Source organism: Bacillus sp. AF62 (assembly GCF_050312695.1).
Taxonomy (GTDB): Bacteria; Bacillota; Bacilli; order Bacillales; family Bacillaceae_G; genus Bacillus_A; species Bacillus_A cereus.
Map to the genome: position 1 here is coordinate 1 of NZ_JBNPJZ010000043.1, position 40999 is coordinate 40999.

A 40999-nucleotide genomic window follows, 5' to 3' on the forward strand; every position below is an offset into this window, starting at 1 on the left:
TCGCTATCTATTGCATGTTCAGCTAGTTTTTCTGATTCATAACATTGCATATTTATTTTAGTTTTGCAACACCCTCCTATTGTAATATTAGCTAATGATGTGTTTAATAGTTCTGATGTAGTTAAAATGTTATCTATCTTTATAACTGTCTTTTTTTCATTAGAGCGAATTATCGGGATTGGCAAGGAAATCAAAAAACAAGTTGAAGAATATGATATTAACTATATTTTTAATTTTTATGAGATGAAGGACTATAGGGCCATCCAAAATGTAGATATTTTGAATGAATTAGATTTGGAAATAGAGGAAGAAGAGTTAGTAAAGCAGGTATTATGTTATATGGCTATTGATAAAAATATAGCAAAAAAATTAATAGAATTTTATTTGAAGAATTTTTATAAATATGAGGCGCTAGTACTTTACTGTCAGTACCAATTAAAGATTGAGAAATATAATGAGAGGGAAATTGGAAAAACACAATTGCGTGATTTGTTAAGCGTTATGCAGAGGGTACAAAAAGCGAATAGTAAAGAGCAAAATATTATTAAAATGGAAGACGCAGCGAAAGAATTAGCTGATTTGTATTTTCAATTAGGGGAAAATGAATTGGAAATTATAAACCTTTTATCTGGGTATGTTATGCTATCTGACTATTATAAGTTTATATTGGTAAACTCGTATGTTAAAGTTGATAATATTGTAAAGGCCGAGGAAGTATTTTGTACAATTAATGATAAAGATACTTATTCGTTAGAGATATAATATTAATTTAAATAGGTATCGAGATAATCGCTATTCTCAGATATATTTGTAAATTATAGTCTAAACCAATAGGTATAGTGACGATTGATGCCACGTCAAGTAATCGAATCTATAATGCGAACACAAAAGAATTGTATTATGAGTAGAAATTATGAAGAAATATGTAAAAGACGGTTTCGTACAATATCGAAACCGTCTTTTTGTATTCATTAGTGCTGGTTTTGTTTTCGAGCCTGCTCTGGTGTATCAAGTCCAGTTGCACCTGGATATTGTAGTGATTGATCACGATCAGATTCAACGCGGCGTGATTCTCGTAGTTTTCGTTCTTGGCGATCTTTACCCATAATGAATAACACCTCCTTGTTAAAAGTGTTGCTGTTATAAGAAAAAACTATGCGTAAATAAAGTGGATTAACTTTCATAAAAAATTCCCATAATGGAAAACATAGGAGGTGAAGTAGATGGATGGAAGTACTTTTTATTTTATAGCTTGGATAGGGTGGGTTGTCGTAACCTTTTTTATGAAAAAGGACCATATTCGGTGGAAGTTAGGCGCTTGTATATTGATTTTTATAATTTGCTCTCCGTTACATGTAACGATCGCCTCATTCATGGTATCAGTAAATGCTCTTTTACTTTGTATTATTTCTTTTATAGGGATCGCGCTGTATTCTGTTTGGAAAAAATTATATAGCTTACTTTCGGCACTTATTATTGCGATGTTATATACAAGTTTTCATCTGTTAGAGATATATGATCCGATTTGGATTGTGGTGGATAGAGTGTTTCTGCTAAGTAGTGCTCTTGTGTATGCATCGGTGTTATTGCATGGGGATCGCATATTACGATTATGTTCCCTATATGTAGGGATGTTACAAGGAGAGTTGCTAGTGACATTTATTTTTCGGAAATTGAATTTTCCATATGATTACGGTAGTTTAGCATTTTTTGATATCGTCGCCGTTTCTACATTATTCATGGCAGTATTGTTTTGGATTGCAAAAGCATCAGTATACATGGAACAGTTTAAGAGAAAAACACGTAAAAGAAAGGCGAGGGTAATACATGACTGAATATACACCAGCCATTTTATGCGGCGTAATAGCGGGGACAGTTACAAGGGTGTTAATGCTTCGGACGGATACACGGCAATATCCGACGAGGCTACATGGAAAGATTATTCATATTGCAATGGGGTTAATTGCAGCAGCTTTAGGAGCGATTGCAATCCCATCTATTTTGAAAAAAGATTTTTCTGCCATTACATTTCTTACGTTAGCAGCGACACAATTTCGTGATGTACGTAATATGGAAAGAAATACACTTCAACAATTAGATGGGTATGAGCTCGTACCGCGTGGAAATACGTACATTGAAGGGATTGCATTGGTTTTTGAAAGTCGCAACTATTTGGCGATGTTAACGTCGTTTGTAACGACGTTTGCGTATATAGGGTTCCGTTCATGGATTGCTGGAGTAATTATGGCTATAATCGCATTTTTTATTGCGAAAAAATTAATGTCTGGTAGAAGACTCCATGACCTTGTAGATATTGAGCATGTTCCGCTGCGTTTTGAAGGAGCAGGGCTTTATATCGATAATATTTATATTATGAATATTGGATTGCCGGTGAGGCAAGAAGAGATTATGAAATATGGCATGGGGTTTATATTAAAACCGAAATCCATTGATGCGATGGTGACAATCTCAAATTTAGGGCAACGGCAAGCTATTTTACACGATGTTTCGGTGGCGTTAGGGATTTATAGAGATTCTGGTACACCAGCGCTTGTACCGTTAGCAAAGCGTGATTTAGAGGATGGCAGGGTTGGGATTTTTGTCTTACCGCAAGATCAAGATGCAGAGAAAGCAATAAGTGTCATAGGAAATGTACCAACGTTAGAAAGTGCTGTCCATATGTCATCGGAAGCCCCGAAAGGAAGGGGAGATAAGAGATGATGTTAGAAAGCGTTATCCTGGCAGTTATTACAACAGCGCCAGAAAAATTTGCAGGTGGTGCTCCTTTATTTGTTTGTGAGTCGATGGAGGAACTAGAATTTGTTGCAAATAATTTAGAGGCAATTTTAGATGGTATTGCGCATCGCTTACAAGAGAATGTATATATTATTGTGAAACATTAGGAACGTGTGTTATAATGTGAGGTGTTTTGATACGTTGAGAAATATTCTGGAATGCAAATCCCTTCTTGCACAAAGAAGGGTTTTTTACATAATAAACAGAAGCAAGTTGAAAGGATGAAAGTATATGCCGAAACCAGTAATAGCAATAGTAGGCCGCCCGAACGTAGGAAAATCTACTATTTTCAATAGAATAGTTGGAGAAAGAGTTTCAATCGTAGAAGATATCCCAGGTATAACTCGAGACCGTATTTATAGTGCGGGAGAATGGTTAAATCATGAGTTTAACATTATTGATACAGGTGGAATTGATATTGGAGACGAGCCGTTCTTGACACAAATTCGTCAACAGGCGGAAGTTGCGATTGATGAAGCAGATGTTATCATTTTTATGACGAATGGTCGCGATGGTGTAACTGCAGCGGATGAAGAAGTTGCTAAAATTTTGTATCGTTCTAAAAAACCAATTGTACTTGCGGTAAATAAAGTTGATAATCCAGAAATGCGTAGTGATATTTATGATTTTTATTCATTAGGATTTGGCGAGCCATTCCCGATTTCAGGTACACACGGTTTAGGACTTGGTGATTTGTTAGATGAAGCTGCAAATCATTTTCCAAAGATTGAAGAAGAAGCGTATGACGATGAAACAATCCGTTTCTCTTTAATTGGACGTCCAAACGTAGGGAAATCATCGCTTGTAAATGCACTTCTTGGTCAAGAACGGGTAATTGTAAGTAATATCGCAGGAACGACGCGTGATGCTGTCGATACACCATATAGTAAAGATGATCAAGATTATGTAATCATCGATACAGCTGGTATGCGTAAAAAAGGAAAAGTATATGAAAGTACAGAAAAGTATAGTGTACTTCGTGCGCTTAGAGCGATTGAACGTTCTGACGTTGTTTTAGTTGTTTTAGACGGAGAAGAAGGAATTATTGAGCAAGATAAAAAAATCGCTGGATATGCTCATGATTCAGGACGAGCTGTTATTATCGTTGTAAACAAATGGGATGCAGTGAAAAAAGATGAAAAAACAATGAAAGCATTTGAAGAAAACATTCGTGCTCATTTCCAATTCTTGGATTATGCACCGATTGTATTCTTATCTGCAAAAACGAAAAAACGTACACAAACGTTATTACCGGTTATCAATGAGGTAAATGAAAGCCATAGTATCCGTGTACAAACAAACGTATTAAACGATGTAATTATGGATGCGGTAGCGATGAATCCAACACCGACTCATAATGGTAGCCGTCTGAAAATCTTCTATGCGACACAGGTTGCGGTAAAACCACCAACATTTGTTGTGTTTGTAAACGATACAGAATTAATGCACTTTTCATATGAGCGCTTCTTAAAGAATCGTTTACGTGAAGCGTTCGGTTTTGTAGGAACGCCGATTCACATTATTGCTCGAGCAAGAGACTAATGGAGAGGATGTGATTTTATGACAAAAATCACAGTAGTAGGAGCAGGTAGCTGGGGAACAGCGTTAGCGATGGTATTAGCTGACAATGGACATGATGTACGTATTTGGGGAAATCGCTCAGAACTTATGGATGAAATGAATACGAAACATGAGAATAGTCGATATCTCCCAGGCATTACATTGCCAAGCACAATCGTAGCCTACTCTTCTTTAGAAGAAGCATTAGTAGATGTAAATACAGTACTGCTAGTAGTACCGACGAAAGCGTACAGAGATGTATTACAAGAGATGAAAGAAATTGTTACAGAACCGATTACTTGGATTCATGCGAGTAAAGGGATTGAACCTGGTACGTCAAAACGTATTTCGGAAGTAATTGAGGAAGAAATTCCAGAGAACTTAATTAAAGATGTTGTTGTATTGTCTGGACCGAGTCATGCTGAAGAAGTTGGTTTACGACAAGCGACAACAGTTACGTCTGCAGCAAAGCGTATGGAAGCGGCTGAGGAAGTACAAGATTTATTTATGAATAGTTATTTTCGTGTATACACAAATCCAGATATCGTTGGAGTTGAACTTGGTGGTGCGTTAAAAAATATTATCGCATTAGCTGCTGGTATAACTGATGGTCTTGGATTAGGTGATAATGCAAAAGCGGCATTGATGACACGTGGTTTAACAGAGATTGCTCGTTTAGGAAGAAAAATGGGCGGGAATCCGTTAACGTTTGCTGGTCTAACTGGTATGGGAGACTTAATTGTAACTTGTACAAGTGTTCATAGCCGAAATTGGCGCGCTGGAAATATGCTTGGAAAAGGACATTCTTTAGAAGAAGTGTTAGAAAGCATGGGTATGGTTGTGGAAGGTGTAAGAACAACGAAAGCTGCTCATGAATTGGCAGAGAAAATGGAAGTTGAAATGCCGATTACAGCTGCTTTATATGACGTGCTGTTCAATGGGAATAACGTAAAAGATGCGGTAGGCTCATTAATGGGACGTGTTCGAAAACATGAAGTGGAAGCTATACCTGACTTACTGTAAAGAAAAGCGACAGAAGTACATTTGTACTTCTGTCGCTTTTTTATTTTATGGGTCTTTTCACCATTTATTTATTTTTGCATAGGATGAAGAGTAACTTGAGGAGAGGGTGAAAAGAATGGATAATAACATTTTTAATAATATTGAGAAGGAAGCGAAAGTAAATAAAGAAGATATTTTTAAATTAGCATCATCCGTGCAAAATGCGAATTTACGTGATGAAACTGTACTTCGTCAATTGATTCATCAAGTGGCTCTTATGGCGGGACGTGAAGTGCCGAAAGAGCAAGAGGATCAAATTGTAAAAGCGATTATTAATAATAATATGCCAGCAGATTTTGGCTCGTTAAGCAAAATGTTTAAAAAATAAATTATGAGAAACAAAGAGTTTGTAGATTGCATATGATAGCCATGAAAGAATGGGAATAGAGCTGTTTTTGGGCATATTTGGTCAACCGAAGCGAGAGATACAATAGCTTCGGTTTTATTTTTATCTAGATTGGTGGAAGATGCTGAAAAACCTATTGATTAAAGTTACATATTCGCGATTTGTAGTAAAATGTTCTTTTTGTATTTGTTTAAAGATTTTAATTTGTTAAAATAGTATAAAAATAGATTAATAAAAAGGGGTGTGTATATGTCAGAAGGGCTTATGAAAATGTGGTTGGCTTTAGGGGCAATTGGATTTATGTTTTTTGCAGTAAGTTTTATTTTATTAAGTAGACATAAAATAAAGAATAAATTTTTGAAAGGGATTACAGCGTTAGTAGCGTACACCCTTATGGTTGTGTCAGGAATTGTTATTTTTCTTGTTGTATTTAGTGGACCTGTACAGCAGTAAATGGAATGGTCTCGAAAATACTACATACGGAGCAAGTTATATTAGTATGAAAAGGTGATGCTAGTGAAAAAAGTCCATATTATTTTAATATTTTGTTGTATGAGCCTTTTAACGGGGTGTCTGTATCCGAAAGAAAATATGAAGCAAAATGCGGTTCCTTATGAAGATCAGCTACAGGTTGTTCAAAAAGCTGTTGTGACATTTAAGGAGCAAAATGATGGGATATTGCCAATTAAGACGAGGGATATGAGTACACCTATTTATCAAAAGTATCCAATCGATTTTCAACAGATTGCTCCGCGTTACATACAAGAAGCGCCAGGGAATGCATATGAAAGTGGAGGAGTATATCAATACGTATTAATAGACGTTGAAACAAATCCAACAGTAAAGTTAATTGATGTTAGGATGGCTGAACAAATTCAGGAATTATCTTTAAAACTTAGGATGTATCGTGATGAACATCAATATCCACCTTTTAAAAAAGTAATTTCAGATGGTGTATATGAATTGGATTTCAAAAAACTAGGATATAAAGATGTGCCACAAGTGACAAGTCCATATTCTGGTAAAGGGCTTCCTTTTGTAATTAATGAAAAAGGAGAAGTTTTTGTTGATTATAGAATCGACTTATATGACGCTTTGAAAAAAAATGAAGGGCAGTTTACGGAGGGAGAAGATATTCGAAATATACTTTCGAAAGGTTCCCCGTTTGTACCAGCCTATTCTTTACCGTACACAGTAAAGAACGGAGAACCAATTTTTTTAAAATCATAAGTCATGAACCTTTCTTTTAGTGAATAAGTTCTAGAAGAAAGGTTTTTTATGTTATACAACTTACGATGCAAACAAAAGATATTTTTTAATAGTCATATGAAATTGGACAAAATTATATGATATATTGTCCGAACTTCTAGAATACCATTATATTATATCAGATATTATAGGCAACGTTAGAGAAGGTGTTAGTTGACTATAAACGCGGAATTATTCCCAAAAATTTTGAGGGAGGGAATCACTTGGAAAAGGTAGATATTTTTAAAGATATTGCAGAACGAACAGGCGGTGATATTTATTTTGGAGTTGTAGGAGCTGTTCGAACAGGGAAATCAACATTCATTAAAAAATTTATGGAACTTGTAGTTATTCCAAATATTGAGAATGAGTCTGACCGTCAAAGAGCGCAGGATGAATTGCCTCAAAGTGCTGCTGGTCGTACAATTATGACGACGGAACCGAAGTTTGTTCCAAACCAAGCGGTTTCTATCGAAGTAGATGAAGGACTTGAAGTGAACATTCGATTAGTAGATTGTGTTGGATATACGGTTCCAGGAGCGAAGGGCTATGAAGATGAGAATGGCCCGCGCATGATTAATACCCCTTGGTATGAAGAACCTATTCCATTCCATGAAGCTGCAGAAATCGGCACGCGTAAAGTAATTCAAGAACATTCAACAATTGGTGTTGTAATTACAACAGATGGAACAATTGGTGAAATTCCAAGAAGAGATTATATAGAGGCAGAAGAACGCGTTGTAAATGAGTTGAAAGAAGTAGGAAAACCTTTCATTATGATAATTAATACGGTACAGCCGTATCATCCAGATACAGAGCAATTACGCCAAAGTTTATCAGAAGAATATGATATCCCGGTTATTGCAATGAGTGTGGAGAGTTTAAGAGAAACAGATGTATATAATGTACTTCGTGAAGCGCTATTTGAATTCCCTGTATTAGAAGTGAATGTGAACCTTCCGAGCTGGGTAATGGTGCTAAATGAAGGGCATTGGTTGCGTCAAAGTTATCAAGAAGCAGTTCAAGAAACTGTGAAGGATATAAAACGTCTTCGTGATGTGGATCGCGTTGTTTGGCAGTTTAGTCAATATGAATTTATTGATCGAGCGAGCCTAGCTGGCATTGATATGGGGCAAGGTGTGGCGGAGATTGATTTATATGCGCCAGATGAATTATATGATCAGATTTTAAAAGAAGTAGTAGGAGTAGAAATTCGAGGGAAAGATCATTTATTGAAGCTTATGCTCGATTTATCTCATGCGAAAATAGAATACGACCAAGTGGCAGATGCATTGCGTATGGTTAAGCAAACAGGATATGGTGTAGCAGCCCCTGCGCTAGCGGATATGAGCTTAGATGAGCCAGAAATTATTCGTCACGGTTCAAGGTTTGGTGTGAAGTTAAAAGCGGTAGCGCCATCTATTCATATGATTAAAGTAGATGTAGAGTCAACGTTTGAGCCGATCATTGGTACTGAAAAGCAAAGTGAAGAATTAGTTCGTTATTTAATGCAAGATTTTGAAGATGACCCGTTATCAATTTGGAATTCTGATATATTTGGACGTTCGCTTAGCTCGATTGTTCGAGAAGGAATTCAGGCGAAATTATCTTTAATGCCAGAAAATGCTAGATATAAATTAAAAGAAACGCTAGAAAGAATTATTAATGAAGGATCTGGCGGATTAATTGCGATTATACTATAAGAAAAATCCCTCTCACTGTAGAGGGATTTTTTGTTTTTTCGATTATAAAATAGAAAAATAAACAGTCATTATCTAATACATTGTTGTAAATTGTCAAGTTTCATCAGATTTTCACATTTTCAGAGTAACAATTTCCTTAAAAATATTGAATTATAAAGGAGAATCGTATAATATAGGCGTTGATAATGATTTATCTACATCTTTGTAGTATAGAATTTGTAAAAATTGCCTACAAATGAAAGTAAGACTCATTTTATGATCATTATACAGTCTTATCTTTGGGAGGAGGTGAATGGCATGAACAAGACAGATTTAATCAATGCTGTTGCAGAAGCAAGTTCCCTTTCTAAAAAGGACGCAACAAAAGCAGTAGACGCTGTTTTTGATTCTATCTTAGAAGCTTTAAAACAAGGTGATAAAGTACAACTGATCGGATTCGGTAACTTCGAAGTTCGTGAGCGTGCGGCTCGTAAAGGTCGTAACCCACAAACAGGTGAGGAGATTGAAATCGCTGCAAGTAAAGTACCTGCATTCAAACCTGGTAAAGCGTTAAAAGATGCGGTTAAATAATCCTTACATATTAACAGGGAAGAAGAGTTTCCTTTTTGGGAACTCTTCTTTTTGCTTTTAAAAACATAAATATGCTAGAATGTGTTCGTATCACTTTTAGGTTTTCGGGAGGGCTAGCGGATGGCAAAAGTTAATTTAGAACAAATTGAACATGCAGTACGCCTTATTTTAGAGGCGATTGGGGATGATCCAAATCGTGAGGGAGTACTTGATACGCCAAAGCGTGTTGCAAAAATGTACGCAGAAGTGTTCTCAGGTATGCATGAAGATCCGAAAGAGCATTTGCATAAAGTATTCGGAGAAGATCACGAAGAGCTTGTACTAGTAAAAGATATACCATTTTATTCGATGTGTGAGCATCATTTAGTTCCATTCTATGGAGTTGCTCACGTTGCATATATTCCGCAAGGTGGAAAGGTGACAGGGTTAAGTAAATTAGCTCGTACTGTAGATACAATTGCACGTCGTCCACAACTGCAAGAACGTATTACATCAACAGTAGCGAACTCTATTATGGAAGTACTAGAGCCTCATGGTGTAATGGTAGTAGTAGAAGCAGAACATATGTGTATGACGATGCGTGGTGTGAAAAAACCAGGTGCGAAAACAGTAACGACAGCAGTGCGTGGTGTGCTTGAAAATGATGCTGCAGCGCGCAGTGAAATTTTATCGTTTATTAAAGCGAAGTAAAGAAAAGCGGGAAACTGCTTTTCTTTTTTTTTTTTAGTAAATAAATGATATAGTTTTAGCTAGACAGAGTGAGATTAGAAAGATTGCTTACATGAATGGTAGGTGTAGCCAAGTTTTGGTTATAGAAAATAGAGTGTATGTGTTATAATAAGTTTTATGAATTAGAAAACAAGGGTGATTTTTTGTGTGTGACATCTACGGAGGGTATGCGGGTATAAAAGAGAAATTGATGGAGAAATTACGCCATCCTTATTTTATAAACTATATTGAAGAACCATTTATTGATGAAGAAAAGATAGCATTGTTATATGGTGCTTTAAAGAGTGCAAACTTACATATAGAACAAATTGAGCATTACGTAGTAACAATTATGCTTGTACAAATTGCGCTTGATACGCATGAAAGGGTATCAAATAAAGCAGGCGAGGAAGAGATTGAATTCCATAAATGTCGTCAATTAACAGTACTTGCAGGCGATTACTATAGTGGACTATATTATTATTTATTGTCTATGAATCGTGATATTGTTTTAATTCGTGCACTTGCTGAAGGAATTAAAGAGATAAATGAACACAAAATTATGTTATACCAAAAAGCGCATGAAACGACGGATGACATAATGAAAAGCGTAGTAACGATTGAGTCTGCGCTCCTTCAAAAAACATGTGATCATTTTCATTTATCACATTGGAAGCCATTTATCACATACGTATTAGGTGGAAATCGCCTTCAAAAAGAAATTCAATTGTATGCTAATAAACAACATTCACCTGTTTTTCAAGCGGTGCAAGATGCTTTAGGGGATAAAGCAGAAGTAGTGATTAATGGTTGGATGATGGAATTGAGAAAGAAAGAAAAACAATTTTTAGAAAATCACACAGACGTAAGTGAAATAAATTCTGTGTTAAGGGATAAATAGAAGACATAAGCAATTTTACATTGGAAGAAGGTACGAGCATGCAACAATCAAAAGAAGAAAGAGTACATGACGTATTTGAAAAGATTTCTGATAAATACGATGTGATGAATTCTGTAATTAGTTTTCAAAGACATAAAGCGTGGCGTAAAGAAACGATGCGAATTATGGATGTACAACCTGGCAGTAAAGCGCTTGATGTATGCTGCGGAACCGCAGATTGGACAATTGCGCTAGCTGGAGCGGTAGGTGAGCAAGGAAAGGTTGTTGGCTTAGACTTCAGTGAAAATATGTTATCTGTCGGTAAGCAAAAGGTAGAGGCGTTACAATTAAAACAAGTAGAACTTCTACATGGGAATGCAATGGAGCTTCCATTTGAAGATAATACGTTTGATTATGTAACAATTGGGTTTGGTTTACGTAACGTACCGGATTATATGCACGTATTAAAAGAAATGACGCGTGTAGTAAAACCAGGTGGAAAAGTAATCTGTTTAGAAACATCTCAACCAACAATGATTGGTTTTCGACAAGGGTATATTTTATACTTTAAATATATCATGCCGTTATTTGGAAAGATGTTTGCGAAAAGTTATAAAGAATATTCATGGCTTCAAGAATCTGCTAGTGCATTCCCAGGGATGAAAGAATTGGCCCAAATGTTTGAGCAAGCTGGACTTGAACGTGTGCAAGTGAAACCATTTACTTTTGGGGTAGCAGCGATGCATTTAGGTATTAAACCAGAATCAAAATAGAAAAAAGAAAAAAGAAAAAAGAAGTTTTAGGTTAAGGTGAACAATATGAAGTTACAACTTATGTACTCTTTTTTACGATCGGATATTAATGTGATAGAAAAAGAATTAAAAAAGACAGTTGCTTCTGAACAGCCATTAGTAGAAGAGGCAGCATTACAACTTATTGAAGCTGGTGGGAAGCGAATTCGTCCTGTATTTGTGTTGCTTGCAGGGAAATTTGGAGATTATAAGTTAGATGCGATTAAGCATGTTGCTGTTGCGTTAGAGCTTATTCATATGGCTTCTCTTGTTCACGATGATGTTATTGATGCTGCATTTTTACGACGCGGCAGTGCGACTGTGAATGCGAAATGGGGAGATCGTATTGCGATGTATACAGGGGACTATTTGTTCGCTAAGTCTCTTGAATGTATAACAAATATCGAAATCCCAGAGGCGCATCAAGCGTTATCACATACTATTTTAGAAGTCTGTAAAGGTGAAATTGAACAAATTAAAGATAAATACAATTATGACCAAAATTTAAGAACGTATTTAAGAAGAATAAAGCGAAAAACAGCATTATTAATTGCCGCGAGTTGTCAATTGGGAGCGATTGCTGCTGGTGCTAATCGTGATACAGTAAATCGTCTATTTTGGTATGGGTATTTTGTAGGAATGTCTTATCAAATTATTGATGACATTTTAGACTTCGTTTCCACAGAAGAGAAACTTGGAAAACCTGCTGGTGGAGATTTATTACAAGGAAACATAACGCTCCCTGCTTTATATGCGATGGAAGATCCAGTACTTCGTCAAAAAATCACATCTGTACATGAAAATACAACAGCAAGTGAAATGCAAGAAATTATTGATGCTGTAAAAAATAGTCCAGCAATTGATCAAGCATTTGCGTTTAGTGAACGTTATTTACATAAAGCTTTAGAAATAATAAAACCACTCCCACGTGGAAAAGCAAAGTATGCATTACAAAATGTTGCAAAGTATATTGGAAAACGAAAATTTTAATGTTTATTCTAAAAAATAAAATAATCTCTCTATTTCAAAACTATTGCACAATTGTGATAAGGGTGATAATATGTGTGTGGGGATATACAATTACATACATAATTCAGAAGTGGAGAGATTTTTTATGGAAAAAACATTTCTAATGGTAAAACCAGACGGTGTACAACGTGCCTTCATTGGGGAAATTGTAGCTCGTTTTGAGAAAAAAGGCTTTCAATTAGTTGGTGCAAAATTAATGCAAGTCACTCCGGAAATTGCTGGACAACACTACGCTGAGCATAAGGAAAAACCTTTCTTTGGTGAGTTAGTAGACTTTATTACATCTGGACCTGTATTCGCAATGGTATGGCAAGGTGAAGGTGTAGTAGATACAGCGCGTAACATGATGGGGAAAACAAGACCACATGAAGCAGCTCCTGGAACAATTCGTGGAGATTTCGGTGTAACTGTTGCGAAAAATATTATTCATGGTTCTGATTCTTTAGAAAGCGCAGAGCGCGAGATTGCTATTTTCTTTAAAGAAGAAGAATTAGTTGACTACTCAAAATTAATGAATGAATGGATTTACTAATTATTTTGAAATAATTTGTAAACGCTTTAATCACTGTGATAATAGTAAAAAGTGCAAGGAGAATAGGGGTATTCTTCTTGCACTTTTTTTATTTTCAATTAGTTACGAAGTTTGAGCTGTTATGATATATTGATATTTAAATTAGGCCTATCGGAAATATAGAATAAGAAAATGGTCGATTTATGATATAATTTCTTTAATATTTTTAGAATGATAAAAGTTAATATAGTGAGATAAATACATATACGAAAAGAGGAATAACGTATGCGATATATTACAGCTGGTGAATCTCATGGTCCGCAACTTACAACGATTATAGAAGGTGTTCCAGCAGGATTGTCTTTAGTAGCGGATGATATAAACGAAGAGTTAGCTAGAAGGCAAAAGGGATATGGGCGTGGTAGACGCATGCAAATTGAAACGGATCAAGTGCAAATTTTAAGTGGTGTTAGACATGGAGAAACATTAGGTTCCCCTATTGCACTCGTTGTTGAAAATCGTGATTTTGCCCATTGGACAAAAATTATGGGGGCAGAGCCTTTAACTGAGCAGGAAGAAAAAGAGATAAAAAGGAAAGTGACAAAACCAAGGCCTGGGCATGCTGATTTAAATGGTGCAATTAAATATGGTCATAGAGATATGAGGAATGTACTGGAACGTTCGTCAGCGCGCGAAACGACGGTGCGTGTTGCTGCTGGTGCGGTTGCTAAAAAGGTGTTAGCAGAACTTGGTATTAAAGTGGCGGGCCATGTAATTGAAATTGGCGGTGTACAAGCTAAGGAGGTTACGTATAGTTCAATTGAAGAATTAAAGAGTATTACAGAAGCATCTCCTGTACGTTGCTTAGATGACGAAGCTGGTAACCAAATGATGAAAGCGATTGATGATGCGAAAGCAAATGGTGATTCAATTGGTGGAATCGTTGAAGTAATTGTGGAAGGAATGCCAATTGGAGTAGGTAGCTACGTGCATTATGATCGAAAACTGGATGCGAAATTAGCAGCTGCAATTATGAGTATTAATGCTTTTAAAGGTGTCGAGATTGGAATTGGTTTTGAAGCAGCGCATAGACCGGGAAGTGAAGTTCATGATGAAATTCTATGGAATGAGGAGCATGGATATACAAGAAGAACAAATAATGCAGGTGGATTAGAAGGCGGTATGACGACTGGAATGCCAATTGTTGTGCGCGGTGTGATGAAACCGATACCTACACTTTATAAACCTCTTCAAAGTGTAGATATTGATACGAAAGAGCCTTTTACAGCGAGCATTGAACGTTCAGATAGTTGTGCAGTGCCAGCAGCTAGTGTCGTTGCAGAAGCGGTTGTGGCTTGGGAATTAGCAACAGCTTTAATAGAACAATTCGGATTAGATCGTATGGAACTAATTCGTGAAAATATTGAGAAACATAATGAATATGCGAGGGGATTTTAATGGGAAACATACATATTCAAACGAAATCAAAAGAATATGATGTACATGTTGGTAAAGAAGCGTTGTCAAACTTAACAATGATCGTTCAAAATATGCAGCCAGCTGTATCTAACGTAATGATCATTTCAGATGAAGCTGTTGCATCACTACATTTACAGACAGTTATCGATGCATTACAAGTGGAGCAGGACGTGTTTTCGTTTGTTGTACCAAGTGGCGAAAAAGAGAAGTCTTTCGAAAATTTCTATGCGGCTCATACGTCAGCTCTTGAAAATAAATTAGATAGAAATTCTTTAATTCTTGCACTTGGAGGCGGAATGATTGGAGATTTAGCTGGTTTTGTTGCTGCATCTTTTATGCGGGGTATTCGCTTTGTGCAGGTTCCGACGACTTTATTAGCGCACGATAGCGCAGTAGGTGGGAAAGTAGCGATTAATCATCCGTTAGGTAAAAATATGATTGGTGCATTCCATCAGCCAGAAGCGGTTGTATATCATACACCGTTTTTACAGTCTCTTCCTGAAAAAGAGTGGCGTTCAGGTTATGCAGAGGTGATAAAGCATGCTCTTATTGGTGATGTGGAGCTATATCATTGGTTAAAAGAAGAAGTGCAAACATTAGCGGATCTTCGTGATGAGAAGTTAATCCATATATTAACGAAGGCGATTCCTGTAAAGGCAAATGTTGTGTCACAAGATGAAACAGAGAAGGGTGTACGTGCCCATTTGAACTTTGGACATACGTTAGGACATGCTCTTGAAAAAGAGCTAGGGTATGGGAATATTACTCACGGTGACGGCGTAGCGGTTGGAATGTTATTCGCCATATTTTTAAGTGAGCAAGTGTACAAGGTTGATCTTGCTTATGAAGATATGAAGCAGTGGTTCTTGAAATACGGCTATCCAAAAATGCCAAGAGATTTGAATGTAGAGCGCCTCGTTCAATTGATGAAACAAGATAAGAAAGCAAATGCAGGAGCAATTCATATGGTGCTTATGCAGGAATATGGGGTAGTGAATGTCGTATCTATTTCAGATGAGACTGTTCATATTGCGTTAGAGGCATTTCAAAAAGATATGGTTTAAAATGATAGCGAAGTGTTGTGAAGTGCTCATTTAGAGGTATTCTCGTAATAGTGACGGTTATGATAAAAGATTACAGTAAGGGGCTATAACTGTATTGTAATCAAATTGAATGAAATGACTGGGGGAAGAAAAATGAGAGTGAAAGAGCAATTGTTAACTTTGAGAGCGTATGTGCCTGGGAAAAACATTGAAGAAGTAAAAAGGGAATATGGATTATCGAAAATTGTGAAATTAGCATCGAACGAAAATCCATTCGGTTGCTCAGCGCGTGTGACAGAAGCATTAACTTCTTTAGCGAGCCAATATGCCCTTTATCCAGATGGATATGCCTTTGAACTTCGGACAAAAGTAGCGGAACATTTAGGTGTAAAAGCAGAACAACTACTATTTGGTAGTGGATTAGATGAAGTCATTCAAATGATTAGCCGAGCGTTACTACATGAAGGAACAAACGTTGTAATGGCGAATCCTACGTTTTCACAATATCATCACCATGCTGTTATTGAAGGAGCAGAAGTTCGTGAAGTATCACTTAAAGACGGTATTCACGATTTAGATGCAATGCTAGAGCAAGTAGATGATAAAACGAAAATTGTATGGATTTGTAATCCGAATAATCCGACAGGTACATATGTTGAGAAACAAAAATTACTTTCATTTTTAGAATCAGTTCCTAAGTCGGCTCTCGTTATTATGGACGAAGCATATTATGAATACGCGGAAGCAGAAGACTATCCGCAAACATTGCCACTTCTTGAAAAGTATGAAAATCTTATGGTTTTACGCACGTTTTCAAAAGCATATGGTTTAGCTGCTTTTCGTATCGGATATGCGATTGGGGATGCGAAGTTAATCGGACAGCTAGAAGTAGCGAGGTTACCATTCAATACATCAACTGTAGCGCAATCTGTAGCACTCGCTGCATTAGAAGATCAAGCCTTTTTACAAGATTGTGTGAAAAAGAATGCTGAAGGTCTAAATCAGTATTATGCATTTTGTAAAGAATATAACGTATTCTATTATCCATCTCAAACAAATTTCATTTTCTTAAAACTTGGTATACCAGGTAATGAAGCTTTCGAACGATTAATGAAAAAAGGATATATCGTTCGTTCTGGTGCTGCATTTGGTATCGATGATGGTATTCGTATTACGGTCGGTTTGAAAGAAGAAAATGATGAAATTATAGAGTTGCTGAAAGAGCTTGTAAATGAGCAAGTACAGAAAGAAGAAACATATTCTTAAGAGATTGTGAAGGCTCCTATTATAGGAGCCTTTTTTATCGTATTAAAAATAAAGGTTGAAGACTGGTAATTAAGTTGTTCTGTAAATCACGGTTTGTATGGCTTGATAATTAGTGAGAGAAGTTATTTGCACGGTCATAAAAGAAAGCGGTACAATAGAAGATGATGATAAGGTATCGGTGTCATATCCGAACCTTTTGAACAATTACCTACTCTGTAAGAAGAAGTATAAGAAGAAGCATGCTCATTCTAAAGGTTGCGTTCTAACAGTGAGTTGCTTATGATAAATGAACAGAAGAGAATATTTTTTAGAATTAAAGGAGACGTTTATGCAAAAGTTTGAACAAGCTGTTTCATATATTGAAAATGGTGAAGCGGAAAAAGGATTACAATTATTAAAAGAACAATTAAAAATTGCAAATGATGAAGAGAAGTATGATATCGCTCGTTACTATCATACACTTGGATTTACAGATGAGGCATTAGCGATTACTGAAGACTTACGTTTACTGTATCCGGAAGAAAGTGAATTCACTGTATTTTTAGCAGAATTATATATTGATCTAGATAAAGAAGATGAAGCGATTGAAGTACTTCATGATATTCCAGAAAATGACGATTTATATGTTCAATCTTTATTACTTGTTGCAGATTTATTCCAAATGCAAGGTTTTGATGATGTAGCAGAGCAAAAACTATTAAAGGCGAAAGAAATGATGCCTGATGAACCTGTTATTACGTTTGGGTTAGCAGAATTATATAGTAGTAAAGGTGAAGAACAAAAGGCAATTACTTATTATGAATCGCTATTAGCTGAACATAAAGTAATGGGTGGTGTTGTAATCGCACTTCGTCTTGCAGAAACGTTAAGTGCGATTGGAAACTGGGAAGAGGCGATTTCTTATTATGAAGCAGGCCTAGAGGAACAAAAAGATATTCACTCATTATTTGGATATGCCTTCACATTATACCAAGGTGAAGAATATCAGAGAGCAATCGGTGCTTGGCAAGAACTAAAAGAATTAGACCCTGAGTACGCATCACTGTACATGTATTTAGCGAAAAGCTATGAAAAAGAAGGAATGCTTCAAGAAAGCTATGAAACGCTTCATGAAGGAATTAAAGTAGATGAGCTTTCAGTTCCGTTTTATGTAGAGTTAGCGAACATTGCGGCGAAATTAGGAAAAATAGTAGAAGCAGAGGAAGTTCTTCAAAAAGCACTTGAGTTAGACCCAGGGCATTTAGGCGCAACATTAAAATATGCGTATATCTTAAAAGGACAAGAAAAGTACGAAGAGTTAATTGCAATTGTAGAGCGTGCTATTGATAGTGGAGAACCAGATACACAACTACTTTGGGACCTTGCGTATGCAAAAAAACAATTAGAAATGTATTCGGATGCATTAAAACACTATGAAAGTGCATATACTTCTTTTAAGAATCATCCAGACTTCTTAGAAGAATACGGTTATTTCTTATTGGAAGAAGGAAAGCGAAAAGAGGCGAAAGAAGTATTTACCCAGTTATTACAACTAGACCCGACACAAATTCATATTGAAGAGTTGTTATATAATTTAGAGGATTTTTCATAAGTTGGAAGGAAACTGAATGCCGCTTCTTGAATCTAAAAAGAAAAGAGAAAGACAGAGGAGGGACTTAATTGCTATGAATACCCCTGTTTCTGTAAACGAGAAGAAGGATTTTGTAAAATGGTTTTTGAATAATTACCAACTGAAACAGCGTGAATGTGTATGGATTCTGAATTATTTAATGAGTCACGACCAATTGATGCATAAAGTCCACTTCGTAGAGCATGCAAAATATTGTCCGCGTGGCTTAGTGATGTCAGCGAATTGTGTGAAAGACACACCGTTTCACTTTTTTAAACAAAATGTTATGACAACAGATGCTGAAAAATCGTTTCATGATATTCGTTTAAATCGAGATGAGGATATTTATATTCAACTCAACTTTAAATCATCGTTTCAAAATGCGAATTATGTAGCTGTATTAGAAGAAAACCCATATCTACCAAAGCATATTGAAGTAAATGAAAAAGATCGTTTACTTGCAGAAAGGTTTTTGGAAGAAAGTGTATTTTCATTTAGGAGAGAACGCCTTTTGAAACAAATTGATGAAGCGTTAGATAAGCAAGATAAGGAAGCGTTTCATAGATTAACGGCCGAGTTAAAGACTTTATAGAATTTATTTGGATTAATAAATTTTTACAAATTTCAGACTTTCACCAAGAAAAACTACCTATATTGGGTAGTTTTTCTTTTTTTACCTCTTTTAGTATGGTTTAATATATATAAAGTGAAAGTTCTGTCATTTGCAAGTGAAGGAGGGAAGGAATTTGAAGTGGAGTGTAAAAGATGTGGAACAGTTTGAACAAGCAAGAGAGTATGTTGATACAGGAGTAATACCGCTTTTATCAATTTCGGCAGCACAAGAAATGAAAATGGTTGTAGAACAAGGTGAATTTATCGAATTGTTGAGCACGGAATTGGAAAGAGAGTATAAAGGAAGAGTGCTTTTACTACCTGCGTTTACTTATTTGGTAGAAAGTCAAAAGAATGAAAAAGGTCGTTTGCAAGAATGGACAAATCATTTACGAAGCGAAGGTTTTAAGCATATTGCTTATGTTACAAGTGATTTTTCATGGAAAGAGGATATGCAAGAGTTACAGGGAGATTTATTTTGGTTTCCTTCATTAGCATTAGAACAATTTAGTGATCAAGCAAAAAGAGAAGTTATTCATGCACATATAAAAAATATAATGGTGATGTTGGAAGAGAAGTGGGGAAACTCACAATAAACAGAAAGTTCTTATTATTATGAGTAGTATGATATTGACCTGTGCATGAGCGTATTATATCATGATAGTGTCCTAGTTTTTATTTTTTATATAATTTATCACGAGGGGACAATTTCTGATAGAGGGGGGAAATTTTCGTGAGCGAGAAAGAACATCGCGTGTCAAGAAGACAATTTTTAAATTACACACTCACAGGGGTAGGAGGCTTTATGGCTGCCGGTATTTTAATGCCGATGACGCGATTTGCGCTTGATCCGGTGTTAAGAAAAGAAGCCGGAACAGATATGGTTGCTGTTGCGCAAGTAAAGGATATTACAACAGAGCCGAAGCGTTTCGATTTTAAAGTGAAACAGGTTGATGGTTGGTACAAGTCTGAAGAACCAAAATCGGCTTGGGTTCATAAAGATGAAAGCGGAGACATTGTTGCGTTCTCTCCAGTATGTAAACATTTAGGATGTACAGTTAACTGGAATTCGGACAAAGCACATCCGAATCAATTCTTTTGTCCATGTCACGGGGGTCGTTATACAAAAGATGGGATGAACATTAAAGGTACGCCACCCCTTGCTCCGCTGGATGTGTACGAGTCTAAAGTGAAAGATGGAACGCTGTATCTAGGAAAAGCGAAGCCAAGAGGGGGTGCAAAGTAGATGTTAAATAAAATTTATGATTGGGTAGATGAAAGATTAGATATTACACCGATATGGCGTGATATCGCTGATCATGAAGTACCTGAACATGTAAACCCGGCACATCACTTTTCTGCATTCGTCTATTGCTTTGGAGGACTTACCTTTTTCGTTACTGTAATTCAAATTTTATCTGGAATGTTTTTGACGATGTATTATGTGCCTGATATTAAAAATGCTTGGGAATCAGTTTACTATTTACAAAATGAAGTTGCTTATGGGCAAATTGTTCGTGGTATGCACCACTGGGGTGCTAGTCTCGTAATTGTAATGATGTTTTTACATACACTCAGAGTTTTCTTCCAAGGTGCGTATAAAAAGCCCCGTGAGTTAAACTGGATTGTTGGTGTTCTTATTTTCTTTGTTATGTTAGGTCTTGGTTTTACCGGATATTTATTACCGTGGGATATGAAAGCTTTATTTGCTACAAAAGTAGGGATTCAAATTGCAGAGCAAACACCGCTCATTGGTCCTTATATTAAAACATTACTCGCTGGTCATTCCGAAATTGTTGGCGCTCAAACATTAACTCGCTTCTTTGCTATTCACGTCTTCTTCTTACCGGCAGCACTTCTAGGTTTAATGGCCTTCCACTTCATCATGATTCGCAAACAAGGTATTTCCGGTCCACTATAAGAGATTGCTAAATTAAAGGGGAAAGAACTAAAGGAGGGAGATTATGCATCGCGGCAAAGGGATGAAGTTTGTAGGAGATTCTCGGGTACCGGTAGCTCGGAAACCAAATATTCCAAAAGACTATTCTGAATACCCAGGGAAAACAGAAGCATTTTGGCCGAACTTCTTGTTAAAAGAATGGATGGTTGGTGCAGTTTTTTTAATCGGTTATTTATGTTTAACAGTGGCGCATCCGTCGCCGCTTGAGAGAATGGCGGATCCAACAGATGCTGGATATATACCACTTCCAGATTGGTATTTCTTATTCTTGTATCAGTTATTAAAGTATTCTTATGCTTCCGGTTCATTTACTGTAATTGGAGCGTTTATTATGCCAGGGATTGCGTTTGGTGCATTACTGTTAGCTCCATTTCTTGATCGAGGTCCAGAAAGACGTCCATTGAAGCGTCCTGTAGCAACTGGATTTATGCTTTTAGCAATTGCATCGATTATCTTTTTAACTTGGGAATCTGTAGCACACCACGACTGGGAAGCTGCAAAGAAACAAGGAGCAATTGTAAAAACCGCGCCAGTTGATAAAAATGATGATGGCTATAAATTAATGCAAAAAAATACTTGTTTAACATGTCATGGTGACAACTTACAGGGCGGGGCGGCAGCACCAGCACTGCAAAACTTAACTTTAAAGCCAGAAGAAATTGCTAAAATTGCGAAAGATGGAAAAGGTTCCATGCCTAAAGGTGTATTTAAAGGTACAGATGAGGAACTGAAGAAGCTTTCGGAATTCGTTGCAAAGTATAATAAAAAATAATAAAAAGCTGACTACAAAATTTGTAGTCAGCTTTTCTATTTAGTTGGATGAAGTTTGTTATAATAGAGTAGGATTTAGTGAATGAATTACTTTGCTTGAAAGGTGTTGGACATACAGATTGGTGTACTTGTATGCAATGTTAAGACAACGCTCGGTATTATTATTTTTATTGGTTGTTAACATATTAGGTACAATTTACGGGTTTATATGGTACGGAAATCAACTGAAAGAAACGTCACCTATATTTTGGCCGTTTGTACCAGATAGTCCTATGGCGAGTCTCTTTTTTGTCTTTGTTTTAATTGCTTTTTTGACAAAGAGAAACTGGGGATTAATAGAAGCGCTAGCGATTGTTACTTTAATAAAATATGGTATTTGGGCTGTTGTTGTAAATGCGATTATGATTTACGTAAAAGGTCCTATTGGCCTTATGGGCTACATGTTAATGCTTTCGCACTTTGCGATGGCAGTGCAAGGTGTTTTATATGCTCCATTTTACCGTATAAAAAAATGGCATTTTATAGTAGCGGGTGTATGGACGTTGCATAACGATGCAATTGATTATTTATTTTGGCAAATGCCACGATATGGAATTATGCATTTGTTTGTAGAGGAAATTGGTTATTTTACGTTTTGGTTAAGCGTTGCTGTACTATGTATTACATATTATTGTTGCTTACGTGAGCACAGGAAACAATTTTCTTTATGATGGTTAGAACATTTAGGGGGAGAACATGGAGAAAAATAAGAGTGGTACAAAAATATTGGATCGATTGATTACTTTAGTTGTTTCATATAGCATAGCATTTTCTATTTTTGCACTCGCAACAACGGCAGTTGTGTATGGAAAATGGCTGTATTATTTTGAAATTGATTTTTTAAATATTCCTGATTTAGCGGATATGACGAAGGATGAAATTAAAAGAAATTACGATGTGCTTATTACATATTTATCCCCGTTTTATGACGGAGCATTACATTTGCCAACATTAGATATGTCTACAAATGGCCGTATTCATTTTGTAGATGTTAAAAATATTTTAGTAAAGATTCAATATGTGATGTATGCGACAATTATGATTGCAGTGATAGGTGGAATTTATTTATTAAAAAAGAAAAATGAAAAGTTTTTACTGCACGGATCGATTTTAACAATCATTTTTCCGATAGCGCTTATGTTACCAATCGCTATTAATTTTGAAAAGAGCTTTGTATTATTCCATAAGCTTTTATTCAGTAATGATTATTGGATGTTTGATATTGAAACGGATCCAGTTATATTAATGCTACCAGAGGAGTTCTTTATGCATGCTGCGTGTGCTATTTTATTATTCATTTTAGGTGGTAGTATACTTTGTTATAGCTTATATAGATATTTCGTAAAAAAGAAAAGGATGTCAAAGAAAAAATTCTCTGCTTAAAGAGAATTTTTTCTTTGTAAAACGATAATATATTTTTCGGTTCAGTTCTGTTCTATTCTTGTCCCAATTAACATATTTTGTACTAGTAGTTATAGGGGGGACCGGGATGAAGAGAACATTAATTGGATTGATAGCATTTCTAATTATAATGTTTCCGTTACGTATATATGCTGAAGAGTGGAATGAGCTAACAGGGTTGTTAGACGACTCGTTACAGTTAGTGAAGCGTAATGAAGATGAAAAAGCGGTACAAGTATTACAACTTTTCTCAGAGCAATTTTTAATGAAGGGGAATGAAAAGAAGCATGAAGTAACACCAGATCAAGTTAGAGTTATTTCTTTAGCTTACGACAAGGCGCAGCAATCGCTCTCTGAAGAAGGTTTAGGTAAGCAAGCTAAAATGGATAATGTGTTGGCATTACAACTTGCTGTTGATGCACAAGTATCGAAATATCAACCACTTTGGATGGAAAGAGAAAGGAAAGTAATGGATGCCTTTTCTCAAATGGAAAAAGCGATGGAAAAAGAAGATGCTGGGCAGTTTCAACAAACATTAAATACATTTTTAAATGAATTCAATATTATTTATCCAAGTTTAATGATTGCTTTGCCAGAAAACGAGGTACAGCGTGTAAATGTTCATTTATCTTATTTGGATGAATTTCGTAACGTTATGTTAAAAACGAAAGGTGGCCAAATGCAATTAGGGATTATTAAAGGGGATTTGCAAAAGATATTTCACACAGTAAAAAAGGATGAAATTGCACCTTCTCTCATTTGGTTTATGACAATTACTGGGGGACTTATTTTATTCACATTAACTTATGTTGGATGGAGAAAGTATAAAGGAGAGAGAGAAAAAAGAAAAAGTAATGTGCATTCTAAAAATAGATAATGTAATAAGTAAAGATATGGATTGTAAGGTTTATTCATTGACAATAGTGGCAGAAGAAAATAGAATGAGAAGTACTATAATTAAAACTTCAATGGAGGTTCATGATGTTTTATTTAATTTACTTCGCGATCATAATGATCATACCGTTGTATGCACAGTCAAGAGTACGAAGTGCCTATAGCAAGTATTCACAAGTTTATTCAACATCAGGTATGACAGGAGCGGAAGTGGCTCGAAAAATTTTAGATGAAAATGGATTATACAATGTAGCTGTGGAAGAAACACCAGGTCATTTATCAGACCATTATGATCCAACGGCCAAGACGGTTCGATTATCAACAGATAACTATTATGGACATTCAGTTGCTGGTACAGCAGTGGCAGCACATGAAGTAGGACACGCAATTCAAGATGCGCAAGATTATAACTTTATGCGTATTCGTCATTCGTTAGTTCCTGTGGCGAATTTTGGATCGAATATATCATGGGTATTTATTATGATTGGTATATTTGCGACAATGTCGAAACTATTGTTATTAGGAATTATTTTAATGGCTGCAGGTGTTGTGTTCCAACTTGTTACATTACCAGTTGAGTTCGATGCTTCAAAGCGTGCAATGCAACAAATTGAAGCGTTAGGTATCGTATCAACAGATGAATATGGCCAAGCTCGTAAAGTATTAAATGCAGCAGCATTAACATATGTAGCAGCTGCAGCTGTAGCGGTATTTGAATTATTACGTCTCGTATTAATGTATACTGGTATGCAGCGTAGCGACGACTAAAGACTATCAATTTTGATAGTCTTTTTTTTGTTGTGTGGATTGAATTATATAATGTATTACAAATAGAAATAATAGAAGTAATGCGGAAAGGCGGTGGGGGAAATGAAATATCCAGACCATTTAGTAAAACAAGTGAAAGAGCGTAGTGCTCCTTATCAACTAGAAGGTTTTTTAAGTGGACAAGGTCCTGAAAATCCCAAATTTATGTTGTTAGGAGAAGCGCCTGGTGAAACAGAAATTCATAATGGGATTCCGTTTAGCGGGAGGTCGGGAAAACAATTAATGGGTTTTTTAGAGCGTATTCACGTTACGAGGGAAGAAGTATATATTACGAGCGCTGTTCGGAGTAGACCTTATAAATGGCGAGAGAAAAAAGAACGAAATGGTGAAAGCATACAAAAAAAGTATAATAGAACGCCAAATCAAGGAGAAATAGTTGCCCATGCGCCTTTGTTAGATTATGAATTAGAGAAAATAAATCCGAGGCTTATCGTCACGCTTGGAAATATTGGTCTTCAACGTTTAACAGGAAAAAATAAAAAAATCACAGATGTACACGGGCAATTATTAAAACAGCCCATTCAAAAATTAAAGGATATGCAAAGTGCAGAGTTTACATGGTCAGAGAATGAATATCATGTTTTTCCAACTTTTCATCCAGCTTCCATTTTTTATAATCGGAGTTTATTGGAGCTTATTTATGAGGATTTGGAGAAGCTTAAAAGACTTGTAATAAAAAACTAGAAAAGCTAAGGCGCTTTTCTAGTTACATTTAATTATGTAAAGGGTTTTTATTTTCATCTAACGTAAATCCTTCACCAACTACATCATGTACATCACTTACAGCGACAAATGCATGAGGATCTACTGAAGTAATAATATTCTTTAATTTCACGATTTCATTTTTAGCAACAACGCAATACAGTACGTTACGTTCCACTTTTGTATACGATCCAACAGCCTTTAAAAAGGTTGCTCCGCGCTCCATTTCAGATAAAATTTTGGCAGCAATTTCATCGTTTTTCTCTGAGATAATAGTCGCTCCTTTGGCGGCATAGGCTCCTTCTTGCATAAAATCAATGACTTTAGCCCCGATAAAAACAGCAACTAACGTATACATACCCTCGCGGTATGATAAATAGGTAAGAATAGAGACGACGATAACGACAGCATCGAACATAAACATCGTTTTACCCATACTCCAGCCAACATATTTGTGGGCTAGTCGTGCGATAATATCTACACCGCCAGTAGTCCCGCCATATTTAAATATTATCCCAAGGCCGATACCGATAAATGCCCCGGCGAATAAAGCTGCGAGTGTCATATCATTTTGCAAGTTTAAATGTAAGTTGAGCACTTCGTAACGCTGGAAAATCCATAGAAATAAAGATACGCTAAATGTGCCGATTAATGTATATAAAAATGTCGTTCTGCCAAGTAACCTCCAACCAATAAAAAATATAGGGATATTTAAAATTAAGTTTGAGTAGGAAGGATCAAACTTAAATAAAAAATACAATAATAGTGTAATACCAGTAAACCCACCTTCTGCAAGGTGGTTTTCAATATTGATATTGACAATACCGAAAGAAAATATAGCGGAACCGATTAAAATAAAAATAATATTTCGCATCTTCAATTTTGATGTCATATAGAAATCCCCCTAATTATGTAATGATTACATTGCTCCGCTGAAACGGTAAAACATAATAATAAGTAATTTCTAGTTGCTAGTGAAAATAGTAAGAACTCGATTAGTATGGGCTAATCTTTTGCAAAAAGCGCAAAAGAAAGTTTCACTTTACCCCGTTCCAACGGCTGGTAGGAGATAAAGCTCTGAAGAAAGGCGAACCAGCCGTAGGAACCCGATTGGTTCAACTAATCTTTTGTAAAAAGCGCAAAAGAAAGTTTCACTTTATTATAGTCTATCCAAAAAAGGGTCGCAAATAGGTGTTTGGCGGGGAATAATATTTGTCAAATCGCGATGAATTGGCTAACATGAAAGAGGAAGGATTAGAGGTGAATAGTATGGAAGCAAAAACGATGAAAGATATGCAGAAAGAAGTAGATGCATATATTGGTCAGTTTAAAGAAGGTTATTTCAGTCCGCTTGCAATGATGGCTCGTTTAACGGAAGAAATGGGAGAGCTTGCGAGAGAGGTAAATCATTATTATGGTGAGAAACCGAAGAAAACAACTGAAAAAGAAAGAAGTATTGAAGAAGAGCTTGGAGATGTATTATTTGTTATGATTTGTATGGCAAATAGTTTAAATATTGATTTAGAGACAGCACATAACATTGTAATGAATAAATTTAATACACGTGATAAAGATCGCTGGACACGTATTGATGAGGGAGAGAAAGAATAATGAAAGAAATTAAAGTAATTATCGCCGGACCAAGAGGACGTATGGGACATGAAGCAGTCCTTCTTATGGAAAGAACGGAACATTTTAATTTAGTAGCAGCAGTGGATTATAAGCATGGTGGTGAGAAGATTTCTGATTTACCTGGCATGCCAGCATTACATGCACCGATTTACGCTGATTTACATACTTGTTTAGATGAAGTAGAAGCAGATGTGTTGTTAGATTTAACAACACCAGAAGTTGGGAAACAACACGTTACACTTGCAGTTGAGCGTGGACTTCGTTCTGTTATTGGTACAACTGGATTTACAGAAGAAGAATTGGCACGTTTAACAGAGAATGCAAAAGAAAAAGCAGTAGGAACAATTATTGCTCCAAACTTTGCAATTGGTGCAGTTCTTATGATGAAATTCTCACAAATGGCAGCGAAATATTTCCAAGATGTTGAGGTAATTGAATTACATCATGATCAAAAATTAGACGCACCATCTGGTACAGCTGTAAAAACGGTAGAATTAATTCGTCAAAATCGTGAATCAAAGCAGCAAGGTCATCCAAATGAAGTAGAGCAACTAGCAGGTGCACGTGGTGCAAATGTAGACGGTATTCACATTCATAGTGTACGTTTGCCAGGGCTTATTGCACACCAAGAAGTAATGTTTGGTGGAGATGGACAAATGTTAACAGTTCGTCATGATTCATTCAATCGTGCATCATTTATGTCAGGTGTAAAACTATCAATTGAGACAGTAATGAACCTTGATCATCTTGTGTACGGTTTAGAAAATATTATCGACTAAAGGGGAGACAACGGATGAAAATTGCCTTAATCGCACATGACAAAAAGAAAAATGATATGGTTTCGTTTGCATACGCATATAAACCAATTTTTGAGCAACATGAATTATTTGCAACAGGAACGACAGGGCTTCGTATTATGGAAGCGACTGGATTAGTTGTAACAAGATATCAATCTGGCCCTCTTGGTGGAGATCAAGAAATTGGTGCAATGATTGCAAAAAACGATTTAGATATGGTGATTTTCTTCCGCGATCCATTAACAGCACAGCCGCATGAACCGGATGTGAATGCATTGCTTCGTTTATGTGATGTATATGCGATTCCACTTGCAACGAATATGGCAAGTGCTGAAATGTTAATGCACGCATTAGAGCGAGGAGATTTAGATTATCGTAAGTTAAGAAAATGAGGGGAACAATTATGAGTGGATTACATATATTAGCGTTTGGTGCTCATGCCGATGATGTTGAAATCGGCATGGCTGGTACCATCGCTAAATATACAAAGCAAGGGTATGAAGTAGGTATTTGTGATTTAACAGAAGCTGATCTTTCTTCCAATGGAACGATAGAGTTGAGAAAAGAAGAAGCAGAGGTCGCAGCTCGTATAATGGGAGTAAAAACGAGACTGAATTTAGCGATGCCAGACCGTGGTTTGTATATGAAAGAAGAGTATATACGTGAAATTGTCAAGGTGATCCGTACATATAAACCAAAACTAGTTTTTGCGCCATACTATGAAGATCGTCATCCAGATCATGCAAATTGTGCAAAGCTTGTGGAAGAGGCTATTTTTTCAGCAGGAATCCGTAAATATATGCCGGAACTTTCACCACATCGTGTGGAGTCTTTTTATAATTATATGATTAATGGTTTTCATAAACCGAATTTTTGTATAGATATAAGTGAGTACCTCTCTATAAAGGTGGAAGCATTAGAAGCATATGAAAGTCAATTTTCAACAGGAAGTGATGGGGTTAAGACACCGTTAACAGAAGGATACGTTGAAACTGTGATTGCTCGTGAGAAGATGTTTGGAAAAGAAGTTGGAGTCTTGTATGCCGAGGGATTTATGAGTAAGAAACCGGTTTTATTACATGCTGATTTATTAGGGGGATGTAAATGAAATTAAAAATAGGTATTACATGTTATCCTTCTGTAGGTGGTTCTGGAGTTGTTGGAACAGAATTAGGAAAGCAATTGGCGGAACGCGGGCATGAAATTCACTTTATTACATCGGGTTTACCATTCCGGTTAAATAAAGTATATCCAAACATATATTTTCATGAAGTGACGGTAAGCCAGTACTCTGTATTTCAATATCCACCATACGATTTAGCGTTAGCAAGTAAAATGGCAGAGGTTGCACAAAGAGAAAACTTAGACATTTTACATGTGCATTACGCAATACCACATGCAATTTGTGCATATTTAGCAAAACAAATGATCGGAGAGCGTATTAAAATTGTTACAACCTTGCATGGAACAGATATTACTGTGTTAGGTTCCGACCCTTCGTTAAATAATTTAATTCGTTTTGGTATTGAGCAATCGGATGTTGTTACTGCTGTCTCGCATTCATTAATTAACGAAACGCATGAGCTTGTAAAACCAAGTAAAGAAATTCAAACGGTATATAACTTTATAGACGAACGTGTATATTTCAAACGTAATATGTCTCAATTAAAGAAAGAATACGGTATAAGTGAGAGTGAAAAAGTACTTATTCATATTTCGAATTTCCGTAAAGTGAAACGTGTGCAGGATGTTGTTGAGGCATTTGCTAAAATTGTTAAAGAAGTAGATGCGAAGTTGCTTCTTGTTGGAGACGGACCAGAATTCTGTACGATTTTACAGATAGTGAAGAATTTACATATTGAAGATCGTGTTTTATTCCTAGGGAAGCAAGATAATGTTGCAGAACTACTTGCGATGAGTGATTTAATGTTGCTTCTATCAGAGAAGGAAAGTTTTGGTCTTGTTTTATTAGAAGCAATGGCGTGTGGTATACCTTGTATCGGAACACGGGTTGGAGGTATTCCAGAGGTTATTCAACACGGGGAAACAGGATATTTATGTGAAGTTGGCGATACAACAGGAGTGGCAAATCAAGCTACTCAGCTATTAAAGGACGAGGAACTTCACCGTAATATGGGAGAACGAGCAAGAGAAAGTGTTTATGAGCAATTTCGCTCAGAAAAAATTGTTTCACAATATGAAACGATTTACTATGACGTACTAAGGGATGACAAAAATGGAAAGATTTAAAAAAGCTAGTTCTATTATTGAGACATTAAAACAACAAGGACATGAGGCTTACTTTGTTGGTGGGAGCGTACGAGATCTTATTATCGATAGGCCGATTGGAGATATTGATATTGCGACATCTGCTTTACCAGAAGAAGTGATGGCTATATTCCCAAGAAATGTTCCTGTTGGTCTTGAGCATGGAACTGTAATTGTTTTAGAAAATGGTGAGCCTTATGAGGTAACTACTTTTCGAACAGAAAGCGAATATGAAGATTTTCGAAGACCTAGTAGTGTTCAATTTGTTCGTTCATTAGAAGAGGATTTAAAACGTCGTGATTTCACGATGAATGCAATTGCTATGACAGAAGAAGGCGAAATGGTTGATTTATTTGCTGGACAGGAAGCCATTCAACAGAGAGAAATTGTGACAGTTGGAAATGCTGCGGATCGTTTTCAAGAAGATGCCCTGCGAATGATGCGTGGTATTCGGTTTGTAAGCGCGTTAGGTTTTTCATTAGAAACGAAAACGAAGCAAGCGATTGAAACGTATGGACATTTGCTAGAACATATAGCAATTGAGCGCATTACAGTAGAGTTTGAGAAATTGTTAACTGGTACATATTGTGTGAAAGGTCTCAAAGAATTAGTAGAGACGAAGCTATTTTCTCATTTGCCATATTTACAAATGTCAGAAGAGAGACTGTTAAAAGCTACGCAGTATAAATGGGATTCTTTCGAAACGGATATTGAGGCGTGGGCATTTTTCTTATATTGTATCGGAGAAGAACATCCATCTGTCTTTTTACGTCAATGGAAGTTTTCGAATAAAAAAATAAAAGATATTGTTGCAGTTTTATTGGCAATCCGTACTAGAAAGGAGAAGGATTGGGATACAGTCCTTCTTTATAAAACGGGAATTTATATCGCTGAAATGGTAGAGAGAGTATATGAAGCGATGATTGAAAGCTATGATCCTACATCTGTTAAACGAGTACAATCAATGTTTCATGCATTGCCAATCCAGGGTCGTCAAGAAATGAATGTGACTGGTAATGATTTATTAAACTGGGCAAACAAAAAGCCTGGTCCGTGGGTTGCTGACATGCTTCAGAAAATCGAGGAAGCAATTGTAAAAGGAAACGTAGTTAATGAGAAAGAGCGTATAAGGGAGTGGCTGCAAGGATGCAATCTACTATAAGAAAGCAGTTATTACAAGTTTTTTCTGAAGCGGATGGCGAGTTTGTATCCGGCCAAACGATTAGTGATAAACTTGGTTGTTCAAGAACTGCTGTGTGGAAACATATGGAAGATCTCCGGAGTGAGGGATATGAACTTGAAGCTGTGCGCCGATTAGGTTACCGAATTGCAAGTAAGCCAGACAAAGTGACTGCTAATGAAATTCAGTTAGGGCTACAAACGAAGCGAATTGGTAGAACAGTGTATTTTGAAGAAACTGTTGAATCAACGCAGCATATTGCAGCAAAACTTGCTTATGAAGGTGCAGAAGAAGGAACTATCGTTGTAGCAGAAGAACAAACAGCGGGAAGAGGTCGTTTAAGCAGAAAATGGCATTCACCAAAAGGAACAGGAATTTGGATGAGTATTATTTTACGCCCATCGATTCCAGTTCATCATGCACCGCAACTTACTTTGTTAGCGGCTGTTAGTGTTGCACAGGCAATTGAAAAATGTACAGGTGTAGACGTGGGAATAAAATGGCCAAATGACATTTTAATTCAAGGTAAAAAGGCTGTAGGTATATTAACAGAAATGCAAGCGGATCCTGATAAAATTAATGCTGTCATTATGGGCATCGGTATTAATGCGAATCAAAAGCAAGAACATTTTGATGAAGAAATTCAGCACATTGCTACTTCATTAGCGATTGAATCAGGTAAGCCGATTGTTCGTGCAGAACTTATGCAACAAATCTATTTACAACTAGAAAAATTATATGAAGAGTATTTACAAAATGGTTTCTCTGTCATTAAAATTCTTTGGGAAAGTTACGCTGTGAGCATCGGGAAAGAAATTACCGCTCGAACGATGAGAGAGACGATTACGGGGTTAGCAAAAGGAATCACAGAGGATGGTGTATTACTTCTGGAGGATCATGAGGGGAAAGTACATCATATTCATTCTGCAGATATCGAAATTAAGTAAAAGAAGTTCCTCTTTTGGAACTTCTTTTTATTTCAATATTTTTGAGTTAAATTTGTAACATGATAATAAATCCTTTTCATATTTAAAGTTCATTTCAAGATATCTTCCGTCTAGTTGGCCTGGCATGTTATTTAACGATTACTTTGCCTTCCATTCCTTTAAGGAGATGGTATCGACATATTAATTCATATGTACCAGTATTTTTAGGTTTCACGGTAATATTCTTTTCTTTTCCTGACTCAACTACGACGTCAATGCCGAGTTTTTTCACTGTAAAGGTGTGCTCGTTTTTACCTTTATTTTTCAATAGTAATGTTGTTGATCCTTCAAGCGGAATCGTGATGACATTTGGATTAAAGTAATCATCATTTAGTTCAACCTCAATCACGTTCGTTACATCGGTGGGTTGTGTTACGACATTAACTGAGGCAAATACATGAAAGGATCCTAAAGACATCCACCATACAATCATTACAAGCAAACTGCTGAATCGAAATAACCACCTGTTCATAGGCATCTGCAATTCTCCTTTGTTAAGTACTTTTCCTCAATTAACCTGCATCATTAGTTTAAGAGTTATACTATACAGTTAAATTGATTACAGAAGAAATTAACTTGGACTTTTTTAACATGCGCTGAAAAAACATGTATCTTTTCAGGATTGAATTATCTATAAAAACTTTATCCCGCTATTTACTGGGCAATAAGACCTCCACCTCAAAATTCAGCGGAAGCAAAGAAGTTAGGTGGGGATCGGGCTGATTAAAGTTTCACTTTCTAGCATATATACTCTCTTATTAAATTTCATATACCGTAATCAGAATAAAAAATTATTTTTTCAAAAAAATGTAGTAATTCCCTTTTGTAGTTTGCTATAATTAGTTCGAATGTGGGCAGTATCAGAGCGAACTGCACCATGATTCGAAGTAATACGAAAAATAATAACTTGGATTCTGCCTTGATCCAATAACGGACTGGGACAGAGGGATGAATAATGCCGACTAACACACAACCCTTCTGCCCTTTTATGGCCAGAGGGGTTTTTTATATGATTGCGGCCATCTCCTCTCTCCTGCATAAAGGAGGAGTAGTTTTTGAAAACAAAAACAGATTTTTTGAAGATGAAAGAGCAAGGTGAGCCGATTACAATGCTAACGGCGTATGATTATCCATCTGCTAAATTAGCAGAAGAAGCTGAAGTTGATATGATTTTAGTTGGAGATTCTCTTGGAATGGTTGTACTCGGATACGATTCAACAGTACCTGTAACAGTAGAGGATATGATTCATCATACGAAAGCTGTACGCCGCGGAGCGAAAGAGACGTTTATTGTAACTGATATGCCATTTATGTCGTATCACGTATCATTACAAGAAACGATGGTGAATGCACGCCGCATCGTTCAAGAGAGCGGGGCGCATGCACTGAAGGTAGAAGGTGCTGGAGAAGTTATATCAACGATTCAATATTTGACGAACGCAGGAATTCCTGTTGTAGCGCATTTAGGTTTAACCCCTCAATCTGTAGGAGTGTTGGGTGGATATAAAGTGCAAGGAAAAGATGCGGAGAGTGCAAAGAAATTAATAGAAGATGCAAAGAAATGTGAAGAAGCTGGTGCAATAGCGCTTGTGTTAGAATGTGTACCAATGCAGTTAGCAGAACTTATTTCAGAGCAACTAACAATACCGACAATTGGGATTGGTGCAGGACAAAAAGTAGATGGGCAAGTGCTTGTTTATCATGATCTTATCTCATACGGCGTGAATCGTGTGCCGAAATTTGTGAAGCAATATACATCTGTTCAAGAGGAGATTGTGCGTGGGATTTCACAATATGTTACTGAAGTAAAGACAAGGCAATTTCCTGAAGAAAAACATTCGTTCACAATGAAAGAGGAAGAATGCTTAGCGTTATACGGAGGAAAACAATAATGAAAATCGTAACTACAGTGCAAGAGATGCAGCAAATTACAAACGAACTTCGTGCAAGTGGAAAGAGTATTGGTTTTGTTCCAACGATGGGTTATTTACATGAAGGGCATGCTACCTTATTACGTAAGGCAAGAGAAGAAAATGAAATTGTAGTTTTAAGTGTATTTGTAAACCCGCTGCAATTTGGCCCAAATGAAGATTTAGATCGATATCCTCGTGATATTAATAGAGATGAAAATGTAGCAAAAGAAAACGGTGTAGATTATTTGTTTTATCCGAGTGTAGAAGAAATGTATCCAGCAGAACAAACAACAACAGTAGAAGTTGTGAAGCGCACGGACGTATTATGCGGTCAACAAAGACCTGGTCATTTTGCTGGTGTTGCAACTGTACTAATGAAACTATTTAATATTACGCTGCCAACGCGTGCTTATTTCGGTATGAAAGATGCTCAACAAGTTGCAGTAATTGAAGGATTTGTAACTGATTTCAATATTCCGGTTACAATCGTACCAGTTGATATTGTAAGGGAAGAAGATGGATTAGCGAAAAGTTCTCGTAACGTGTACCTATCACAAGATGAACGTGAAGAGGCTCTTCATTTATACCGCAGCCTATGTATAGCGAAAGAAAGAATTAAGGTAGGTGAACGTAATCCGGAAATCATTACAAATCTTGTGAAAGAGTATATTGAGACGCATACGAAAGGCACTGTAGATTATGCGGATTTATATGCATATCCGTCATTAACAATGGTAGAGAAAGTCGAAGGACGAATCATTTTAGCTATTGCAGTTAAGTTTGAAAATGTAAGATTAATTGACAATATAACATTAACGGTTAAATAAGGGGGAGCACCTATGTTTCGCACAATGATGAGAGCAAAGTTACATCGTGCAACTGTAACGGAGGCAAATTTAAATTATGTAGGTAGTATTACAATTGATGAAGATTTAATGGATGCAGTAAATATTGTAGAAAACGAAAAAGTCCAAATTGTAAATAATAATAATGGTGCTCGTTTAGAGACATACGTTATTAAAGGGGAACGCGGTAGTGGTGTTGTTTGTTTAAATGGTGCTGCGGCAAGGCTTGTACAACCAGGGGACAAAGTAATTATTATTTGTTATGGGCTAGTTACGGAAGAAGAGGTTCATAAACAAGAACCCAAAATTGCAGTACTAGACGATAATAATCAAATTATTGAAATGTTAGGTGCTGAAAAAGCGGGTACGATATTATAAGTAGAAAGGCTATCTCCATTGCGGAGATAGCTTTTTTGTGCATCTTTTCATTAAGATGAGATAAAACGTGGTATAGTAACATTATATAAATTATTGTTGTTTGAAAGGTAAGAAATTGAGGTGTTACATATATGAGTAAGCGTTATGTCGTTGTTGATTTAGAGACGACAGGGAACTCCTGGAAAGATGGGAAGGATAAAATTACCCAAATTGCAGCTGTTGTAGTAGAAGATGGAGAGATATTGGAGATTTTTTCGTCTTTTGTTAACCCAAAGAGAGAGATCCCACCATTTATTACAGAATTAACAGGGATTGATGAAAGTCTTGTAAAACAAGCCCCGTTATTTCAAGATGTAGCCCCGATGATTGTTGAGCTATTACAAGGTGCGGCTTTCGTTGCGCATAATGTTCACTTTGATTGGAATTTTTTAAATGAAGAATTAAGACAGGCTGGATATACAGAAATACATTGTCCTAAAATCGACACGGTTGAATTGGCTCAAATTCTTTTGCCGACAGCTGATAGTTATAAATTACGTGATTTAGCTAAGAAGCATGAACTAGAACATGATCAACCACATCGTGCGGATAGTGATGCTCTTGCAACAGCGGAATTATTTTTACAATTTTTAAATGAAATTGAAAAGTTACCACTTGTCACGTTGCAATCACTTTATGAATTAAGCGATGTGTTCCAAAGTGATATAGCTGATGTGCTTTCTGAAAATATTTTAAAGAAAGTAATGAATGGTAAAGAAGATATAGCGGAGTATGAAATACATCGAAATATTGCGCTGAAAAAGCGGAACTATTCCTTAAACCTTGGAGAAACGTGTTCATCAAAGTTTGATGCTTTCTTGAATAAAACGATGGATAAATTGGAATCACATATGCCAAAGTTTGAAAGAAGAGAAAGTCAACAACTGATGATGAAAGAGATATATACGGCGTTAAGAGACTCTCGTTTTTCACTAATTGAAGCCGGTACAGGAACAGGAAAGACTCTTGCATATTTGCTTCCTAGTCTTTATTTTGCAAAGAGAAAAGAAGAACCTGTCATTATAAGTACACAAACGGTACAACTCCAACAACAAATATTAGAAAAAGAAATACCGTTATTACAAAAAATAATGCCATTTTCATTTGAGGTAGCTCTTCTTAAAGGAAGAAAGCATTATCTTTGCTTACACAAATTTGAGTATGCTTTACAAGAGGAAGAAAAAAATTATGATATGGCACTTACGAAGGCGAAGATTTTAGTTTGGCTATTGCAAACTGAAACGGGTGATCAAGACGAATTAAATATTCCTGAGGGCGGAAAGTTACTTTGGAATCGTATTTGTAGTGATGCGTATAGTCCAGGCGGTATGCAAAGTAATTGGTTTAGTCGTTGTTTTTACCAGCGAGCGAAGAATAAAGCTTTATTTGCAGATATCGTTATCACAAATCATGCGTTATTATTTCAAGATTTTTCAAGTGAAGAACCGCTGTTTGCTTCATGCGAACATATTATTTTTGATGAAGCTCACCATATTGAAGAAGCTGCGAGTAGAACATTGGGTGAACAGTTCTCTTGTATGTATTTTCAATTGGTTATATCTCGTCTTGGGACGCTAGAAACAGAAGATGTACTCTCCAAAGTATATAAAATGATGAAAAAATCAGAGCAAGCATCTCGTTCAACTTTCCGTATGATAAGTTATAGTTTGAAGGAACTTAAGTTTGATGCGGATGAACTCTTCCAAATGTTACGTACTTTTATATTTAAACAAACAAAGCAAGAACAAGGAACGAATAATATGCCGCTCATCTATAGATATAACGCAGAACTAGAAAAAGGTAAGTTGTGGGATAGTATCGTTGAATTAACAAATCGTTTTATATATGAATTAAGAAGGGTAGTAACTGCTCTTGAGAAGCAAGTGGATATATTGCAAAGTAAGTTAGAATGGGAGATGCATGTTGTAACAGGTGAATTTATGCATTTAATTGAGTTGCTGAGAAAGATGGCAGAATCATTACAGTTACTCGTATTAGAAAAGAATTCGTATGTAACTTGGATGGAGACTGAAACGAAAGGGACGATTCATTCAACAGTTCTATATGCACAGCCTGTTCATATTGGTGAAAGATTTGCTGATGAATTTTTAACAGAAAAAAAGAGTGTTATTTTTACATCCGCAACACTAACAGTTAACGATACGTTTGATTATATAAAAGAGGAACTTGGTTTACATGATTTCGCTCCAAATACTTTAAAGGTTCCATCGCCATTTCGTTATGATGAACAAATGAAATTAATGGTTTCAACGGATGTACCTTTTATTAAGCAAGTAAGTAATGAGCGATATATTGAATCTGTATCGGAACATATTGCAAAGATAGCGAAAGCCACAAAGGGCAGAATGCTTGTTTTATTCACTTCGTATGAAATGTTAAAAGAAGCGTATGCGAATTTAAAAAATAATGATGAATTAGAGGGTTATTTATTACTCACACAAAGTGTGAATAATAGAAGTCGAAGCCGTTTAATTCGAAAGTTTCAAGAGTTCGACAAATCAATTTTATTAGGGACGAGCAGTTTCTGGGAAGGGATAGATATTCCAGGAGATGCCTTAAGTTGTCTTGTTATTGTCCGTCTACCATTTACGCCGCCTCATCAGCCGATGATGGAAGCGAAAGGTGAGTGGCTAAAAAATCAAGGTGAGGATGTATTCGCTAAATTAGCGCTGCCACAAGCAATATTACGTTTCAAACAAGGATTCGGCCGCTTAATTCGAACGAATACAGATACAGGAACGGTAGTAGTGTTAGATCGTCGTTTGACGAGTTCTTCCTATGGAAAACGATTTCTACAATCGATCCCTAACGTACCTCTTTATGAAGGACCATTAGAAGAATTATTAGTACAATTAGAAGAACCATCAAATGAATAAAAATGGAAGAAAAATACGCCTGAAATACTTATAAACTTCAGGCGTAAAAAATGTGGGTAGGAGGAATTTTATTTTTCTTACTTCTTGTATACAAAATGTGTTGGTTTTCGACTTGAAACCTTTTTTTGCTGTACATGTCCTGCTATAATAGATGGGTGATGAAGCAGGGGTTGTAAAGAATGTACTCTTATTGTAACCGCATTGCGTTCTTCTATAATTAGAAATTTTTGTGTAACGGAGGAGTTTTTTCATGGAGAAGAAAATCGAAGTACTATCAACGACGCGTATTAAATATTCGTCTGATTTGTATAAAATTGTTGATAGTTTGAATCGTACGTTAAAAGAGCAGGACCTCATGTTCGGACTAGCATTAGACGAAAAAGATAAAGAAACAGCTGTATTTACGATTTACAGAACGTAGTGATACAATGAAAAAGTGGATCTTTGCAATCATTATTGTTATCGTTGCTAGCGGAATATATGGGGCGTATGTTTATAATAAAGCAATGGGGAAGAAAATTCCAAAAGAGTCGAAATTTGTAGAAATTGCTAAAGAAAAAGCAAAGCTTACAAAGGTGAAATCTGTTGATTATTACAACGGAAAATCTGCATATATAGTCGTGCAAGGTACAGATGAAAAGGGAGAACAACTTATCGTTTGGGTGCCGGAGAAAAAAGGGGATACTGTAGTAAGGAAAAAGAGCGAAGGTATTTCTGAAAAAGAGGCTATACAAAGAACATTAGAACAAGTCGGCAATGAAAGTAAGGAATCAAAAAGTAAGCCGAAAGAGATTATGAAAGTGAAATTAGGCTTTGAAAATGATGTACCACTATGGGAAGTTACATATATTGATGATGACAATCGTTATAGTTATTACTATCTTGAATTTAAAGATGGAAAATTTTTAAGACGATATAGCATTGAAAAATAGATGTAGGGGGAACTACAAATGAAATTAGCAAAGCGAGTAGCTGCTTTAACACCGTCTTCAACTTTAGAAATTACAGCAAAGGCACAAGCATTAAAAGCAGAGGGTCATGATGTAATTGGATTAGGGGCAGGGGAACCTGACTTTAATACACCAGAGCATATTATGGATGCTGCACATAAAGCGATGTTAGAAGGGCATACGAAGTATACACCAACAGGTGGATTACAATCGTTAAAACAAGAAATTGTGAAGAAATTTACTCGCGATCAAGGTATTGCGTATGATCCATCTGAAATTATTGTATGTAATGGCGCAAAGCATGCATTATATACATTATTCCAAGTATTACTTGATGAGGGAGATGAAGTTATCATTCCAACTCCTTACTGGGTAAGCTATCCAGAGCAAGTAAAGCTTGCTGGCGGTAAGCCGGTTTATGTAGAAGGTTTAGAAGACAATGAGTACAAAATTACAGCAAAGCAGCTGCGTGAGGCAATTACAGAGAAAACGAAAGCAGTTATTATTAATTCACCGAGCAATCCAACAGGAATGATTTATAGCAAAGAAGAATTACAACAGCTTGGAGAAGTATGTTTAGAACATGATATTTTAATCGTTTCTGATGAAATTTATGAAAAATTAATTTATGGTGGCGTAGAATATACATCAATTGCCCAGCTTTCTAATGCATTAAAAGAACAAACACTTATTATTAATGGTGTATCTAAATCTCATTCTATGACAGGATGGCGTATTGGATATGCAGCAGGAAATAAGCAGCTTATTAAAGCGATGACGAACTTAGCGAGTCATAGTACGTCAAACCCTACTTCAATCGCTCAATACGGCGCAATTGCGGCATATGCAGGCTCACAAGAACCTGTGGAAACAATGCGTCAAGCCTTTGAAGAGAGATTAAACATCATTTATGATAAATTAATTCAAATCCCTGGCTTTACTTGTATTAAACCGCAAGGTGCATTTTACTTATTCCCTAACGTAAAAGAAGCTGTAGCTTTATCAGGATATGCAACAGTTGATGATTGGGCAAAGGCTCTATTAGAAGAGGAAAAAGTGGCTCTTGTACCAGGTACAGGATTTGGTGCTCCAAATAATGTTCGTTTATCATATGCGACATCTCTTGAACAAGTAGAGAAAGCATTAGAACGCATCCATACATTTATGAAAAGTAAAGTGCAAGCTTAATTTTATATTTCATTCATGTAATATAAAAAACCTCCCTATTGATGAACCGCACCCAATTTGTTAGACATTTACTAACAATTGGAGGTGCGGTTTTATTATGTCTAGAAAATATACATTT

At 36.2% G+C, this 40999-nt stretch carries 47 protein-coding genes; 44 read left to right on the forward strand and 3 right to left on the reverse strand.

Annotated features, from left to right (window positions below; genetic code table 11):
* Positions 1–126: 126 nt before the first annotated feature.
* Positions 127–762: a hypothetical protein gene (locus ACQRBL_RS07265; RefSeq protein ID WP_097984467.1), complete on the forward strand. Its 636-nt coding sequence runs from the start codon at positions 127–129 to the stop codon at positions 760–762.
* A 209-nt stretch (positions 763–971) separates the two neighbouring features.
* Here the strand turns inward: ACQRBL_RS07265 and ACQRBL_RS07270 are convergent, their stop codons facing one another.
* The gene (locus ACQRBL_RS07270; RefSeq protein ID WP_000513900.1) at positions 972–1106 is read right to left on the reverse strand and encodes a YpzI family protein; all 135 of its coding nucleotides are present in this window, start codon (positions 1104–1106) and stop codon (positions 972–974) included.
* 117 nt (positions 1107–1223) lie between these two features.
* Here ACQRBL_RS07270 and ACQRBL_RS07275 point away from each other — a divergent pair, with 117 nt between their 5' ends.
* The 29 genes from ACQRBL_RS07275 (at position 1224) to ACQRBL_RS07415 (ending at position 25790) form a co-directional block, all read left to right on the forward strand.
* On the forward strand, positions 1224–1835 hold the full coding sequence (locus ACQRBL_RS07275) for a YphA family membrane protein (protein ID WP_002093921.1): 612 nt from the start codon (positions 1224–1226) through the stop codon (positions 1833–1835).
* The gene (locus ACQRBL_RS07280) at positions 1828–2721 is read left to right on the forward strand and encodes a YIEGIA family protein (protein ID WP_097987171.1); all 894 of its coding nucleotides are present in this window, start codon (positions 1828–1830) and stop codon (positions 2719–2721) included. Before ACQRBL_RS07275 ends, ACQRBL_RS07280 begins: the two co-directional genes overlap by 8 nt.
* Entirely contained in the window at positions 2718–2903 is a 186-nt protein-coding gene (locus ACQRBL_RS07285; protein ID WP_000979048.1) for a capping complex subunit for YIEGIA, read from the forward strand. Before ACQRBL_RS07280 ends, ACQRBL_RS07285 begins: the two co-directional genes overlap by 4 nt.
* Positions 2904–3027: 124 nt before the next feature.
* Positions 3028–4338 carry a ribosome biogenesis GTPase Der gene (gene der, locus ACQRBL_RS07290; RefSeq protein WP_001125890.1) on the forward strand — a complete coding sequence of 437 codons (1311 nt, stop codon included), beginning with the start codon at positions 3028–3030 and terminating at the stop codon, positions 4336–4338.
* 18 nt (positions 4339–4356) lie between these two features.
* Positions 4357–5379 (forward strand): NAD(P)H-dependent glycerol-3-phosphate dehydrogenase, encoded by a 1023-nt coding sequence (locus ACQRBL_RS07295; protein WP_000161783.1) that lies wholly within the window; start codon positions 4357–4359, stop codon positions 5377–5379.
* A 115-nt stretch (positions 5380–5494) separates the two neighbouring features.
* On the forward strand, positions 5495–5746 hold the full coding sequence (locus ACQRBL_RS07300; protein ID WP_000369753.1) for a stage VI sporulation protein F: 252 nt from the start codon (positions 5495–5497) through the stop codon (positions 5744–5746).
* 267 nt (positions 5747–6013) lie between these two features.
* Positions 6014–6217, forward strand: coding sequence for a DUF2768 domain-containing protein (locus ACQRBL_RS07305; protein ID WP_001289005.1), 204 nt, complete (start codon positions 6014–6016; stop codon positions 6215–6217).
* Between the two features lie 63 nt (positions 6218–6280).
* On the forward strand, positions 6281–6994 hold the full coding sequence (locus tag ACQRBL_RS07310) for a hypothetical protein (protein WP_000755480.1): 714 nt from the start codon (positions 6281–6283) through the stop codon (positions 6992–6994).
* Positions 6995–7236: 242 nt separating this feature from the next.
* Positions 7237–8715, forward strand: a complete 1479-nt coding sequence (gene spoIVA, locus ACQRBL_RS07315; protein WP_000416519.1) for a stage IV sporulation protein A — start codon at positions 7237–7239, stop codon at positions 8713–8715.
* Positions 8716–9012: 297 nt separating this feature from the next.
* The gene (locus ACQRBL_RS07320; protein WP_001043860.1) at positions 9013–9285 is read left to right on the forward strand and encodes an HU family DNA-binding protein; all 273 of its coding nucleotides are present in this window, start codon (positions 9013–9015) and stop codon (positions 9283–9285) included.
* A gap of 120 nt (positions 9286–9405) precedes the next feature.
* Positions 9406–9975: a GTP cyclohydrolase I FolE gene (folE, locus tag ACQRBL_RS07325; protein WP_001151481.1), complete on the forward strand. Its 570-nt coding sequence runs from the start codon at positions 9406–9408 to the stop codon at positions 9973–9975.
* Positions 9976–10159: 184 nt separating this feature from the next.
* A complete protein-coding gene (locus tag ACQRBL_RS07330) occupies positions 10160–10894 on the forward strand; it encodes a heptaprenyl diphosphate synthase component 1 (protein ID WP_411996500.1) in 735 nt (244 codons plus the stop codon).
* Between the two features lie 38 nt (positions 10895–10932).
* Positions 10933–11646, forward strand: coding sequence for a 2-heptaprenyl-1,4-naphthoquinone methyltransferase (menG, locus tag ACQRBL_RS07335; RefSeq protein WP_001187668.1), 714 nt, complete (start codon positions 10933–10935; stop codon positions 11644–11646).
* Positions 11647–11691: 45 nt separating this feature from the next.
* Positions 11692–12654 carry a heptaprenyl diphosphate synthase component II gene (gene hepT, locus ACQRBL_RS07340; RefSeq protein ID WP_000776079.1) on the forward strand — a complete coding sequence of 321 codons (963 nt, stop codon included), beginning with the start codon at positions 11692–11694 and terminating at the stop codon, positions 12652–12654.
* A 124-nt stretch (positions 12655–12778) separates the two neighbouring features.
* Positions 12779–13225: a nucleoside-diphosphate kinase gene (gene ndk / locus ACQRBL_RS07345; protein ID WP_000415883.1), complete on the forward strand. Its 447-nt coding sequence runs from the start codon at positions 12779–12781 to the stop codon at positions 13223–13225.
* Positions 13226–13489: 264 nt separating this feature from the next.
* Complete coding sequence (aroC, locus tag ACQRBL_RS07350; protein WP_001269379.1) at positions 13490–14662, forward strand: chorismate synthase; 1173 nt, start codon at positions 13490–13492, stop codon at positions 14660–14662.
* Positions 14662–15747, forward strand: coding sequence for a 3-dehydroquinate synthase (gene aroB / locus ACQRBL_RS07355; RefSeq protein WP_000526809.1), 1086 nt, complete (start codon positions 14662–14664; stop codon positions 15745–15747). Before aroC ends, aroB begins: the two co-directional genes overlap by 1 nt.
* Before the next feature lie 132 nt (positions 15748–15879).
* The gene (gene hisC / locus ACQRBL_RS07360) at positions 15880–16992 is read left to right on the forward strand and encodes a histidinol-phosphate transaminase (protein WP_001264022.1); all 1113 of its coding nucleotides are present in this window, start codon (positions 15880–15882) and stop codon (positions 16990–16992) included.
* Positions 16993–17320: 328 nt separating this feature from the next.
* The gene (locus tag ACQRBL_RS07365) at positions 17321–18583 is read left to right on the forward strand and encodes a tetratricopeptide repeat protein (RefSeq protein WP_001168673.1); all 1263 of its coding nucleotides are present in this window, start codon (positions 17321–17323) and stop codon (positions 18581–18583) included.
* 73 nt (positions 18584–18656) lie between these two features.
* Positions 18657–19193: a ReoY family proteolytic degradation factor gene (locus tag ACQRBL_RS07370; RefSeq protein ID WP_001095925.1), complete on the forward strand. Its 537-nt coding sequence runs from the start codon at positions 18657–18659 to the stop codon at positions 19191–19193.
* A 154-nt stretch (positions 19194–19347) separates the two neighbouring features.
* Positions 19348–19809 carry a YpiF family protein gene (locus ACQRBL_RS07375; protein ID WP_000872171.1) on the forward strand — a complete coding sequence of 154 codons (462 nt, stop codon included), beginning with the start codon at positions 19348–19350 and terminating at the stop codon, positions 19807–19809.
* A gap of 137 nt (positions 19810–19946) precedes the next feature.
* Entirely contained in the window at positions 19947–20459 is a 513-nt protein-coding gene (gene qcrA / locus ACQRBL_RS07380) for a menaquinol-cytochrome c reductase iron-sulfur subunit (protein WP_001290420.1), read from the forward strand.
* Positions 20460–21134: a menaquinol-cytochrome c reductase cytochrome b subunit gene (gene qcrB, locus ACQRBL_RS07385; RefSeq protein WP_000932700.1), complete on the forward strand. Its 675-nt coding sequence runs from the start codon at positions 20460–20462 to the stop codon at positions 21132–21134.
* Positions 21135–21177: 43 nt separating this feature from the next.
* Positions 21178–21945 (forward strand): menaquinol-cytochrome c reductase cytochrome b/c subunit, encoded by a 768-nt coding sequence (gene qcrC / locus ACQRBL_RS07390; protein WP_000554601.1) that lies wholly within the window; start codon positions 21178–21180, stop codon positions 21943–21945.
* Positions 21946–22063: 118 nt separating this feature from the next.
* Positions 22064–22654, forward strand: coding sequence for a DUF1405 domain-containing protein (locus ACQRBL_RS07395; RefSeq protein WP_000262838.1), 591 nt, complete (start codon positions 22064–22066; stop codon positions 22652–22654).
* A 25-nt stretch (positions 22655–22679) separates the two neighbouring features.
* The gene (locus ACQRBL_RS07400) at positions 22680–23366 is read left to right on the forward strand and encodes a TIGR01906 family membrane protein (RefSeq protein ID WP_000414374.1); all 687 of its coding nucleotides are present in this window, start codon (positions 22680–22682) and stop codon (positions 23364–23366) included.
* Positions 23367–23472: 106 nt separating this feature from the next.
* A complete protein-coding gene (gene ypjB, locus ACQRBL_RS07405) occupies positions 23473–24261 on the forward strand; it encodes a sporulation protein YpjB (protein ID WP_000831589.1) in 789 nt (262 codons plus the stop codon).
* 101 nt (positions 24262–24362) lie between these two features.
* Complete coding sequence (locus ACQRBL_RS07410) at positions 24363–25046, forward strand: zinc metallopeptidase (RefSeq protein ID WP_011109966.1); 684 nt, start codon at positions 24363–24365, stop codon at positions 25044–25046.
* A gap of 102 nt (positions 25047–25148) precedes the next feature.
* Positions 25149–25790 carry a uracil-DNA glycosylase gene (locus ACQRBL_RS07415; protein ID WP_000876861.1) on the forward strand — a complete coding sequence of 214 codons (642 nt, stop codon included), beginning with the start codon at positions 25149–25151 and terminating at the stop codon, positions 25788–25790.
* A gap of 28 nt (positions 25791–25818) precedes the next feature.
* Here the strand turns inward: ACQRBL_RS07415 and ACQRBL_RS07420 are convergent, their stop codons facing one another.
* A complete protein-coding gene (locus ACQRBL_RS07420; protein ID WP_000202121.1) occupies positions 25819–26700 on the reverse strand; it encodes a YitT family protein in 882 nt (293 codons plus the stop codon).
* Positions 26701–27077: 377 nt separating this feature from the next.
* Between ACQRBL_RS07420 and ACQRBL_RS07425 the strand changes: the two genes are divergently transcribed.
* The 7 genes from ACQRBL_RS07425 to ACQRBL_RS07455 are packed head-to-tail and all read left to right on the forward strand — an operon-like array spanning position 27078 to position 32632.
* Positions 27078–27419 carry a nucleotide pyrophosphohydrolase gene (locus tag ACQRBL_RS07425; RefSeq protein ID WP_002108639.1) on the forward strand — a complete coding sequence of 114 codons (342 nt, stop codon included), beginning with the start codon at positions 27078–27080 and terminating at the stop codon, positions 27417–27419.
* Positions 27419–28219 carry a dihydrodipicolinate reductase gene (gene dapB, locus ACQRBL_RS07430; protein ID WP_000658810.1) on the forward strand — a complete coding sequence of 267 codons (801 nt, stop codon included), beginning with the start codon at positions 27419–27421 and terminating at the stop codon, positions 28217–28219. The genes ACQRBL_RS07425 and dapB overlap by 1 nt, the downstream gene beginning before the upstream one ends.
* Before the next feature lie 14 nt (positions 28220–28233).
* On the forward strand, positions 28234–28629 hold the full coding sequence (mgsA, locus tag ACQRBL_RS07435) for a methylglyoxal synthase (protein ID WP_000684765.1): 396 nt from the start codon (positions 28234–28236) through the stop codon (positions 28627–28629).
* An 11-nt stretch (positions 28630–28640) separates the two neighbouring features.
* Entirely contained in the window at positions 28641–29345 is a 705-nt protein-coding gene (gene bshB1 / locus ACQRBL_RS07440) for a bacillithiol biosynthesis deacetylase BshB1 (protein ID WP_000015660.1), read from the forward strand.
* Positions 29342–30487, forward strand: a complete 1146-nt coding sequence (gene bshA / locus ACQRBL_RS07445) for an N-acetyl-alpha-D-glucosaminyl L-malate synthase BshA (protein WP_411996499.1) — start codon at positions 29342–29344, stop codon at positions 30485–30487. The genes bshB1 and bshA overlap by 4 nt, the downstream gene beginning before the upstream one ends.
* Positions 30474–31667 carry a CCA tRNA nucleotidyltransferase gene (locus ACQRBL_RS07450; protein ID WP_411996498.1) on the forward strand — a complete coding sequence of 398 codons (1194 nt, stop codon included), beginning with the start codon at positions 30474–30476 and terminating at the stop codon, positions 31665–31667. The genes bshA and ACQRBL_RS07450 overlap by 14 nt, the downstream gene beginning before the upstream one ends.
* Positions 31652–32632 (forward strand): biotin--[acetyl-CoA-carboxylase] ligase, encoded by a 981-nt coding sequence (locus ACQRBL_RS07455; protein WP_001192056.1) that lies wholly within the window; start codon positions 31652–31654, stop codon positions 32630–32632. The genes ACQRBL_RS07450 and ACQRBL_RS07455 overlap by 16 nt, the downstream gene beginning before the upstream one ends.
* 127 nt (positions 32633–32759) lie before the next feature.
* On the opposite strand, the gene ACQRBL_RS07460 is transcribed toward ACQRBL_RS07455, so the two are convergent.
* A complete protein-coding gene (locus tag ACQRBL_RS07460) occupies positions 32760–33149 on the reverse strand; it encodes a cupredoxin domain-containing protein (protein ID WP_153217639.1) in 390 nt (129 codons plus the stop codon).
* 577 nt (positions 33150–33726) lie between these two features.
* Between ACQRBL_RS07460 and panB the strand changes: the two genes are divergently transcribed.
* The 7 genes from panB to aspB all read left to right on the forward strand — a co-directional run bounded on the left by panB (position 33727) and on the right by aspB (position 40881).
* The gene (panB, locus tag ACQRBL_RS07465; RefSeq protein WP_000851108.1) at positions 33727–34563 is read left to right on the forward strand and encodes a 3-methyl-2-oxobutanoate hydroxymethyltransferase; all 837 of its coding nucleotides are present in this window, start codon (positions 33727–33729) and stop codon (positions 34561–34563) included.
* Positions 34563–35411, forward strand: coding sequence for a pantoate--beta-alanine ligase (panC, locus tag ACQRBL_RS07470; protein ID WP_097919838.1), 849 nt, complete (start codon positions 34563–34565; stop codon positions 35409–35411). Before panB ends, panC begins: the two co-directional genes overlap by 1 nt.
* Positions 35412–35423: 12 nt before the next feature.
* Positions 35424–35807, forward strand: a complete 384-nt coding sequence (gene panD / locus ACQRBL_RS07475) for an aspartate 1-decarboxylase (RefSeq protein ID WP_000490186.1) — start codon at positions 35424–35426, stop codon at positions 35805–35807.
* Between the two features lie 131 nt (positions 35808–35938).
* A complete protein-coding gene (gene dinG / locus ACQRBL_RS07480; RefSeq protein ID WP_000044967.1) occupies positions 35939–38743 on the forward strand; it encodes an ATP-dependent DNA helicase DinG in 2805 nt (934 codons plus the stop codon).
* 250 nt (positions 38744–38993) lie between these two features.
* Complete coding sequence (locus ACQRBL_RS07485) at positions 38994–39164, forward strand: YpmA family protein (protein ID WP_000412179.1); 171 nt, start codon at positions 38994–38996, stop codon at positions 39162–39164.
* A gap of 7 nt (positions 39165–39171) precedes the next feature.
* Positions 39172–39675, forward strand: coding sequence for a DUF5590 domain-containing protein (locus ACQRBL_RS07490; protein ID WP_000758740.1), 504 nt, complete (start codon positions 39172–39174; stop codon positions 39673–39675).
* A gap of 18 nt (positions 39676–39693) precedes the next feature.
* The gene (gene aspB, locus ACQRBL_RS07495) at positions 39694–40881 is read left to right on the forward strand and encodes an aspartate transaminase AspB (RefSeq protein ID WP_000761571.1); all 1188 of its coding nucleotides are present in this window, start codon (positions 39694–39696) and stop codon (positions 40879–40881) included.
* The last annotated feature ends 118 nt before the right edge of the window (positions 40882–40999 follow it).

Excerpts from the sequence above, each read along its gene's own strand:
- ACQRBL_RS07265 (WP_097984467.1), top strand. The coding sequence starts at position 127 with ATGTTATCTATCTTTATAACTGTCTTTTTTTCATTAGAGCGAATTATC.
- ACQRBL_RS07270 (WP_000513900.1), bottom strand. The coding sequence starts at position 1,106 with ATGGGTAAAGATCGCCAAGAACGAAAACTACGAGAATCACGCCGCGTT.
- ACQRBL_RS07275 (WP_002093921.1), top strand. The coding sequence starts at position 1,224 with ATGGATGGAAGTACTTTTTATTTTATAGCTTGGATAGGGTGGGTTGTC.
- ACQRBL_RS07280 (WP_097987171.1), top strand. The coding sequence starts at position 1,828 with ATGACTGAATATACACCAGCCATTTTATGCGGCGTAATAGCGGGGACA.
- ACQRBL_RS07285 (WP_000979048.1), top strand. The coding sequence starts at position 2,718 with ATGATGTTAGAAAGCGTTATCCTGGCAGTTATTACAACAGCGCCAGAA.
- der (WP_001125890.1), top strand. The coding sequence starts at position 3,028 with ATGCCGAAACCAGTAATAGCAATAGTAGGCCGCCCGAACGTAGGAAAA.
- ACQRBL_RS07295 (WP_000161783.1), top strand. The coding sequence starts at position 4,357 with ATGACAAAAATCACAGTAGTAGGAGCAGGTAGCTGGGGAACAGCGTTA.
- ACQRBL_RS07300 (WP_000369753.1), top strand. The coding sequence starts at position 5,495 with ATGGATAATAACATTTTTAATAATATTGAGAAGGAAGCGAAAGTAAAT.
- ACQRBL_RS07305 (WP_001289005.1), top strand. The coding sequence starts at position 6,014 with ATGTCAGAAGGGCTTATGAAAATGTGGTTGGCTTTAGGGGCAATTGGA.
- ACQRBL_RS07320 (WP_001043860.1), top strand. The coding sequence starts at position 9,013 with ATGAACAAGACAGATTTAATCAATGCTGTTGCAGAAGCAAGTTCCCTT.
- folE (WP_001151481.1), top strand. The coding sequence starts at position 9,406 with ATGGCAAAAGTTAATTTAGAACAAATTGAACATGCAGTACGCCTTATT.
- menG (WP_001187668.1), top strand. The coding sequence starts at position 10,933 with ATGCAACAATCAAAAGAAGAAAGAGTACATGACGTATTTGAAAAGATT.
- hepT (WP_000776079.1), top strand. The coding sequence starts at position 11,692 with ATGAAGTTACAACTTATGTACTCTTTTTTACGATCGGATATTAATGTG.
- ndk (WP_000415883.1), top strand. The coding sequence starts at position 12,779 with ATGGAAAAAACATTTCTAATGGTAAAACCAGACGGTGTACAACGTGCC.
- aroC (WP_001269379.1), top strand. The coding sequence starts at position 13,490 with ATGCGATATATTACAGCTGGTGAATCTCATGGTCCGCAACTTACAACG.
- aroB (WP_000526809.1), top strand. The coding sequence starts at position 14,662 with ATGGGAAACATACATATTCAAACGAAATCAAAAGAATATGATGTACAT.
- hisC (WP_001264022.1), top strand. The coding sequence starts at position 15,880 with ATGAGAGTGAAAGAGCAATTGTTAACTTTGAGAGCGTATGTGCCTGGG.
- ACQRBL_RS07365 (WP_001168673.1), top strand. The coding sequence starts at position 17,321 with ATGCAAAAGTTTGAACAAGCTGTTTCATATATTGAAAATGGTGAAGCG.
- ACQRBL_RS07370 (WP_001095925.1), top strand. The coding sequence starts at position 18,657 with ATGAATACCCCTGTTTCTGTAAACGAGAAGAAGGATTTTGTAAAATGG.
- qcrB (WP_000932700.1), top strand. The coding sequence starts at position 20,460 with ATGTTAAATAAAATTTATGATTGGGTAGATGAAAGATTAGATATTACA.
- qcrC (WP_000554601.1), top strand. The coding sequence starts at position 21,178 with ATGCATCGCGGCAAAGGGATGAAGTTTGTAGGAGATTCTCGGGTACCG.
- ACQRBL_RS07400 (WP_000414374.1), top strand. The coding sequence starts at position 22,680 with ATGGAGAAAAATAAGAGTGGTACAAAAATATTGGATCGATTGATTACT.
- ypjB (WP_000831589.1), top strand. The coding sequence starts at position 23,473 with ATGAAGAGAACATTAATTGGATTGATAGCATTTCTAATTATAATGTTT.
- ACQRBL_RS07410 (WP_011109966.1), top strand. The coding sequence starts at position 24,363 with ATGATGTTTTATTTAATTTACTTCGCGATCATAATGATCATACCGTTG.
- ACQRBL_RS07415 (WP_000876861.1), top strand. The coding sequence starts at position 25,149 with ATGAAATATCCAGACCATTTAGTAAAACAAGTGAAAGAGCGTAGTGCT.
- ACQRBL_RS07420 (WP_000202121.1), bottom strand. The coding sequence starts at position 26,700 with ATGACATCAAAATTGAAGATGCGAAATATTATTTTTATTTTAATCGGT.
- ACQRBL_RS07425 (WP_002108639.1), top strand. The coding sequence starts at position 27,078 with ATGGAAGCAAAAACGATGAAAGATATGCAGAAAGAAGTAGATGCATAT.
- dapB (WP_000658810.1), top strand. The coding sequence starts at position 27,419 with ATGAAAGAAATTAAAGTAATTATCGCCGGACCAAGAGGACGTATGGGA.
- mgsA (WP_000684765.1), top strand. The coding sequence starts at position 28,234 with ATGAAAATTGCCTTAATCGCACATGACAAAAAGAAAAATGATATGGTT.
- bshB1 (WP_000015660.1), top strand. The coding sequence starts at position 28,641 with ATGAGTGGATTACATATATTAGCGTTTGGTGCTCATGCCGATGATGTT.
- bshA (WP_411996499.1), top strand. The coding sequence starts at position 29,342 with ATGAAATTAAAAATAGGTATTACATGTTATCCTTCTGTAGGTGGTTCT.
- ACQRBL_RS07450 (WP_411996498.1), top strand. The coding sequence starts at position 30,474 with ATGGAAAGATTTAAAAAAGCTAGTTCTATTATTGAGACATTAAAACAA.
- ACQRBL_RS07455 (WP_001192056.1), top strand. The coding sequence starts at position 31,652 with ATGCAATCTACTATAAGAAAGCAGTTATTACAAGTTTTTTCTGAAGCG.
- ACQRBL_RS07460 (WP_153217639.1), bottom strand. The coding sequence starts at position 33,149 with ATGCCTATGAACAGGTGGTTATTTCGATTCAGCAGTTTGCTTGTAATG.
- panC (WP_097919838.1), top strand. The coding sequence starts at position 34,563 with ATGAAAATCGTAACTACAGTGCAAGAGATGCAGCAAATTACAAACGAA.
- panD (WP_000490186.1), top strand. The coding sequence starts at position 35,424 with ATGTTTCGCACAATGATGAGAGCAAAGTTACATCGTGCAACTGTAACG.
- dinG (WP_000044967.1), top strand. The coding sequence starts at position 35,939 with ATGAGTAAGCGTTATGTCGTTGTTGATTTAGAGACGACAGGGAACTCC.
- ACQRBL_RS07485 (WP_000412179.1), top strand. The coding sequence starts at position 38,994 with ATGGAGAAGAAAATCGAAGTACTATCAACGACGCGTATTAAATATTCG.
- ACQRBL_RS07490 (WP_000758740.1), top strand. The coding sequence starts at position 39,172 with ATGAAAAAGTGGATCTTTGCAATCATTATTGTTATCGTTGCTAGCGGA.
- aspB (WP_000761571.1), top strand. The coding sequence starts at position 39,694 with ATGAAATTAGCAAAGCGAGTAGCTGCTTTAACACCGTCTTCAACTTTA.